This window comes from Saccharopolyspora antibiotica, from assembly GCF_047200635.1.
Taxonomy (GTDB): Bacteria; Actinomycetota; Actinomycetes; order Mycobacteriales; family Pseudonocardiaceae; genus Saccharopolyspora_C.
The window spans coordinates 115,344-172,339 of the sequence record NZ_JBJZOI010000003.1; the positions used below are offsets into that span (position 1 = coordinate 115,344).

Sequence of the window (56,996 nt, forward strand, 5' to 3'; positions counted from 1 at the left end):
TGATGTAGGAGTTCGAACGAGCGTTTCGATTGCCACCAATCTCCAAACCGCAATTGGTGCTTCAGATATTCAAGCTAGTTCGCAGGTGGCTAAGGATGTAGAGGAGTACTTCGCCCAATCTGGTTCCGAAGGGCTTCGGTATGAGAGGCAGAGTCGCGGAACGATCATCGAATTTCCGCGAACCCGAGTTGTGACGACTCCTGAACTGAATCGCGCGGTTGCATCCGCACTATTTGGCGAGTCGTCGCAAGCAATCGGCTCACCAAAAGGGCTCGAAACTGAGGGGACTTACGTATGGGGTGAGTACCCTGTTGAGGTTTACTACTATGCAGCCTGGATAATCTATCGTATTGATAGGTATTTTGGTCGCACTCCGGATTCAACGACACTGAAGGCCGCGAAGTATCATATTGCAATGATGGTGTCGGTGTTGGTTAATCCTGAGCTCTTCGACATTTTTGAGTCCGGAGAAACTGAGGATATAGTCAAAAGGCTGACAAAGCCGCGAGGCCTGCGGTTTCGCGTGAGTGACAAGAAGCTGTCGGAAGAAATCGAGCAAGCGATTGCATCGGCAATATCGCTTACGCGCGAGGTGTTTCACCTGGTTCTCTCCGAGGGGCGGAGCCTGCGGAAGGATGATGTGCGGAGCAGGAAAAGCCAAGAATCTCTGTTGCAAAAGGTGAAAGCGTTGAGGTAGAGGTGGATCGCGCAGAGAATGCACTTACCATCCCGAATTGTTAAATTCGTTGTAGGCGAGGGTAAATATAGCTCGAATTGGAGGTTCTGGCTATTTTGAAATGACTTGTTTTTGAGGTGTGCCTGCGTGGCGAGCGAGATGCCCAAGCTCGCCACGCATTCTTCATGAGCCAGCATAACTCGGCTGTTCAAGAGTGTGCATCGGAAAGTGCGGAGAGCCTTACCTGGGATTTGGGGCAGGATCTTCGGGTGCGCGAAAACTGGGTTTAGTTCGAAAAACGGTGCTCGATTTCCGGAACGCATCCTCCGGGTTCCGATTCGGGGCTACCGCACGCGTTCGTACAGGGTAAACGAACGCCACGGTCTCAGCATTGGCGTCTGGAGCCGGCGCAGGCCGGGTAGAGCAACTCCGGCTGGCGCCGCTATGACCTGCTCCCGCACTCCAGCCCGCGAACGAAAGCCCACTGCTCGACACCGCTCAAACGCGTCCGAGACCACGGCCCACAACCGCGCCTGGGGAGGACTCCGTGAAGATTTACGACGCCCGATCCTGGGAGCGCGAAGCAGCCTGCGCCGGAACCGATCCCCGCCTGTGGTTCGGCGAGGACGACGTTCGCGAATCCGGCAGCGACGCCCACCGCCGCCGCGAACACGCCACAGCGATCTGCCGAACCTGTCCCGTGCTCACGGACTGCCTCGTCGACGAACTCATGCGCCCCGGCAACGAACAACACGGCATCCGCGGAGCCACCACCCCAGGAGAACGAGCCCGCATCCTCGCACGCTGGAGAGCAACCGGTTACATCGCCGAGCCCATCTCAGCAGCCGACGCTGATGCCTTGCGTACTTTGCTGGGCGAAGATGGAGAGGTTCGGGCGTAGCGGTTCAGACTGTCGAGAGCACCCAACGGAATGCGAGTGCGAGTAGACAGCACTCAACCGCACGATGCCCTGCGTCAGGAAGGTGCGCCGAGCCGCAGATGAAGCAAAGGATAGGGACGACCCGCCTCGTCGGTCTCACTCCGTCCGACGACCTCGAATCCGCGGTGGGCGTAGAAGCCCGCAGCCAGTGCGTTCTGCTCGTTGACATCGAGCCTGGTCACGTCGTGCTCCGTGATCGCGTGGTCGAGGAGCGCGGTTCCGATACCGCCTTCGCGGCGTGCGGCGTCGACGAAGAGCATCTCCAGACTGCCGTCGAGCGTGCCCGCGAATCCGACTGGTTTGCCATCGATATCCGCGACTGACAGGACGACGGCGGGGAAGTGTTCCGACGCGAGGTGTCTCTCGATCTCGTCGCGATCCGCGGCGGTGAGGAAGTCGTGTGTGGCGTCGACGGAGCTGCGCCAGATGGTCACGAGCGCCCGGTATTAAGCGGCCCCGATCGACGGGCGGATGCCCAACTCGGGCACGAAGGGCCTCCTCCGTGATGATACGACTCATGATCTCATCCAGCAGCCGCGCACCGGTCTCGGGCAGACGGGAGAAAGCTCGCCGGGATTCGTTGATCAACGGCCCTGCTGGCGTCGCCCAACTCATCGACGAGCATCTTGGCGGGTGCTCGTCTCGGTCCAGGTGCTCCCGGGCTCGACACGTGCTGCGGTCACGGCGCCCGATGTCCGAGGGCTTGAAGGATCTCGGCGAGCCACACCAGGGTGTAGTTGTTCATGTAGTCGCCGTTGGCGTGCATCCGGTTGAGTGTGCCCCACGAGGACGACAGTTGTCCGAGGGTGAGCTGCTCCGGATCGGGTGTGGTGTAGGGGTCGTAGAGAGCTTCTTTGGGGATGGACCAGAAGAAGTCCTTGTCGAGTTCTACGGTGTCCCCGGCTCGTTCCTGCAGGTTGTCCAGGGCTTCGTTGAACACTTGGCGCAACGTCTCCAGGGAGACGGTGGAGTCGTCCTCGCTCACTGCTCACCTCTGTGCACTTTGTCGATGTTGTCGCGGAAGGTCTGTATTTCTTTTTGCAGGTGGTTGACTCGGCTGTCGATGATCTTCTGGCGGATCTCTTCGTTCGGCGCATTCTTCAAGAAGCCCTTGTTGTCGTAGGCATCGGGGTCTTCCTTGTATGCCTCAAGTTTCTCCTCGTGCTCGCGGATGAGCTCCTCGTAGGATTCGACGGCGCGCTGCTGCGACCGGGTCAGCTCGGTGGTGTCCTGCGTTGTCTCCTCGACCGCTTCGTCGTCGGTGTCGACGACCTCGGTGCTGTCATCTCCGGCTGCTTCGCTGCCCAGTCCGGCCATGGCGACGCCCATCATGCCCACACCGGTCGCGATGCCTGCTGTCGAGACCCCGCCGAGTGGTACTCCGGCCACCGCGCCTGCCCCGGTGGCGTCGAGCGCGACCCCGGCCACTTCACCCGCGGCACTCACCGTGGTCAGCGCCGCGCCACCCGCGAGCCCCGCGACCATGCCGTGGTGGTGGAGCATCGCATTGCCGAGGGAGGCAGCAGCATTGACCGTTGCAGCCGCGGCGTCGCCGACCGCGCCTGCGGCTTGTTCGAACCAGCTGCGGTCGGGTGCCTCGTCTCGGGCATGGCCGATGACATCAGCGGCGCGCTCACCGGAAGTGGCGACTTGGTCACGAGCACGGTCAAGGACGTTCCGAGCCTGCTGGCGTTTCGCTTCACCAGGGTCGTGGAAGGGGATCTGCCCAGGGGATGTTCCAGGTGGAGCTTGCTCGACTGCGCGGTCGTGCTGTGAGCGGGCGTAGTTGGTAGCCGCTTTCCCCTGGTTCCACAGTGTGATCGCTTCGATGGCCTGTTGCTGCGCCCAGGCGAGCGTTGTCGAGTGCTGCTCCAGGGCTTCAGCCGCGTGGTGGAACGCGTCACCGGCCTGGAGCCACTTGGTCGGCTCGCCGTCGAAGGCCGAGCGGAACCCATCGGCAGCCTCGCCTTCCCATCCCTCGGTGGTGTCGATGCGCTTCAGACCAGCCCCGGCTTCGTGGAGGGACTCCGCGTACGAGCGCATAGCCGCCGCGGTGGAGGTAACGGCGTCGGCATAGCCAGGGATGAGCGCCCGAGGATCGGTCGTCGAACCCAACTCGGTCATCACTCGGCCGCCGGGTCTTCGCCGTTGGTGCATTGGACGATGCCTTCGAGGTGCGCGCGGGCGGCTTCGTCGGTCTGCCGGTAGGCATGGAGGCACTGCGCCAGTCGCCCGGAGATCTCCTTCGCGTCCTCGACCAGGTTGCTCACCCCGTCGTTCCACCGATCGCAGAAGTCGGCCACGGCGTCGGCCAGGCGATCGTGCCCGAAGGCGTCAGCGGGCGCGTCGATGTCACTGACCTGCCGTTTCCCCATCGATTCGATCGTTGCGTGTACTCCCTCGTACGCATCAGTCAAGGCCGACAAATCGACCCGGAAGCCGTCCCCCATGCCTTCCCCTCCGATCTTCTGGCAGCGCCTAGCGCATGGTAGAGAACCCGTGCCCGAACGGTGGGGCGGAACGATCGATACGACTGCGATCAATGGGAAGTGCTCCTGCCTCCTACGGCGTGAGCACCCCGCGGATGTGGCCGTGACCTCTGCCGCTTGTGTTCGTCAATGAGGTCGCGAGGATGTTCCTACCGCCCATGGCCCAAGCCACCGGTGTGACGGTGCGCGTGCTGCTCTTCCTCGGCCTGGCGGCGGGACTGTTCGTCGTCGCGGAAACGTTCACGGTGCTCGATCCGTTCGTCGAGGCGATCGTCGTGGACCTCGGTGAGGTTGTCGCGGAGGTTGTTGAGGCGTTGTTGGGTGCGGTTGTGGTGTTCGGGCTGCATCGGTGATCTTCATCCGCGGTTGAGGTGTGCCAGGACTGAGCGCGCGGGCTGTCGCCGCTGCGTTGGGGGCCGAGCGGCAGGCCGGGGTGGGTGGAGCGGACTCCGTAGCTTTCGCGGAAGGCGGCCGCGTGGCCAACGAGTTCGTCCCATTGGCGGGCGGATTGGGGGTTTTCGGGCCTTGGCCCCAGGTTCGCTGCCCAGCGCGGTGGGTCTTTGATGGCGGCTTCTCGGAGTTCGTTGACGCGGGCGTGCACTGCTCGGTCGAGCTGGCGGAGGTGGTCGGCGTCGGAGCCGGTGCACGTTCCGGGTGGGGGCGCGGTCATCCAGGGCAGGGCTGGTTGGTGGCCGAGTCCTGCAGCGCGTTGCTCGGTGAGGTGGTCGACGAGTTGTTGGGCGACTTCGCGCGGGTTGATTTCGGCTCGTTCCCGGAGGCCACCGATGACGGTGGTGAGTGCGTCGTCGACGTCGAGGCCGGCCATCGAACCGGCTGCGGCGTGGCGCCAGACCGGCGCCCACTCGGATCGGTCGTGGTGCGCGGCCAGGCGATCGGCGTTGATCAGCTGCTGCCATTGCTCGACCTGTTCGCCGGTGGGTTCGGCGATGGGCGCGGGCGGTTCTCGGCCGTCGGTGTGGCGGTGCACCGCCAAGCGAGCAGGGCAGCCGGGTCGCGGGCGTCGTCGAGGTCGTTGAGCTGGGGAAGCAGTCGATGTGGTTGCCAGCCCTTCCGGAGGGCGTCGCGGAGGGTTCGCAGCAACGTCTCCTCGGCGGGGGCGCCGAGCGTGGTCGGGGCGTGGGTGGCCAGGGCATCCCGAGCGGCTTGGTCGAGCAGTGTGCGCACGAACTGCTCGTGGCGGTGCACGGTGTCGGACAGCGGCGCTTCGGTGCGGAGCTCGGTGAGGCGGTCGGGCTCGGTGAGCGTGGCCATCAGCGGTTCACCGAACTCCGCGCGCAGCCGATCGGTTGTGTCGGCGGTGCTGGGCTCGGCATCGCCTTCGCTTGGTGTCCAGCGGTCGAGGATCTGCCGCCAGCCGCGGGAGCGCAGGTTCTGCCCGTCCGGTGGTTCTCCGAGCGGGCTGGCGGGGTCGGTGGAGTCGATGCCGTAGGTCTCGCGGAAAGCGGCGGCTTGGCCGAGCAGTTGCTCCCACCGGCGCACGGCCGGTGGTTCGTCTGGTCGCGGCCCTAGTCCTGCGGCCCAGCGCGGTGGGTCAGCCACCGCGGTCTCCCGGAGTTCTGTGACGCGGACGGCGATGGCCAGCTGGAGCCGGTGCAGGTAGTCGGCTTCGTCAGTTGAGAGGTTTCGGAGATCGGCGCGGGCGAGCCAGGGCACTGGCAGGCGTCCGCTCTGGTCGGCGCATGTGGCAGTGACGGCATCGGCGGCCACCGCGGACGCCGGCATCGGGGCGGTGGTGGAACGCGTGCTGAGGACGGGCGCGGCATGAGTGATCGCGGTGTTGGCGTCGAGCCCTTCGGTATCTCCTGCGGCAGCGCGCTCCCACACCGGCTCCCGCTCGGCGTCTTCGGGTGCTGCGGTGTGGTCGTGACGTTCGATGGTGCTGCGCCAACGGGTGAGCTGTTCGGATGTGGGGTACGCAGGAAAACCATGCGTTACGTGCGGATATTCGTCGTAGGTATATCGCATTCACGTTCGTCGTTTCTCCCAAGGCGGGGGCGGGGCGAGAGTTCACCTATCCAGTTGCAGCAGGTAGGTGGAGATGAACAGCAGTTACCAACGCCCCCGGCTTCCTGGCCGCCGCATCACGTCCGAAGTCGAGTACCTGGGGATGGACGGATGACCATTGGAATCTTGTTTGGCCTGGTGGCGGCGGTGCTCGTGTTCGGGCCGCTGTTCTTGCTGTGGTGGCTCCCTGACGACCGTGAGAATGCGCAGCGGGGACAGCGGTCATGACCACGATCGTGCGATTCGTGCTGCCCGACGGCCTGCACGTCATCCACGCCACCACCAGCGAGCCGGACGAATGGGGTTCCGAGCGCATCGCGGAGGCCTTGCGCGGGGTGTCCATCAGCGTTCCGCAGGGCGCTCGCCGGGCTCACCCGCCGCGGGATTCTTACTGCGACGCCTGCACGCGGATCTACGCCGCCCGCTATCCGCTCGCCTCGTACCGGCTGCCTTCAGAAGGACCTTCCTGAAAGCGGTACCCGTGCCTGTTCACGGCATCGTCACCGTCCAGTGCAGGGACATCGCGTTCCGGGACCGACTCGTTCATCTCGGAAGGATCCGGCGCGGGATCAGCCTGCGGGTTCCGGCTGAGGAGAACGCGATCTTCGACCTTGCCCAAGCCGAGGATCTTCATCGGAAGCTCGGCGCGGCCATCGCGGAGGTACGTCGCGAGGTCGAACCGGCGGCGAGATCATGAGTGCGCCAGGCGATCCCACTGAGTTCGGCGACGCCACCGGCTTGGGACTGGCGTGGATCACCTCGGACTGGTGCTCGACGTGGCACCTGGTCAGCAGGGGTGCGTGTGGGACGGTGATCGTCACGACCTGCGGACACCCGTTGACCGGGCGCGTGTCCCGCATCCTCGACGGCCCGCTGCCGCCCGATACTCGTGAGGTCTGCCAAGCGTGCGTCGCCGCCACCGCAACCGAGCCGGAGACGGTGCGCTTCCCCGCGCTGGAAGCGGCGCTGGCGGTGATGGGTGAACACCGCTCGTTCCGGGCCGATCCGCCGCCCGGTCGGGGGCACCGTGGCGGCCCTGGTCGCCTCACAAGGTGTGTCCGGAGGTGTCCCGAGCGAACAAGGTCGGTTGAAGCAGAAACTCGCCGACACCGAATCACGGCTGAGCAGGTTCACCGCCGCCATCGAGGCAGGAGTTGATCCCGCCGCGATGGTCGATGCGATCAATGCGGCCCAGAACGAACGAGCAGCGCTCAGAGCCGAACTGGAGCACGCGCCCACGCCGAGCACGCTCACCGACGCCGAGATCCACGCAATGATCGACTCGCTCGGCGACGTCGGCGCCGCGCTTCACCAGGGGAAGCCGGACCACCTGGCGGGCCTGTACGCCGCCGTGGACCTCCAGGTCCACTACCAGCACGAAGACCGCGCAGCAGACATAAAAATTCACCCGGCACGAAGCCGGGTGAATAGTGTGCGTGTCCGAGGGGGGACTTGAACCCCCACGCCCATTAGTAGGGCACTAGCACCTCAAGCTAGCGCGTCTGCCATTCCGCCACTCGGACGCCTCAGTGCCACCTGTTGTTTTCGGTGGCCTCTGCTGTGTTGTGTACATAGATTAGCTGATCGATTTCGGGGGTCCCAACCCACCCCCCTCTACGGGCGTCGGGTGGTAGGAAGGCCTGGTGAGTGAGCACATCGGGACTGCTGCGGGTGATCATGAGGCTGGGCTGCGACGGGCCGAGGACGAGGTCGTCGGGCTGGCCAGTGATCTGATTCGGATCGACACGACGAACACCGGGGATCCGGCGACGCTGGCGGGAGAGCGGGTCGCCGCGGAGTACGTGGCGGGCAAGCTCGCCGAGGTGGGGTACGAGACCACCTATGTCGAGTCCGGCGACCACCCGGGACGCGGGAACGTCATCGCGCGGCTGCCGGGGGCCGGGTCGGACCGGGGCGGGCTGCTCGTGCACGGTCACTTGGACGTGGTGCCGGCGGACGCTGCGGAGTGGTCGGTGCACCCGTTCTCCGGGGCCGTGCAGGACGGCTACGTGTGGGGGCGCGGAGCCGTCGACATGAAGGACATGCTCGCGATGAGCCTGGCCGTGGCGCGGCGGTTCAAGCGGGACGGGATCACGCCGCAGCGCGACCTGGTCTTCGCCTTCCTCGCCGACGAGGAGGCAGGCGGGTTGCAGGGCGCGCAGTGGCTGGCCGATCACCGGCCGGAGCTGTTCGAGGGCTGCACGGAGGCGATCAGCGAGGTCGGCGGGTACTCGGTGACCTTCCAGGACGGCGTGCGGGCCTACCTGGTGCAGACCGCGGAGAAGGGGATCCGCTGGCTGAAGCTGCGCACCCGCGGCCGCGCGGGGCACGGGTCGATGGTGCACGAGGACAACGCCGTCACGAAGCTGTCGGAGGCGGTGGCGAAACTGGGCCAGCACCGCTTCCCGCTCGTGCTCAACGAATCGGTCCGGGAGTTCCTGGACGGTGTCACCGAGCTCACCGGCTGGGAATTCCCGGCCGACGACCTCGACGGCTCGGTGGCCAAGCTCGGCAACCTCTCCCGGATCGTCGGCGCCACCCTCCGGGACACCGCGAACCCGACGATGCTCACCGCCGGGTACAAGCACAACGTGATCCCCTCGGTGGCGGAGGCCGCCGTGGACTGCCGCATCCTGCCCGGTCGGGAAGAGGCCTTCGACCGGGAACTCGCCGAGCTCCTCGGGCCGGACGTGGAGCGCGAGTGGGTCGGTCTGCCGCCGGTGGAGACGCGGTTCGAGGGGCGCCTGGTGGACCGGATGAGCGCCTCGCTCATCGCGGAGGACCCGGCGGCGAAGACCCTGCCCTACATGATGTCCGGCGGAACGGACGCCAAATCGTTCAGCAGGCTCGGCATGAACTGCTACGGCTTCGCGCCGCTGCGGCTGCCCGCCGACCTGGACTTCAGCGCGTTGTTCCACGGCGTCGACGAACGGGTGCCGGTGGATGCGCTGCGATTCGGCGTCCGGGTCCTGGACCGCTTCCTGCGCGAGGCCTGATCGCGTCCCTCCCCGGCAGCCCACCGCCGTGAAGTACCTCGTCGCGCGGGCTGTCGGGGTGGACCCGCTGGACGCGGCGGGGGCCCGGGAGCTGCTGCGGCCGCGGTGCTCGGTCCCCGCGCCTGAATCCGCACGGGGTGACCGGCCGATGCCGTCGCGCCCGGTCGCCGGTGCTCGCTGACCCCGCCGCATCTGCCTCGCTGTCGCTGTTCGCCCTGGTGTGCTGCGCACTCGAGTGTGCGCAGCGCCCCGAACTCCCCCCCCATCAGCCACGGAAATGTCGCTGCTAGTGGGGTTCCTCGAGGCCGCTCGCGGCCACCCAGCTCTCTTCCTCGCGGATCGCTCTCGGTGGTTGTGCGCCACGGTTGTGGACTGATCAGTCCACAGTGAACGGCGGATGCGGTCGGCATCTGGGGTGTGCGCCAAGTTGCGCCGGCGTGGGCGGGTTTGGTTCCGCCGGCTCGCGCTTCCTCCCGGCTGAGCCTGGAGGGGGCGATGCGCGTCGTGGTCGTCGGGCGCTGACCGGTCGCCCGCCGTGGCGGGTCGAGTGCGCAGGGTTGATCTCGACTGTTGCTCACGGTCCCCGGGATGGGTCGATCGAGTGTGCCCAGGTTTCGGAGATGGCCAGTCTGGATCTTTCGGCTCGCCTGGCGCGCGGAGTGGTGTCAAGTTAAGGTTTACACATGCAAGAAAACATGACAGAGTCGATACGGGCGCTGAAGGAGCACCTGGACGCGCTCCTCGCCTCCCGCGTGCTGGCGAGGGACGAGGACTGGGCCGCCTCGATCGGGCGTGCCGTGCGCATCCAGGCGGCTGCCGACGACGTGGTGCGCGCTGTCGTGCAGCAGGCACGTCAGGACGGCACCACCTGGCACGTCATCGGTGGCGCGCTCGGCGTGAGCCGACAAGCGGCGTTCCAGCGCTACGGCAGACCAACCGATCCCAGAACAGGGGAACCCATGAACACGACACCACTGCCGGAGGCCGCGAAGCTGGCGGCTTCGGTGATCGACGATCTCGCGTCCGGGAACTGGTCGCGAGTCACCGAGCGGTTCGATCCGGCGATGCGCGACGGCCTCTCGGAGGACGCGCTCGCCGCCGCGTGGGCGCAGATCGTCGGCTTGTCGGGCGCCCTCGAGGAGCGCCGGGAGCCGGAGATCACCCGCGCCGGGGACGTGACGGTCACGAACACGCCGCTCGTGCTGGAGGCGGGCGACTACACGGCCCGGATCGCGTTCCGCGACGACCGGACGATCGCCGGCCTGCACATCCTCGAAGGGCCGACCTCGTGACCGTCGACCCGATCGAGGAGCCGGCCGTCGCCACGACTCGAAGCGGAGTTGGCCTGCGCGGCCGGGACCTGCGCGGCGTCATCGCGTTCACCGTCCTCGCGCTCGGTCTCGGCTGGCTCGTCGCGCTGCCGCTCTGGCTGGGGGAGGGGTTGGCGAGCCCGTCGTTCCTGGTCGTGTCCATCGCCACGATGGCGACTCCCGCCTGCGCCGCCCTCCTCGTCGTGTTCTTCGTGGAGCGACCGCGGTGGAAGGCGCGCTCCCTCGGGCTGTGGCCGGTGCGGCCGGTCCCGCGAGTGCTCGGCCACGTGCTGCTGGGCATCGCCGTGTCCCTCGCTCTCGTGCTGGCAGCGCTTCCCGTGGGTGCGCTGCTCGGGGTCTACCCGGCCGACTTCGCGAACCTGTCCGGGTTCCGGCAAGCCCTCGACGAGCGGGCGGGGACGGGCGAGCTCCCGCTGTCGCCCGGGACGCTGATCGCCGTTCAGCTCGCCGCGCTTCCCCTGGGAGCCTTGATCAACCTCGTCCCGGCGCTGGGCGAGGAACTGGGCTGGCGGGGCTGGCTGCTCCCGAAGCTGATGCCGCTCGGCACGCTCCCGGCTCTGCTGATCATGGGCGTGATCTGGGGAACCTGGCACGCCCCGCTCGTCCTGCTCGGGTACAACTACCCGGACGCACCGGGCTGGCTCGGCGTGACCGCGATGGTCGGCATGTGCACCCTGATCGGCGCGGTCTTCGGCTGGCTGCGGCTCCGGTCGGGCTCCGTGTGGCCCGCGGCCTTCGCCCACGCGGCGTTCAACGCGGCGGGCGGGACGTACCTCCTGTTCGCCCGGGCGGGAGCGCACGTCGACACCACGCAGGCGACGATTCTCGGCTGGAGCGGGTGGATCGTCCCGCTCGTGCTCGTCGCGGTCCTCCTCGCCGCGGGGCAGTTCGCCCCCGCGCGGCACCCGGCCACCCCCGGTCGCGACGAGGTCGCCGCCCCGGTGCCCGGCGGCGGGACCGGTGCTCGATGAGCGGCAGCGGCGGACGTCCGGACCGGTATTTCCCGCCTGGTGGCTGACCTGGCGAGATCCGGGCACGCCTTGGATCAGCGCTCGGTGGTGGTGTTGACTGTCCGGATCCCACCGGCGGAAGGACCAGGTTGTTCACCACCCGACCGACTCTGCAGGGCACGCACGGCATGGTGGCCTCGACGCACTGGCTGGCGTCCTCGGCCGCGATGGCCGTGCTGGAGGACGACGGGAACGCCTTCGACGCGGCCGTCGCGGCGGGCTTCGTGCTGCACGTGGTGGAGCCCCACCTGAACGGCCCAGCGGGGGAGGTGCCGATCGTCTTCGCTCCCGCGGGCGGGGAGCCGGTGGTGCTGTGCGGGCAGGGGCCCGCGCCGGCGGGAGCCAGCGCGGCGCACTACCGCGATCTCGGTCTGGACCTGGTCCCCGGCACGGGCCCGCTGGCGGCGGCGGTGCCCGGGGCGTTCGACGCCTGGATGCTGCTGCTGCGCGATCACGGGACCAAACGGCTCGACGAAGTGCTGCGCTACGCCATCGGCTACGCCGAGCACGGGCATCCCGCGGTGGAGCGGATCGGACAGACCGTGCAGGTGGTCCACGAGCTGTTCCGCACCGAGTGGACCACCTCCGCCGAGGTGTACCTGCCCGGCGGCAGCCCGCCCGCACCGGGTGCGCTGCTGCGCAATCCGGCGCTGGCCCGGACCTGGCGCCGGGTGCTCGCCGAGGCGGGGGCGGCCGGGCCGTCGCGGGAGGCCGAGATCGACGCGGCCCGGCGGGTCTGGCGGGAGGGCTTCATCGCCGAGGCGCTCGCCGGAGCCGCCGCCGAACCCACGACGGACAGCTCCGGGCAGCGGCACGTGGGCACGCTGACCGGCGACGACCTGGCCGCGTTCAGCGCGAGCTACGAGCGCCCCGCCAGCTATGACTGGAACGGCTGGACGGTGTGCAAGGCCGGGTTGTGGAGCCAGGGGCCGGTGCTGCTGCAGCAGCTCGCCCTGCTGCCCGACTCGCTGGAGCTCGGGAGCCCGGACCACCTGCACGTCCTCATCGAGGGGACCAAGCTCGCGATGGCCGACCGGGAGGCCTGGTACGGCGACAGCACCCACGTCACCGTCGAGGAGCTGCTCGACCCCGCCTACAACGCGGCCCGCCGCGAGCTGATCGGCCCGCGCGCCTCCGTCGAGCTGCGCCCCGGCAGCCCCGGCGGCCGCACCCCGCGGCTGAGCGCGCACGCCCGACGGGTGCAGGAGGGGCCGCTGGACCTGGTGGCCCCGGCGGGCGCGGGCGAGCCCACGGTGGCGCGGACCGGGGAGTCCCGGGGCGACACCTGCCACGTCGACGTGGTGGACCGCTGGGGCAACATGATCGCCGCGACGCCCAGCGGCGGCTGGCTGCACTCCAACCCGGTGATCGCCGAGCTCGGCTTCCCGCTCGGCACCCGGCTCCAGATGGCGTGGCTGGACCCGGACCTGCCGAACTCGCTGGTCCCGGGCAAGCGTCCGCGCACCACCCTGACGCCGTCCCTGGCGCTGCGCGGCGGGGAGCCGGTGCTCGCCTTCGGCACGCCCGGCGGCGACCAGCAGGACCAGTGGAGCACGCACTTCTTCCTCGGCGCCGCGCTGCGCGAACCGGTGCGCGGCGGGCTGGACCTGCAAGGAGCGATCGATGCGCCGAACTGGCACGGGGAGAGCTTCCCGGGGTCCTTCTACCCGCGCGCCATGCGCCCCGGTGCGGTCACCGTCGAGTCGCGCCTCGGTTACTCGGCCATCGCGGACCTCCGCCGCCGGGGGCACGACGTGACGGTGGGGGATCCGTGGTCGGAGGGCCGGCTCAGCGCGGTGGCGCGCGATCCCGAGACCGGCGTGCTCTCGGCGGCGGCCAATCCGCGCGGCATGCAGGGGTACGCGGTAGGCCGTTGAACTCGGAGCGTGATCAGAAATACCTCGCGGCGTGATCCATGCGACCGGATGGAGCATTGTTCCTTCCACGTTCGGCCGACAGTATGGAGCCTCAACGGCTCTTGCCCGGACCCGAAGGACGATCCCGCTGTGCCCCAGCCCACCGCCGCGCGCGGTCTGCGTCGAGCTGAACTCATCACCACCGACCCCGAGGGCGCCGCACTGTTCCACCAGAACCTGCTGGGCTGGCGGATCTGGGGGACGGCGGCGGCCGGATTCGAGTGCTGGGTGGGGGAGCGGCACTGCGCCTCGCTGCGCCCGGCCACGCACGGTGCCCGGACCGGTTGGCGTCTGGTGTTCGCCGGAGCCCGCCACGAGGGGGACCTGGTCGGCCCGGACGAGATCACCGCGCGGATGGTCACCGGCCGCGCCCAGCACGGCCCGTGGGCGCCGGGGCCGCGCCGGGGCGAGCCCTGCTGGGTGGACCTGCGCACCGGCGCCGCGCAGCGCTCGGACGCCTTCTGGCCCTCGACGCTGGGGTGGACCATCGAGGGGGACCGCTACCTCACCGGAGGCAGGCCGCTGCTGTCCCGCTGCGGGCAGCCGATGGGCAGGCGCTGGGACTGGGTGTGCCACTACGCCACCGAGGACGTGGACCTGGCCGCCGATCGGGCCGTGGCCTGCGGCGGCCGGATCGTCGACGGGCTGGACCACCCCGTGCTCGGCGAGGTCGTGGTGATCGCCGACCCGCAGGGCGCGGTGTACGGGCTCGCCGCCGACACCGGCCGCTGGGGAGGGTGACCCCTCAGCCCCGCTTCGGGCCCAGCTCGCCGAGGACCTGGTGCGTGCGGTTGGCGCGCACCGACAGCCGTTGCTCGCGCGCGGTGACGTCGATGTAGGTCTGGCTGGAGTTGATCGAGGCGTGCCCGAGCAGCTTCGCGATCTCCGCCGCGTTCGCCCCGTCCTCGGCCAGGCGGGTGGCGAAGGTGTGCCGCAGCGCGTGCACCATCGCGCCCCGCTGCACCCGATCCGACACGCCCGCAGCCCGCAGCGATTGGCGGACCAGGTACTGCAACCCGCCCCGGCGCAGCGGTTCGCCCCGGTGATCGACGAACAGCGGTTCCGCGCCGGGCAGCCGGTCGCCGAAGCGGGCCCGCCGGGATTCGAGGTAGGCGCCGACCACCTCGTCCAGCGCGCCCTCGATGGGGATCGACCGGTTCTTGCCGCCCTTGCCGCGCACGTGCAGCCTGCGGTCCCCGGGCCGTCCCGCCAGCGAGGCGATGGTGAGGTCGAGCAGCTCGGCCGAGCGCACCCCGGTGCACAGCAGCACCGCCAGCACGGCGAGGTCCCGCTCCGGCCAGGGGTTGCGGGCCCGCCGCCCGCCGTCGGCCACCAGCCGCAGCAGCCGCTCCGGGGTGTCCTCGCCCTGCAGCGGTTTCGGCGTGGCCTGGGCGCTGCGCGGCTTCGGCACCACCTGCATCGGGTTGCCCCCGACCGCGCCCTCCACCACGAGGAAGCCGAAGAACCCGTTCCACGTCGACCACGCCCGGGTCACCGAGGAGGCCGAGCGCGCCGCCGCGTGCCGGGCGAAGGCGGAGCGCAGCTGCGCGGCCGTCACCTCCGCCATCGGAAGCTCGTCCGCGCGGCTGCCGGTGAGCTCGGCCAGCCCCGCGCCGATCGCGGCGAGGTCGAGCCGGTAGGCCCGCAGCGAGTTCGCGGCGAGCTTCCTGGCCTGCAGGTGCTCCAGGTACACCTCGGCCCAGCGCGTCACCGAACCCCCGGTCGCCTCCCGCACGCCCGCACCTCCTGCTCCGTCCCGGTGAATGATCATCCTCCTGCGATGGAACCAGACCCCACCGACGGTCACGAACGGACGCCGGAGGTTTAGGTCCGCGCGGTTCCGCCGACCACGTGTTCGTGGGGGTGCGCGAGGAGCCGGACGTGCCGCGGGGGCTGCGCGTCGCCGCGGCCGCGAGCTGGCGGCTGCTCGTGGTGGCGGGGCTGCTCTACGCGGTCGGGCGGATCGCGGTGGTGCTCTCGGAGCTGGTGATCTCGCTCGGAGTCGCGCTGCTGCTGGCCGCGCTGCTGGCGCCGCTGGTGGACCGGCTGGACCGGCTCGGGGTGCCGCGGACGCTGGCGACGGTGCTGGCGCTGCTGCTCGGGCTCGTCGCGGTCGGCGGGGTGCTGGCGTTCGTGATCGCGACGGTGATCAACGGGTTGCCCGGCCTGCAGGACCAGGCCGCGCACACCGTGGAGAGCATCCACCGCTGGCTGCGGCAGGGGCCGCTGCGGTTGAGCCAGGGGCAGCTCGACGAGGTGGTGCAGCGCGTCGCGGACCTGCTGCGCGGGGGGCAGGGCAGCTTCACGGCAGGGGCACTGAGCACCGCGGGAACCCTGCTCAGCCTCGCCAGCGGGCTGCTGCTGTCGCTGTTCACCCTGATCTTCTTCCTCCGCGACGGCCGGCCGATCTGGCGTTTCGTGCTGCGGGTGTGCGTGCCCGGCCACGTGCGCGCGCGGGTCGACCGGGCCGGGCGGCGGGCGTTCAGCTCGCTGGTGGCGTACGTGCGGGCGAGCGCGGCCGTGGCGTTGATGGACGCGGTGGGCATCGGCGTCGGTTGCGCCGCGGTGGGGGTGCCCCTGGCGCCGGCGCTGGCCGCGCTGGTCTTCCTGGGTGCCTTCGTGCCCTACGTCGGGGCCATGATCACGGGCTCGATCGCGGTCGTGATGGCGCTGGTGACCACTGGTCCGCTGTCCGCGATCATCGTGCTGGCCGTGGTGGTCGGGGTGATGCAGCTGGAGGGACACGTGCTGCAGCCGCTGCTGCTCGGCCACGCCGTGCGACTGCATCCGCTGGCCGTGGTCCTGGGGATCTCGGCCGGTTTCCTCGGGGGCGGGGTGGCCGGGGCGGTGTTCGCGGTGCCCGCGGTCGCGCTGCTCAACGCGGGAGTGCGAGGTCTCGTCGAACCCGAGGACGCGGAGGAGGCGGAACCGGAAGAAGCGGCGGAACCGGGGGGCGCGCCGGAGGAAGCCGAGCGGGCGGCGGACGAGGAGCCGGGGCCGGAGGAGCGGTCGGCGCCGGGCGGATCGGGTTCGGGCGGATCGGGACCCGACCCGGATTAGGCGCGCTCCCGGGCTGCGATCACCCGCCGGGGCGCCCCTATGGTCGGGGTGGCGCCGGAACGTCCGGCGCTCGCGACGAGAGGACCGTGACCGCAGGTGCGCAAGGTGAAGGACCTGACCGGCCCCGGGGTGACCGACGAGTTCGGGATCGGCGGCACCGACCTGGGCGTCATGGCGCAGGCCCCGGACGGGCGGATCGTGGCGGTGTTCGGCGACACCTTCGAACGGGCGGGCGTCGGCGGGCCCGGCTGGCGCTCCCCGGTGGTGCTGTTCGGCGACCCGGCGACCGCGACCAGCGGACTCGGCTGGACCGGGTCGCTCGGGCCGGGGTCGTACGCGGGCCAGGCACTGCCCTACGAGCACAACTCGGTGATCCGGGGGCGGAGGGTCAGCACCGTCATCCCCACCGACGTGATCACCGTCGGGGACGTGATGTACCTGCACGTGATGGTGTGCCAGGGCATCGGCAACGTGCACTGGACCGAGGTGCACACCTCGCGGGACAACGGCGAGACGTGGCAGCACACCGGCGCCAGCTGGCCGGGGGACCTGCACGGGGGGCTGTTCCAGATGCTCACCTGGGGGCTGGGCGATGACGGCTTCGTCTACGCCTTCACCACCGGGTTCCGCCGCGACCAGGGCCTCCTGCTGCACCGGGTGCCCGCCGACCGGCTCGCCGAGCCCGCCGCCTGGGAGGGCTGGGGCTTCCGCGACGGCCGGTGGGCCTGGGGGAATCCGCCGACGATCGCGCTCACCGGTGCCTACGGTGAGCTGTGCCTGCGCCCGGTCGGCGGCCGGTGGCTGCTGTCGCTGTTCAACGCCGGTGACTACCGCATCGACGTGTTCAACCTCGACGTGCCGACGGCGAACCTGTACGAGGCCCCGCGCGGCACGGCGGTGCACGGGGCCTCCTGGCACGGCGAGGACCACGAGCGCGGGCACGTCGCGCAGCTCTACGGCGGCTACGTCGTGCCCGGCTCGACCCCGCGGGACCTGCACCTCGCGGTGAGCCAGTGGAACACCGCGCGGAACTGGCCGTACAAGGTGATGCAGTTCGCCGGATCCGCCCCGGCGGCGTGATCGGAGGGCTCGGCTACGGTGGCCCGATGGACAGCATCGCGGAGCTGCGGGCGCGGTTGCGCGCCTTCGCGCGGGAGCGGGAGTGGGGCCGGTTCCACACGCCGAAGAACCTGGCGATGGCGCTCGGCGGTGAGACCGGGGAGCTCCTCGCCGAGCTGCAGTGGCTCGACGGCGAGGCCGTGGCCGAGGGGCTCGCGCACGGCCCGCTGCGGGACCGCGTCGCCGACGAGGCCGCCGACGTGCTGCTGTACCTGGTCCAGTTCGCCGAGGCCGCGGGCATCGACCTCGTGGCGGCCGCCCACGCCAAGATCGACCGCAACGAGTCCCGCTATCCCGCGGACCTGGCTCGGGGCAGCGCGGCCAAGCACACCGAACTCGGCTGAGCCCGACCTGATCGCACGCCGCCACGGCCCGGCCCGCACACTGCGGGAATGCCGTACTCCCCGCAGCTGCTGCTCGCGCTGGACCTGATCGGCACCTTCGCGTTCGCGCTCAACGGCGCGCTCACCGCCGTGCGGGCGGTGCGGGTGGATCTGGTCGGGGTGCTGACGCTGGGCGTGGTGACCGCCATCGGCGGCGGCATCCTCCGCGACGTGCTGATCGGCTCGGTGCCGCCCGCCACCTTCGTCGATCTCCGCTACCTCGGGGTCGCGACGGCGGGAGCCCTGGTGGCGTTCTTCCTGAGCGCCCAGCTGGAGCGGATGACGCTGGCCATCGTCGTGTTCGACGCCGTTGGCCTGTCGGTGTTCTGCGTGACGGGCGCGACCAAGGCGCTGGAGTTCGGCCTGGGCGGGGTGCAGGCGGCGCTGCTGGGCGCGGTGACGGCGGTCGGCGGCGGCACGCTGCGCGACGTGCTGATCCGCCGGGTTCCGGCGGTGCTGGTCAGCGACCTCTACGCGGTGCCCGCGCTGATCGGGGCGGCGCTGGCCGTGGTCGCGGTGCGCACCGGCCTCGCGCCGCTGCCGGGGGTGCCGGTGGCCGCGGTGGTGTGCTTCGGCATCCGGATGGCCGGCGTGGTCTTCGCGCTGAACGTGCCCTCGGCCCCGGGGCGGCGCCGCGACGAGGGCGACGAGCCCGGCTCCGGCGGGAGCGCCTGAGCGGGCGTCGCGCCGCGGGACTCCGCACAATCCGGGGACGGCCCCACCGACCGTGAGGAGCACCCGGTGTCCACCACGTCCTCGTCGACCGCCGCGCTCGTCGGCCGCGGTGATCTCGGCTGGCAGGAGGAGTTCTACCGCGACCTGCACCGCAACCCGGAGCTCTCGCACCAGGAGCACCGCACCGCGGCGAAGGTGGCCGAGCGCCTCGGCCGGCTCGGATGCGAGGTGCTCACCGGAGTGGGCGGCACCGGGGTGATCGGCCTGCTGCGCGGCGGCCCCGGCCCGGTGGTGCTGCTGCGCGCGGACATGGACGCGCTGCCGGTGCGGGAGGCCACCGGCCTGCCGTACGCCAGCGAGGTCACCACCGACGAGGACGTTCCGCGTCCGGTGATGCACGCGTGCGGGCACGACGTGCACGTCACGTGCCTGCTCGGCGCGGCGCAGCTGCTCGCCGAGGGCCGCGAGCACTGGTCCGGCACGCTGATCGCGCTGTTCCAGCCCGCCGAGGAGATCGGTGACGGCGCCCGGGGCATGGTCGAGGACGGGCTGCGCGAGCGCGTCCCCGAGCCGGACGTCGTGCTGGGCCAGCACGTGCTGCCCGCCCCGGCGGGGACGATCGCGACCGGCACCGGGCCGGTGTTCGCCGCTGCCGACAGCCTCCGGATCACCGTGCACGGCCGGGGCGGGCACGGCTCGATGCCGCACGCGGCGGTCGACCCGGTGGTGGTGGCCGCGATGATCGTCGTGCGGTTGCAGACGATTGTCTCCCGGGAGGTCCCGCCGGGGGAGCAGGTCGTGCTCACCGTGGGCAGCGTGCGAGCGGGCGCGAAGAGCAACGTCATCCCCGACACCGCGGTGCTGGAGCTCAACCTCCGGACCTACGACGAGCGGATCCGGCAACGGGTGCTGGCCGCGGTGGAGCGGATCGCGCGCGCCGAGTGCACCGCCTCCGGCTGCCCGGCGGAACCCGGGTTCGAACGCTACGGGCGCTACCCGGTCACCGACAACGACGCCGAGGCCACCGAGCGGGTCACCGGCGCGCTGCGCGCCCACTTCGGCGCGGACCGGGTCGGCGACATGGGCAGGCTCAGCGCCAGCGAGGACTTCGGTGAGCTGGCCGCCGCGTTCGGGGCGCCCAGCAGCTACTGGGCGCTCGGCGGCACCGATCCCGAGGTGTTCGAGCGGGCGCGCCGCGGCGGCGACCTCGCCCGGGACCTCCCGACGAACCACTCCTCGCTGTTCGCGCCGGTGCCGAGCCCGACCCTGCGGGTCGGCGCGGAGGCGCTCGCGGTGGCGGCGTTGGCCTGGCTGGGAGGCGGCGCGGGGAACTGACCGGACCGGGAGCGGCGAAGCGGAGGGATCATGGGCGTACCGGGATACGTGTGGACCCTGACCGTGGTCGGGATCCTCGCGCTGCTCGCGTTCGACTACGTCTTCCACGTCCGCAAGGCGCACACCCCGAGCCTGCGGGAGGCCGCGGTCTGGTCCGCGGGCTACGTGGGAGTGGCGGTCCTGTTCGGCCTCGGCGTGTGGCTGTTCGGCGGACACGCGATGGGGGCGGAGTACTTCGCCGGGTACGTGACGGAGAAGGCGCTGTCGGTCGACAACCTGTTCGTCTTCCTCATCATCATCTCCAGCTTCAAGGTGCCGCACGCAGACCAGCAGAAGGTGCTGCTGTTCGGGATCGTGTTCTCGCTGCTGGCGCGCACCGGGTTCATCTTCATCGGCGCGGCGTTGATCAACAGCCTGGCCTGGGTGTTCTACCTGTTCGGTTTCGTGCTGCTGGTGACGGCGGGGAATCTGCTGCGCCCGGCCGGTTCCGAGGACCGCAGCGCCGACAACTTCATCATCCGGCTCGCCGAGCGCCTCTTCCACACCACCGACCAGTACGACGGCGACCGGCTCACGACCGTGGTGGACGGCAAGCGCACGCTGACCCCGATGCTGCTGGTGATGGTGGCCATCGGCGGCACCGACGTGCTGTTCGCGCTGGACTCGATCCCGGCGATCTTCGGGCTGACGCAGAACGTCTACCTGGTGATCACCGCGACCGCGTTCTCCCTGCTGGGGTTGCGGCAGCTGTACTTCCTCATCGACGGGTTGCTGGACCGGCTGATCTACCTGTCCTACGGGCTCGCGGCGATCCTCGGGTTCATCGGGGTGAAGCTGGTCCTGCACGCGCTGCACGAGAACAACGTCCCGTTCATCAACGACGGGAGACCGGTTCAGCTGCTGGAGATCAGCACCGGGCTGTCCCTGAGCGTGATCATCGGCGTGCTGGTGGTCACGGTGATCGCCTCGCTGCTGAGCCCGAAGGGCCGCGCGCAGAACGCGGTCGCCGGCGCGCGCAGGCACGCGACCACCTACCTGGACGAGGGCTACGAGACCGACCCGGCGATCCGCGAGCAGACCTACCGCAAGCTGCTGCAGGAGGAGCAGCAGATCGCGAAGCTGCCCGCGAGGTACCGGGCCGCCATCCGGGACGAGCCGCAGCTGATGGACCTGCTGCACCGGGCCCACGCCAAGCACCGCGAGGCCGGGGGAGGGTGAGCCCGGAAGTCCCGGGCGGGGCCTGTCGCCGACGCGGGTGAACGTCCCGCGCGGAACGCGCGGCGGCCCGCGTTCCGCGCGCCGGACGAGGAGCAGCGCGGCGCCGGTGGCAAGGCGGTGGCGCGTCGAGCGGCTCCAGGCCACCCGCGCGCCGGGCTCCCCGCGCGCCTCGCCCCGGGCTCGGGTTCGGCCGTGCGGGCCCCGCTGCTCATTGTTGTGCCGCAGTGCGATTGGTCCACCCGGACCACTTCGGGTGACGTCGGCCGGGGGTACCTGCTTGATCACTGACCGAACGGCCGGTTAAGAATGGGCCCGGCCGACGCGATCGGGCGGGCCGGGCAAGGAGCGGTACCGCTCCGGAGACCGCGGACCGTCCGCGCCGGTCGTTCCCGGGTGACGACATCGGGCCGGTCCCGGCCCGAGGAAGCGGAGGAAGTCATGATCACGTCAACCGTTCCGGCAGCGGTCGCGGTGATCGGCGGCGGCCGGATGGGGTCGGGGATCGCGCAGACCTTCGCGATCGCGGGTGCCCGGGTGGCCGTCGTGGAGAGCGACGCGGCAGCGGCCTCGGCCGCCGAGGCCCGGATCTCGGCCTCGCTCGCCCGCGCCGCCGAACGCGGCAAGCTGGCCGGGGATCCGCGGGAGGTGTCCGACCGGCTGGCGGTGGTGCCCGAGCTCGCCCAGCTCCCCGGCGACGTCGAGCTCGTGGTCGAGGCGGTGCCGGAGGACGCGGCGACGAAGGTCGAGGTGCTCACCGGCGCCGAACGGGTCCTCGGCGCGGATGCCGTGCTGGCCACCAACACCAGCTCTTTGTCGATCGCCGAGCTCTCCGCGGCGCTGCGGCACCCCGCCCGGTTCCTCGGCATGCACTTCTTCAACCCGGTCCCGTCCTCGCTGCTGGTGGAACTGGTCTCGGGGCCGGAGACCTCGGACGTCGTGCTCGGCGGCGCTCGGGACTGGGTGCGCGGTCTCGGCAAGACCGAGGTCCGGGTGCGGGATTCGCCGGGGTTCGCCACCAGCAGGCTGGGCGTGCTGCTGGGTCTGGAGGCGATCCGGATGCTGGAGGAGGGCGTCGCCGACGCCGCCTCCGTGGACACCGCCGTGGAGCTGGGGTACCGGCATCCGATGGGCCCGCTGCGCTCCACCGACCTGGTCGGCCTGGACGTGCGGCTGGCGATCGCCGAGCACTTGCACGCCACCCTCGGCGAGCGCTTCGCCCCGCCGCGCCTCCTGCGCGAGAAGGTCGAGCGCGGCGAGCTCGGCCGCAAGACCGGCCGCGGCTTCCACGACTGGACCTGATCCCGGCCTCCGGTTCGAGCCCGGCGCGGAGGCGCGACGACCGCCCGCACCGGGCCCGGTTCGATCGCCGACGCCGCCGCGGGCGGGCGGCGGAGCCCCGCACCGCGCCCCCGCGAAGCGGCTTCGCCATCGCCCGGCGGCCTGGCGATGCGCCAGGGTTGCGTCGGCCCCGGACGGGCCCGACGCCTGGAGGTAGTGGCTTCCCGCTGAGCTCGACGCGGTCTTGAGCGCTTCGCTCGACCCGGATCCGAGTTGCCCGCCGCATCGGTCGCGGTCACCTCGCGCGGCGAGGTGCCTCCGGTGCGCTCCAGCGCGTCTCCTCCGGCTTCCGCGCGCCAGTCCTCGGCAGGACGCCGCCCTCCGGCTCGACCGATCGAGCGGGAGAGGAACCATGACGCGGCACGACGAACTTCCCGGCCCCGCGGCGGAACGCGGGCTCGGCGACTTCCTGGTGGAGGCGCACGACTGGCTGCGCGCCGAGCTGCTGGCGTTGCGAGAGCGGTTGGACACCGCGCCCCCGGACCTCGGCGCCCAGCTGCGCGCGCACTGCCGGGCCTTCTGCGCGGGCCTGGTCGAGCACCACACCGGTGAGGACCGTGGCGCGTTCCCCGCGCTGGCCGCGCACTTCCCCGCGCTCGCCCCGGTGCTCGCCGAGCTCACCGAGCAGCACCGCGAGGTGGACCGGTTGCGCGCGGAGATCGAGGTGCTGGTGGGCAACACGCGGCCGGACGCGCCGATCCGGCGGACGTTCGAGTGCGGCTCGACCGCCTGATCGGCGATCTGGAGGCGCACTTCCAGCGCGAGGAGCAGGCACTCGTCCCCGCGCTGAACTCGCTGGGTTCCGCCCCGGCCTGAGCGCGGTCATCACCGGTGGTGCGGCGGGACCGGGCACGTCGGACCGGTGGCCCTGGTGATGTGTTCGGGCACCCGCGGCGGAAGACCGGGCCCGAGCGGGAAGACCCCGGGCGATGAGCAACGCCCGGAGCGGCCCGGAAACGCCGGAGCGGCCCGCGCCGGTGCGGGCGCGGACCGCTCCGAGTCGGTGCGGGTCAGTCGGTGGTCTCGGCCTCGTCCGTGTCGGCGGCCGAGTTCTCCAGGTGCCGGACGCCCGAGCGGGCGCCCCAGAAGTAGATCAGCAGCGCCACCCCGGCGACCAGCGCGGTGTCCAGCGGCGCCGGGATCAGCCCGGTGCCGCCGAAACCGCCGGTCGCCGAGATCCCGAACAGCACGACGAGGTAGGTCACGAGCCACGCGCTCTGCCGCAGCTGCGCCAGGTAGTTCGCTCCGGACCCGCGCACCAGCGCGAACAGCGGCACCGCGAGCACCGCCAGCGGCAGCACCACGCTCAGCTTCTCCCACTCCGACCAGTAGATGATCTCGGCGGAGACCACGAAGCTCAGCGGGGTGATCCAGCGCATCCCCGGCACCCAGCCGGACACGGCGTCCGGACGGGCCCGCCGGAAGGCCGCCGCGGAGACGGCCGCGACCGAGTAGTTCAGCAGGAACAGGTTGCCGGCCACGCCGATGATGTCCTGCCATCCGTCGAACGGGACCAGCAGCACCAGGGCGAGCGTGAAGTTCACCAGCAGCGCCGCTCGCGGCACCCCGGAACCCGCGTGCACCTCCGTCACCCGCCGCGGCAGCATCCCGTTGCGCGCCATCGCGTAGGTGACGCGGCTGTTGCCCGCGATGCCGACCAGCAGCGCCCCGCCCGGCGAGACCACGGCGTCGGCGTAGAGCAGCGCGGCCAGCCAGCCCAGGTTGAGCAGCAGCGCCAGCTCGCCGAACGGGGAGCTGAAGTCGATGCCGTGCCAGCCCCCGGCCGCCACGGTGCTCTCCGGAACCGCGTACAGGAACGCCACCTGCAGCCCCAGGTACAGCAGCACGGCCAGCGCGATCGCGGACAGCACCGCGCGCGGGATGTCCCGGCGCGGATCCTTGGCCTCGGCGGCCAGGTCGATGGTCGGCGCGAAACCGTTGATGGTGTAGATGATGCCCGCCGTGGCGACCGCGCTCAGCGCCGCCGACCAGCCGTAGGGCGCGAACCCGCCACCCGCGGCCACCGGGTCCCCGCCCTGGCTGAACCCGGAGGCCAGCAACGCCGCGAGAGTGAGCACCGGGACGCCGAACTTGATGGCGGTGAGCGCGAAGTTGACCCGCGCGAACAGCCGCACCCCGAACCAGTTCAGCACCATCACCAGCGCCAGCAGCGCCGCCGAGAGCACCAGGCCGGGCGCGGTGAGCGCACCGTCCTCGTAGAGCCAGGGCAGGTAGTGGCTGGCGTACTGGGTGATGGCGGAGGCCTCGGCCGCGGTCGCGCTGCTGGTCGCCAGCAGCACCGACCAACCGACCACGGCCGCCGTGAGCGGACCGTGCGACAGGAACGGCCACCGCACGATGCCGCCCGCGACCGGGCGGGTGGCGCCGAGCTCGATGAGCACCAGCGCGATGAGGGTGAACGCCGCGCCGCCGACCAGCCAGGACAGCACGGAAGCGGGCCCGGCCGCCTGCGCGGCGTACTGCGCGCCGAACAGCCAACCCGAGCCCATGATGCCGCTGAACCCGATCGCGGTCAGGCTCCAGAACCCGAGCTCCTTGCGCAGGCGGGGGTTCGGCGGCCCCTCCGGATCGGTGGTCGCGGCGGTGGCCGGTGCGGGGGTGTTCATGGTGTTTCTCGGCTTCCCGGGAGGTGCGGACGCGCACGAGCACCGTCCGGTGCGGGCGCGTCACGGGGAGGGGCGTTCCGCGGCGTCGATGTCGGCGGAACCGCACTTCCTGATCAAGTGCGTGATCGTTTCTACCGCAGGCCGCCCCGCCGGGCCAGCGGCCGCCAGCCCCGCCGCCGGGTCGGTACGTCGTCGCTGGCCACGGGGCGATCCCCGGTACCACATGCTGGGAAGTCCCGTGTCGCTCCCGGGTTCGTCCGGGGGGCGGACCCGGCGTGCTCCGCGGTCGACGCGGTGGGTTCAGCCCGCGGTGGAGGCCGCGCCCAGCGGCGTGCCCCGGGGAACCTCCGCGGCGGAGGGCAGCGGGTGCTCCGGGTGAATGGTGGCGGCGAGGTCGCCGCGCCGGATCTCCAGCACGCGCCGGTGCGGCAGCGGCGTCCAGTCCGGCCCGGCGGAGGGCATTCCGCTGGACCCGATCGCCGCTCGGTCCCCGGTGAAGTGGTAGCGCAGCCGGAAGAAGTCCGGGCCCCGGCGGCGGCTCACCTCCGACTCCGGGTCCTCCTCGGAGTACGCGAACAGCGCGTCCTCCGTCAGCAGCAGGCAGTTCAGGCTCGCGAACGCGGAGGCGCACTCGCGGATCCGGCTCGCCGCCAGCGAGATCGCGACGGCGGGGGAGTGCTCGCGCAGCAGCGCGCGCAGCAGCAGGAAGTAGCGCTCCGAGTCGGTGTCCCCGGCCGCCGCGGCCAGCAGCTCCGGCGGGATCTCCGGGTCGAGGGCGTCACCCGGCTCGAAGAAGCCGTTGTGCGCGAAGGCGATTCCCGGCGCGGTGAACGGGTGGGTGTTCCGCGCGAGCACCGGGGAACCGGGGCTGGCGAGCCGCACGTGCAGCAGCGCGGCGTCCGACGTCGCCGCGAGCGCCTCGGCGAACCGGGGCGAACCGTGCGCGGCGTCCACGTCCCGGGTCACCGCCATGCCGTCGCCGGTCCACGCGGCCGTTCCCCACCCGTCCGCGTGCTCCCGGGAGAGCTCCAGGAATTCGGGGATCTCCCCGGCGAGGGACTGGCCGAGGGGTTCTGCCCTGCGGGTGACGACCCCGAGCAAGCGGCACATGAGGGCTCCTGATCCGATCTGGCACGGCCAGGTGCGTCGCGGAAACCGGCGACCAGGCTCCCCGCACCCGGGCGCCCTCCCGCGGACCGACCGCTCCGCAGCGGGGCGCGATCGAACGCGCGCGGGCGGCGAGGGGCCGTCCGCGCCCGGCATCGCCGGAGACCTCCGCCCCGCCGGGAGGCGGTGGCCGCGCGAGGACGGGATCCGGCGAGATCGCGGGTGAGCGCCGAGATCAATCTACGCCATCCCCTTGACGCGCGGCACGCGCGGAGTCAGCGGCCCCCGCTCGTCCGGAGGGGCCCGGCGGGTGCGCGTACACCCGCCGGGGCCACGGCTACCAGGTCCGGCGCGCGGTCCTCCCGGTCAGCGGGCCTTGCCGAGCGTCGCGGCGATCCGGGCGGCCGAGGTGCCCAGCCCGGTCGGTCCGCCGAGCACGGCGGCGGCGAACGCGGGCGCGGCCGCGGGCTGGTGGCGCAGCGCCGACTCCTCGTAGCGGTGGCAACCGTCGTGCCACACGAGGATTCCGGACAACCAGTTGCGCAGCTCCTGCACGTACCCCAGCAGCATCTCGCGGGCCGCGGAGTCCAGGTCGAACTGCTCGAACAGCGCGGGCAGCTCCTCGGCCACGACGTGCTGGAACTGGCTCATCCGGGCGTTCATCAGGTCGACCACGACCTGCACGGCCCGGTCCTTGCCGCAGTCGAGGAAGTTCTGCACCACCAGGATCGCGTTGTGCAGCTCGCCCTCGTACTCGATCTCCTTCTGATAGGAGAACACGTCGTTGAGCAAGCAGGCGTAGTCGGCGGCGGCGTTCTCGATGGAGCGCAGCGTCCGCGTCCGGTAGATCTCCGGTGGGACCACGTCGCCGTGGGAGAGCCGGCACAGGCTCATCGTCAGGTCCGAGCCGAAGGTGCGGCGACGCATCTCGACGTAGTCCACCGGGTCCGGGATCCGGTTCTGCACCTGGTTGTGCAGCTCCCACAGCCAGCTGTCGATCATCACCACGATGGTGCGGCGGAAGGTCCGGCGCGCGTCGGCGTCCATCGGGGCCGTGGTGCGCCGCCACAGGTCGGCGAGCGCCACCTCCAGCGCGTTCGTCGGCACCGGCGGCTCCTCGGTGTCGTCCACCGGCATGAACAGCGGCAGCCGGTCGGTGCACACCTTCGCGGCGGTGAGGTCGGCGGTGCGCCCGAAGACGACCGGGTAGAAGTCGTCGCCGTAGGTCCCCCAGGCCAGCCAGTCGGTGCTGAGGTCGAGCTCCTCCGCGCTGGCGTCCGGGTGGATGCCGGAGGCGCACAGCGCCAGGTCGAAGTCCCGGATCAGCCGCTCGTCCCAGACCGCCCCGTCCAGCATCCCCATCCGGTGCGCCCACGCGACGGTGTGCTCCCGGGAGTGCTCCAGGTGCGGGCTCGACTTCGCCGGGAACGGCATGTGCATGTCCTGGCGCGGCACCGGGCCCACCGGCCGGTAGGGCTCGTGCCGGAAGGAGCGCGCCCGCTGCGGCGCGGTGCGCAGCACCGAGCTGGCGATCCGCGCGGCCGAGGTGCCGAGACCGGTCGGTCCGCTGAGCACGTCGCTGCCGGGCACGGGCTCGTCGCGGGTGCTTCCGTTCATGTAGCGGCTGGAACGCAGGTGCCACTCGTGCCCGCCGGACTGCCAGTCCTGCAAGCCCTTGGCGTAGGCGAACACCGCGGCGCGCTGCCCCGGATCCACCCCGTGCTCCTCGAAGAGCGCGGGCAGTTCGGTGAGCGCGGTGTGCTCGAACTGGTGCAACCGCGAGGTGAGCAGGTCGTTGACCGCGTCGGCGGCCTGCTGCGTGCCGCACTCCAGGAACCGCTCGAAGACCAGCACGCCGTTGGACAGCTCGCCCTCGTCGAGCACCTCGCGCTCGTAGGAGAACAGGTCGTTGCGCAGGTGCACGGCGTCGGAGAAGGTGTCCCGCAGCACCTCCAGCGGCCGGCTGGCGGCGATCTCGGCGGGGACCTCGGCGTTCACCGCGTGCTCCACGAGGTTCGCCGACCAGGGCGCCCCGCCCACCTTGCGGCGCATCTCGACGTACTCGATGGGGTTGGACAGCCTGCTGCGGTCGATGTTGTGCAGCTCCCACAGGGATTCGTCGAGCAGGTTGCGGGTGCTCTCGGCGAAGCGCCGCCGCCAGTCCGCCGAGCGCAGCGGGACGGTGCGGTTCCACAGGTCGGCGAGCCCGCCTTCCACCGGGTTGCGGGGGGCCTCGGTGATCTCGCCCTCGACCGGCATGAACAGCGCCAGCCGGTCCAGGTGCTCCTGCGCGGCGGCCATGTCCCTGGTGCGCTTGTAGAGCTCGAGGAAGTGGTCGTCGAAGTAGAAGACCCACACGTACCAATCGGTCACCAGGTCCAGCTCGGGGCCGGGTGCGTCCGGGTGGGTGTAGGCGCACAGCAGCGCGTAGTCGTGGGTGTCGAAGTCCTGCTCGTCCCAGATCGGGATGCCCTGCTGCGGGACGTCGATCATGTCCTGCTGGTGGGCCCACTCCTTGGTGTGGCGACGGGCGCGGTCCAGGTGCGGGTTCAGCCTCGCCGGGTGAGCCACGTAGAACTCGGGCAGCTGGAACGGTTGCACGTGCGCACGTCCTTACTCCGCCGGGAGGGCGGGATCGGCTGCGAGGAGCGCGCGGGGTGCTCCTGTCGGCGCAGCGAAATCGTCTCGGTGGAGCAGGCAACCAGAGCCGGTGCGGGCGGCCAAGATCGTGAAGGCAGGTGCACTCGATCGAGAGGGGACGTCTCACCTGCGCGGCCCAAGGTGCGGGGCCGAATCTCGTCGCCGTCCGTGATCTCGTTGGGCCGAACGGATGATCAGTGTTCGGCTCCGGAGGGGTCGGCGGCGACCGCGCGGTTGTGCGACAGCAGCTCGGCCACCTCGGCGAGCGTGCGGTCGTAGACCTCCCACAGGTCCAGCTGGACGCGGTGGCGGCTGCGCAGCAGCAGCTCCAGCTCGGTGATCTCGGCGGGATCGAGTTCGAGGTGGTCCCGGATCCGGTCCTCGGGGTGCCGCGCGCCGGAGCCGAGGCAGAGATCGCCGAGCACGGCGCGAGCGCGCTGCAGGGGGTCCACTGCCTCGGGGCGGGGCGCGGGCGCCGTCGGCGGCACCGCGGCACGAGGCGGTAAGAGGGGCGATCGGCACACGGCGGACTCCTGCTGAGCGGCATCGGATGGGGAGACCGGTGCCCGGAGAGCGTGAGAACGTCCCGGCACCGGGCGGAAAACGCGAAGATCGCGCCGGAGAGGCGGCCGGAGCATGGCAGCGCGGATGGCCAGCGGACAAGGAACTCGGCGCCGTATGACCCGTTGGAGAACTGGATCCTGCTGGTCCGCGTGGATCTCCCGCACGGGATCGACCGTCAGTGATCGGAACGGTGCTCGCCCTCACCCGAGGCGGCGACCCAGGAGGCCGCTTTCGGTGGTCGTCACCGCAGGTCCGATTCGTCCATGATGGATTCATCGCGGTCACCCCGGCGGGCCTCCCGGCAGCCGGGCATCGGCTCTTTCCGCGCCCGGACGAGGAGGTCCGGGCGTCGCGGACGCCGCGCGGACCTCCGCCGGCCGCGATCCGGCGCAACGGCGCGCCGCCACCGGAATCCCGTCCACGACCGCGCGGCCGTCGAGGCCTCGGCACGGGTCCGGTGCGGGCCCGGGCATCCGCTCGCCGCTCGCGCTCCGCCCGTGCCGCACGACGGAGCCCGCCGCAACGGATCCCACCGGCCCCGATCGGTCGTGGTGGAACAGCGAAGGAGTCGAGTCGATGCGTGCTCAAGAGCAACCTGATCTCCACCGGATCCTCGCCGAACCCGGGCCACCGGTCCAGGCGCCCGGCTGGGGCGGACTGCGGGCCGCGCTGGTGGCCCCGGACCGGCAGGTGGCCGACGCCGCGTTCACCCGGCTCGCCGGCCAGCTGATCGACCCGGTCGCGGCCGGGCCCGCCGACCTCGTCGGTCCGCTGGAGGTGCTCACGGGGCCGCCGCACCCGAACCGGCCGCGGATCGCGCTGCTGCTCGGCGTGCTCGTGGGAGAGGACGCGACCCGTTCCTACCTGCCCGGTCAGGTCCGGGACGTGCTGGTGGCGCGGCTCGACGAGCTGCTGGCGCTGCTGGAGCGCGCCGACGCCGAGCGCTGCCTGCGCACCGCCGTGCTGCTCCTGCTGGCGCACCTGCCCGGTGAGCGGGACCGGATCCTGCCGGTCGTCGCGCGGACGACCGAGGAGGAGGAGTTCGCCCGGATCCGCCGCTGCCTGACCGAGCCCGACCTCGCCGATCCCGGTTGCACGGCGGGGATCGGCCGCGCCTGGCCGTCGCCGGCGCGCTGGGCGCAACCGGAGTCGATCGCGGGCCCGGTCCGCACCGGTGCGGAGCTCGCCGGGCTCTGGGACGCCGAGACGGCCGCGCTGCGCGCCTACCAAGGTGCCCGCGCGGAGCACCAGATCCATCAGCAGATCGGCTGGCCGGACCTACCCGAACCGCCCGAACCCGCGGTACCGGCCCCCTCCGGCGGCTACCGCAGGCTGTTGGAGGCCGAAGTGGCGGGCGTCCGCGCCGAGGAACTGCGCCGCGAGGCGGCCGTCGTCCCGGGCGGCAACTGGGACGGCGCGGTCACCACCTGGGACGAGGACGGGCACCTGCGCCGCGGGCTGCGACCGGCCCCCGGCCCGGTGCTGGACGTGGCCTGCGGGGCCGGGCGCTGGACCCGGGTGCTGGCCGAGCAGGTCGGACCGGACCGGGTGCTGGGCCTCGACGCGGCCGCGCCGCTGCTGGAGCTGGCACGGGAGGCGGTGCCCGGGGTGCTGTTCACCGAGGGCGACGCCAGGGCGCTGCCGTTCCCGGACGGCTTCCTGGGCGCGGTCAACTGCTCCGACGCCCTGCACGTGCTGCCCGATCCGCACCGGGTGATCGCCGAGGTGGCGCGGTGCCTGCACCCGGCGGGGACGTTCACCCTGAGCACCTACCGGCAGGGCACCCGGGCGTTCCAGCGCCACTTCCAGCGCTGCCACGAGCGCGTCTTCGGGCAGCGCTCGTTCGCTCCGGAGGAGCTCGGCGAGCTGCTCGGCTCGGCCGGCCTGGACGTGGTCGACACCGGAGGTCCGGGAACCTTCCTGTTCATCACCGCCCGCCGCCGCGGAGCCGAAGCGGTCCAGCCCGGCTGACCGAAACTTCCCGGAATCACCGGGAACTCCGCGCGGGCCGCGTCCGACGCTCCCGTCGGCCTCCCGCGTCGTCACGCGGGAACTCCGGCGGGAGCCGGGGGTTCGCGGATCCGCTCCCATCGCGTCCGCTCGCTCGTTCCCACCTGCGCGGACCCCGATTCCGGCGCTCGCGGCCGGCCCCGCGGGGTGCCCGTGATCACTTGACATCCGCGGCCGGGGCTGCGAACTTCTCATCCGTTCAAGCGACGGTGTGCAGGAAGCCGGTGTGAATCCGGCGCGGTCCCGCCACTGTGAGCGGGGAGCCTGCCTCCTCCCGTGCCACTGCCCCCGAGGCGGGAAGGCCGGAGGCCGGTGTCGATCCACGAGCCAGGAGACTGGCACCGTCGTGCCGATTCGCACGGGGTCGCGGAGCCCCGGAGGAGGTACGTGGTGCCGCGCAACGCCGCATCGCGCCGTTCCGGCGCGCCATCCCCACCGGACCCGACCGCCCACCGCAGGGCGTGATCCCGCTCGCGTTCGTTTCGCCATCGCTCCGGTTCGGGGAGACACGTGCGTCCTAGTCCTGCCCAGGCGGCACAACACGCCGCAGCAGAGTCCACTTCAGACAGATTGATCGCCGCCGCGCTGTCCGGCGAGCTCACCGGGGAGGATCCGGCGCTCCGGTCGGTGGCGGTCGCCTTCCTCACCGTGCAGGCCGCCCGGCATCCCGGGCGGGGGACCGGTTACACCAACGCGGTGCTGAGCGTCCGGGTCGGCGCCGCGGTCGGATCCTGCGCGGTCGAGCCGGGCGCGGTCGACGAGGAGACCGCGCGCGACTGCGCGGGCCGCCGCGTCGCGGAGCTGTTGCGGCATCCGCTGCCGCCGGTCCGGGTGGCCGCGCTGGACGCCTTCCTCGCGGCCGCCCGCCCGCACGCGGAGCACCCGCTCGCGCGGCGGGTCGTGGTCCCGGCGGGGGATTCGCTGGTGAAGTCGATGGCGCGGGCGCGCGCCGTCGCCGCGATCACCCGGGTTCCGGAAGGCGGTCGGGTCGCGGTGATCGGCGTGGTCAACTCGTTGCTCGCGGCGTTGCGCGAGCGCGGCCTGGACTACCTGCCCTGCGACCTCAAGGGCGGCCGCACCGAGTGGGGCGAGCCGGTGCTCACCGAGCACGCGGAGGCGATCGCGGGAGCGGACGCGGTGTTGGCTTCCGGCATGGTGCTGGGCAACGGCACCTTCGACGAGATCGCGGCGACCTGCGCGCGGCGCGGCCTGCCGCTGACCATGTTCGCCCAGACCGGTCCGGCGGTGCTGCGCGAGCTGCTGGGCGGCCCGGTGCAGGCGCTCTCGGCGGAGCCGTACCCGTTCTTCTGGCTCTCCGGGGAGCCGACCCCGATCCACACCTACGAGGCCGCCCGCCCCGAGGTCACGTCGTGACGGGCCGGGCACCCGACCGGTGCGGTTCGGTCCTGGACCTGATCGGCGGCACCCCGATGGTCCGCATCGGCGTGCCGATGTCCGGGCCCCACCCGGGCTTCTGGGCGAAGCTGGAGGGCGTCGCTCCCGGCGGGATGAAGGCGCGGGCGGCGCGGGCGATGCTCGCGGGGGCCCGCGCGCGGGGTGAGCTGCGCCCCGGAGGGACGGTGATCGAGTCCACCAGCGGCACCCTCGGGCTCGGTCTCGCCTTCGTCGGGGCGGCCTGGGGGCATCCGGTGGTGGTGGTCGCCGACGCGGAGCTCGACGAGCTGACCCGCGCCCTGCTCGCCGCGCACGGGGTGCGGGTCGAGCTGGTGCGCGAGCCGCACCCGGTGGGCGGCTGGCAGCGGGCCCGGCTGGAGCGGGTGCGGGAGCTGATGGCCGAGCTGCCCGGGGCGTACTGGCCGGATCAGTACGGCAACCCGGACAACGTCGTGGGTTACCGCGAGCTCGGGCACGAGCTGCTCGACCAGCTGCCGGACGTCGAGGTGGTGGTGTGCGGCGTCGGCACCGGCGGGCACAGCGCGGGCATCGCGCAGGTGCTGCGGCGCCGCCGCCCCCGGGTCCGGCTGGTCGGGGTGGACGCGGCCGGCTCGGCGGTGTTCGGGGATCCGGCGGTGCCGCGCCTGATGCGCGGCCTCGGCAGCAGCATCCACCCGGGCAACGTGGACTACGACGCGTTCGACGAGGTGCACTGGCTCGGCGCCGCCGAATCCGCCGCGGCCTGCCTGCGGCTGGCCTCCGGCGCGTTCGTCACCGGGGGGTGGAGCACCGGCGCGGTGGCGCTGGTCGCCTCCTGGTGCGCGCGCGAGCTGGGCTCGGACCGGGTGGCGGCGGTGTTCCCGGACGGCCCGCACCGCTACTGGCGGACGATCTACGACGCGGAGTTCCGCGCGGGGTTGCCGGATCCGGTCTCCGAACCCTCCGAAGTGGACGGTGTGCCGGACGAGGTCGACAGCGCGACGAGCTGGCGGAGGTCGCGCAAGGTGGTCGATCCCTGCGCCCACCGCGCCGCCGGTTCCGCGGGTTGCCCGGTCTGCGAGGTGCGGCCGTGAACCGCGCCGCCTTCGCCGGGCTGTCCCCGGCGGCCAAGCTGCTGGTGATCAACCAGTTCGGCATCAACGTGGGCTTCTACATGCTGATGCCGTTCCTGGCCGCGTACCTGAGCGGGAACCTGGGTTACGGCGCCGCCGTGGTCGGGTTGGTGCTCGGGGTCCGGAACCTGAGCCAGCAGGGCATGTTCCTCCTGGGCGGCACCGCCGCGGACCGGCTCGGCTGCCGCCCGATGATCATCGTGGGCTGCGCGCTGCGGGTCGTCTCCTTCGGCCTGTTCGCCGCGTTCACCTCGCTGCCCGGCGTGTTCGCCGCCGCGATCCTCACCGGGCTGGCGGGCGCGCTGTTCAACCCGGCGGTGCGCACCTACCTGATGCACGAGGCGGGGGAGCGGCGCGCGGAGGTCTTCGCCGTGTTCAACGTCTTCCAGCACGCGGGCACCCTGGTGGGGCCCCTGCTGGGGGCGGTGCTGCTGGCGGTGGACTTCCGGCTGATCGCGCTGGTCGCCTGCGCGGCGTTCGCGGCGCTCACGGTCGCGCAGCTGTGCGTGCTGCCGCACCGCGCGGTCGAGGCGCAGCGGCAGAGCGTGCTGGGCAGCTGGCGGGAAGTCGTGTCCAACCGGCGCTTCCTCGGGTTCACGCTCTCGCTGTCGGCGTACTTCGCGCTCTACAACCAGCTCTACCTGATGCTGCCGCTGGAGGCGCAGCGCGTGTCGGGAGCGGCCTGGTCGATCGCGCTGGTGTTCGGCGTGTCGACGGTGATCGGGGTGTTCGGCCAGGTCCGGATCACCGAGTGGTGCCGTCGCCGCTGGAGCTCGGGCCGGTCGATCGTCCTCGGCCTGCTGTGCATGGGCGGCTCGTTCCTGCCGGTGCTGCTGGCTGCGCCCGCCCTGCCGGAGCTGCTGCCCTGGGAGGGGCCCGCGGGCGTGGTGCTGGCGTTCGCGCCGGTGGTGGTCTCGGTGGTGCTGTTCACCGTCGGTCAGGCCATGACGAACCCGTTCGCGATGGAGCTGCTGCCCGAGATCGGCAGCGAGCGGCTGGCGGGCACCTACTACGGGTTCTACTACCTGGTGTCGAGCTTGGTCGCCGCCGGGGTGAGCTGGTTGGCCGGTGCGCTGCTGGAGGCCTTCCCCGAGCCCGGAGCGCGCTGGCTGCCGTGGGCGGCGCTGCTGCTGGTCGGCCTCGCGGGCAGCGCGGGCACCTGGGTCCTGGAACGTCGTGGCGCCCTGGGGCGCGCCCCCGAAACGGCGGTGGCCTGAGCCGGGGGCGCTCCTCCGGCCCGCGGGAGCGGGCGGGGCGCTCCGCTCCGCTGTCCGGCCGCCTCCGGGCGGCACGAGACCCGGGGCGCCAGGAGGGTGCGGTAGCGCCCGACGTGCGGGCGGTGACGCCCCGGTAGCTGCCGAGCGGTGCGCCAGCGGTGGACCGGACGGCGGACGTCGCGCGCTCCTGCGTCCACTGCGGATCCCCAGGTGGGTGGCCTGCCGGGGCCCAGGTGCGTGGTGCCGCGTTGATCTCCTGTGCGAAGCTGGTCGACCGGACCGCCGACCGCTCCGGCACCCCGGGTGCGGCCGGATCGCAGGAGGGCCGCGCGCCCGGATCGTCGGAGAGGTAGGCCTCGTGACTGAGCAATCGCAGGCGTTCGTGCCGGACTGGGTGCGCGCCGAGCCGGGCCGGGTACTCGCGTTCGCCGAGGCCGCCGCCCACCCCGATGGCGGGTTCGCCTGGCTCGACTCCGCGGGCGCGCCCGTCCCGGAGCGGCCGGTGGAGACCTGGATCACCTGCCGGACCACGCACGTCTTCGCGCTCGCCGCGGCCCGCGACGGGCGGGACGAGCTGCTCTCCGGCGTGCGGCGCGGGGTGGACGCGCTGCGGGGGCTGCTGCACGACGACGAGCACGGCGGCTGGTTCGCGTCGGCGACCGCCGCCGGGCCGGTCGCCGAACACAAGGGCGCCTACGAGCACGCCTTCGTGCTGCTGGCCGCCGCCAGCGCCGCGGCCGTCGGCGCCGAGGGCGGGCGGGAGCTGCTGGACGAGGCGCTGTCGGTGTTCGACACCCGCTTCTGGGAGGACGACTTCGGCCTCGTGGCGGACTCCTGGAACCGCGCGTGGACCGAGCTCGACCCCTACCGGGGCGTCAACGCCAACATGCACACCGTGGAGGCCCTGCTGGCCGCCGCCGACGTCACGGGTGATCGCACCTGGTCCGACCGCGCGGCCCGCATCGTGCGCACCGTCGTGCACGGATTCGCGCGGGAGCACGGCTGGCGGCTGCCCGAGCACTTCGACTCCGGGTGGAACGTGCTGCTGGAGTACAACCGCGACAAGCCCTCCGACCAGTTCCGGCCGTACGGGGTGACCATCGGGCACCTGCTGGAGTGGTCCCGGCTCGCCCTGCACGTCCGGCACGCGCTCGGCTCGGAGGCCCCCGGCTGGCTGCTGGACGACGCCCGGGAGCTGTTCGCCACCGCGGTCCGCGACGGCTGGAGCGCGGACGGTGCGGACGGGTTCGTCTACACCACCGACTTCGAGGGCACCCCCGTGGTCCGCAACCGGCTGCACTGGGTCATCGCGGAATCGATGGCGACCGCGTGGGCGCTGCACCAGGAGACCGGCGAGCAGCAGTACGCCCGCTGGTTCGCCACCTGGGCCGAGCACGCCGACCGCTTCTTCGTGGATCGCGAACTCGGCTCCTGGCACCACGAGCTCGACGAGCGCAACGAGCCCGCCGCGACCGTCTGGGAGGGCAAGCCCGACCTGTACCACGCCTACCAGGCCACCCTGCTGCCGCAACTGCCCCCGGCGGCGTCCTTCATCGGGGCGGTCACCCGGGGCCGGTGATCTCCGGTCGTGCCGGGCGGTGGCTACGCTGCCCGGCATGGCTGACTACGTGCAGGTCGTGACGACGACGGATTCCGAAGAGGCCGCGGCCGAACTGGCCAGGGGAGTCGTGGCGGCGCGCGGGGGAGCGTGCGCGCAGGTGGTGCCGATCCGCAGCTTCTACCGCTGGGAGGGCCAGGTGCGGGACGACCCCGAGTGGCAGGTCCAGATCAAGACCACCGCGGCGCGGGCCGACTTCCTGATCGAGCACCTGCGGCAGCACCATTCCTACGAGGTGCCCGAGATCATCGTGCTTCCCGTCGTCGCCGGCCACGATCAGTACCTCGCCTGGCTGGACGAGGAGACCCGCGCCTGACGCGCACGCGCTTCCGCGCCGACTGACCGGCGGGAACGGCGAGACGAGCTTCCGCATCACCTCGGGCCGCCTCCGCGCGCGCTGTTGCGTCGATCGAGCAAATTGCTTCAGTGTTAACTGAAATTAATCCCTTCGAGCCGGTATCGGGCGACGGAACCGCACCAGCGGTGCGCAACGCAGGGGAGGACCCGTGTTGATCCCGGTCGCGGGGTAGCCGGGAACGGCGATGACGCCGACACCGGAGGAGGCGACCGTGAAGATCGTCGCTGTCCTGTACCCGGGGCCCGCCGAGCGGAGCCCCGACCATTCCGGCCTGGAACTGCTCGGCAGCGTCGAAGGGGCGCTGGGCCTGGCCGGAGAACTGGGCTCCGAGGGGCACGAACTCGTCTCGCTCAGCGATCGGGACGAGGCGCTGCGGGAGCACCTGCCCGACGCGGACGTGTTCATCACGACCCCGTTCTGGCCCACCTACCTGTCCGCCGAGCACCTGCGCCGCGCCGAGCGGCTGAAGCTGCTCCTCACCGCCGGGGTCGGTTCCGACCACGTCGACGCCGAAGCGGCCGCCGAGCTCGGCATCACCGTCGCCGAGATCACCGGCAGCAACGTGGTCAGCGTGGCCGAGCACGCGGTGCTGCAACTGCTGGCCCTGGTGCGCGACTTCGTCCCCGCGCACCAGCAGGTCGTGGACGGGCGCTGGGACATCGCCGAGATCGCCGCTCGTGCGCACGACCTGGAGGACAAGACGATCGGCATCGTCGGCATGGGCCAGATCGGGCAGCGGATCGCGCTGCGCCTCAAGGGATTCGACGTGCGCGTCGGTTACAGCACCAGGCACCGCCGCGGCAGCACCGAGGAGGCGGTGTTCGGCGCGCGGTTCAAGCACCTGGACGACCTGGTCGCGGAGTCCGACGCGATCGTGCTGTCCTGCCCGCTGACCCCGGAGACGAAGGGGCTGTTCGGCGACGAGCGGCTGCGCGCCATGAAGCCGGGGGCGTGGCTGGTGAACATCGCGCGCGGGCAGATCGTGGACACCGACGCGCTGGTGCGGGCGCTGGAGGACGATCACCTCGGTGGGTACGCCGGGGACGTCTGGTACCCGCAGCCCGCCCCCGCCGACCACCCGTGGCGGACGATGCCGCGGCACGCGATGACGCCGCACGTGTCGGGGACGAGCCTGGAGGCGCAGCAGCGCTACGCCGCCGGCATCCGCGATTCGGTGCGCCGCTTCCTGGCGGGGGAACCGCTGCGCGAGGACTACGTGGTCGCGGCCCCGGCTGAGCGCGGCGGCGGAGCGTGATCGAGGCGTCGCACGGCGGTGCCAGCTCGACCCCGTGGTCTCCGCGCCCGCCGACCAGTTCCGCCGCGATGGCCGAGATCGGTGCGCGGCGGTCGCCGGTGTGCCGTGGTCGTGCCGGATCCGCACGCCTCCGGCGATGCCGCGGACGATGCCCCCGTCGCCCCGGTAGCGCCGCCCGCTGAACCCGGAACGCCTGGAGTTTTCCCTTCCACCGAAGGGAAGAGCGTCCTCGAACTCGGCGGGCACGTCGCCGTCGACGAGCCCGGCGCGGACCGTTCCCGGGATCACCCCGTCGATCGCGTAGGCGCGGGGTGGACGACGTGGCAGGCATCCCGAGCAGCCCCGGTGGCCTGCCACCGGGCCGGTCACCTCCCCGGGCTCGTCGCGGCCGGAACCGGCGCGCTGATCCAGGCGGTGCGCTCCGCGGTGGGGACGGACGTCCTGGAGCGCTTCGGGTTCCGCGCCCGCCGGGGGAGATCGGCGCGCCGTCCCGGGCGTCGCGGTGCGCGCCGTTCGCGGTGCTCACCGCTGCGCGGGACCGGTGGCGAACCGGCGGGCGCCGACGGTGAGCACCGGGAGCGGCCGGTTCCGCGCGCGGCGCGCTGCTCGGGCGGGTGCGGTGAACGCGGGGGCGGCCGCGCCGGAGGTGATCTCCGGCGAGGCCGCCTGGGAGCTGGTGGAACTGGCGCAGCGCGGCGACAGCCGGGCGTGCGGGCACCTCCACGTGCGGTACCGGGCCCAGGTCGCCGGATTCCTGCGTTCCCGGCTCGCGGACCTCGGCACCGTCGAGGACCTGGTCCACGAGACGTTCGCGCGGGCGCTGCACGGCATCGGCGCGGTGCAACGGGGCGGGGCGGGGACGATCCGGGGGCGTGGTCCGTGACCACCGCCCGGCACCTGCTGCTCGACCACGTCAAGTCGGCGCGGAGGTGATCGAGGACCGGCTGCTGGACGACCGGCTGCGGTCGCGCGCCGGCGACCCGAGCCCGGACCAGCGCCGGTGCCTGGTGCTGCGGTTCGCGGCGGGCCTGAGCGTGGCGCGGAGGGGCGCGCTGGCGCCGCCGTCCGCGGTCTCCAGTACCGCGGGTGCGCAGGCTCGCCGTCCTGCTGGCGGCGGACTCCTGGGCCGCGTTCCGGCCTGAGGGATGCCGCCCGGCTCGCGCCCGGCGAGTGGCGGGGCTTCGGCGGCCCGCGCCGCGCTTGCTCCTTCGGCCGGGTCCCGCGGCGGCGCCGGTCGCTCCGACCGGACGCCCGATCGACGATCGGCGCCGCCGCGGACGGGGATCAGCCGTGCAGGGCGCGGTCCGGGGCGCCGAACCGCTCGGAGGCGCTGAGCGCCTGGTGCCAGTGCGGGTAGATCATCCACGGCGCGCTGACCTTCTCCAGCCGCTCGAACTCCTCGTCGGTGAGCTCGATCTCGGCGGCACCGAGGTTGTCGGCCAGCTGTTCGTCCTTGCGCGCGCCGATCACCAGCGAGGTCACCCCCGGCTTGCGCAACAGGTAGGCCAGCGCGATCTGCGCGGGCGAGACGCCGCGCGCGGTGGCGACGTCCACGACGGCCTCGATGGTGTCGTAGAGCTTCTCGGCGTCGCGGACCGGCGGCTCGTTCCAGTCCTCCAGGTGCCTGCCGGAGGTGGCCTGCTGGCCGCGCCGGTACTTGCCCGACAGCAGCCCGCCGGCCAGCGGGCTCCACACCAGCACGCCGAGGCCCTGGTCCAGCGAGGCGGGGATGAGTTCGTACTCGGCGTCGCGGCTCTCCAGCGAGTAGTAGATCTGGTTCGCCACGAACCGCTGGTAACCGAGCCGATCGGCGGTGCTCAGCGCCTTCACCAGCTGCCAGCCCGCGTAGTTGGACACGCCCAGGTAGCGGACCTTGCCCGAGCGCACCAGGGTGTCGAGCGCTTCGAGCGTCTCCTCCAGCGGAGTCTGCCCGTCCCACTCGTGCACGTGGTAGAGGTCGATGTGGTCGGTGTCGAGCCTGCGGAGGCTGGCCTCGGCCTGCGCGATGATGTGGTGGCGGGAGAGGCCGGCGTCGTTCGGCCCGTCGCCCATGACCATGCGGACCTTGGTGGAGATCAGCACGTCGTCGCGCTTGCCCGCGACGGCCTGGCCGACGATCTGCTCGGAGAGCCCGGCCGAGTACATGTTGGCCGTGTCGATGAGGTTCACGCCGGCGTCCAGGCACATGTCGATCTGGCGCCGCGCGCCCTCGACATCGGTGTTGCCCAACTTGGCGAACCGCCCTTCGCCGCCGAAGGTCATCGTCCCCAAGGTCAACGTCGAAACACGCAGTCCGGATCGTCCCAGCTGGCGGTACTCCACTGTTGTTCCTCCTGTCGGCGTGCGCGGGAGCCCGGAACCGGGCCCCCGCCGACAACGATCACCACGGACCAGGTGTTCCCGCAAGGGGGAATGTGGCACCCGCCGGGCGCGGGGTTCAGCCTTCCGGGCGGGGAACCCGGTGTTCGCGTTACGGGAGAGCGGCGTCCCGCATCCCTCGGTCGCGGGGACGCCGGTGTCGCCGGCCTGGCCGAGGTGACTACCGGTGACGGCGGAGTGGGAGTTCGCGCGTCCGGCGCGCCCCCGGCGTCGCGGTGGCCACCCGCGAGCCGGGCGGTGGTGCCGCTCTCCGGGGCGCGGCGGTCCCGCCGCCATCACGTTCGAATCCACAGTGGACCAGCGGAGAATCCGAAAACCCTTCACCACACGAAAGGGGAGCGCTCGGCCTGCAACGCCGGCCGAGGCAGCCCTACGCTGACTCGACCACCCCTGGTCGTAGGCGGGTGAGGGGGACACTGTGGACATTCTGAGGGCTCGCGGGCGTCCGGCCCGCGAGCGCGCGACCGCGCAGCCGCCGGACTTCGCGGCGCAGCTTCCCGACAGCGCGACCGTGCTCGCGCGGGCGGGCGGGGAGAACTTCCCCGTGGCCGCGCGCGTCCTGCCCCACGCCTCGCGCAGGCACCTGATGGCGCTCTACGGCTACTTCCGGTTGGTCGACTACGCGGGCGACGAGGCCCCCGGGAACCGGGAGGTCCTGCTCGACCACCTGGAGGCTGACCTCGGCCACGCCTACCGGGGAACCCCGCGGCTGCCGCTGGTGCGGGCCCTGGTGCCCACCATCCACGAGTGCGGGCTGCCCCGGGAGCTGCTGGTGCGCCTGATCGACGCGAACCGGCGGGACCAGCACGTGCACCGCTACCGGACCTTCGGCGAGCTGCTGGACTACTGCGCGCTGTCGGCGAACCCCGTCGGCGAGTGCGTGCTGCGCGTGTTCGGCCAGGCCCGTCCGGAGCTGATCGCGCTGTCGGACCGGGTGTGCACCGCGCTGCAGATCCTCGAACACTGCCAGGACGTGCTCGAAGACCACCGGCAGGGGCGGGTGTACCTGCCCGAGACCGATCTGCGCCACTACGGTTGCCACCTCGCCGAGCTGGAATCCGGCAGCGCACCCGCCCACTGGCGCGCTCTGCTGCGGTTCCAGGTGGTGCGGGCGCTGCGCCTGCTCGACTCCGGTGCGCACCTGGTCGGCCGTCTGCCCGGAACCGCGCGGCTGGCCGTCGCCGGTTACGTCGCCGGGGGCCGGGCCACCGCGCACGCCTTCGTCACCGCCGGGTTCGACCCGGTCCGCCACGAGGTGAGCCCGGACCGCGCCCGGATCGCCGCCGGGTGGGCGCGGCTGCTCGTCTCCGGAGGTGCCTGGTGACCACGTCGCTGCGCGAGGCCTACCGCGAGTGCGAGCGGATCACCCGCGACCGGGCCCGCAACTTCTCCTACGGCATCCGACTGCTGCCCGGACCGAAGCGCCGCGCGCTCTCGGCCGTCTACGCCTTCGCCCGCCGCATCGACGACATCGGCGACGGCGAACTGCCCGTCCCGGAGAAGCTCCGGCTGCTGGCCGAGGCCCGCGCGGAGCTGCACGCGGCGAGCCCCCGCTCGGCGGACCCGGTGCTCGTGGCCCTCGCCGACGCCGAATCCCGGCTCGCGCTGCCGATGCCGGCGTTCGACGAGCTGATCGACGGCTGCGAGGCCGACGTGCGCGGCACCGAGTACGCCACCTTCGCCGAGCTGCTGCACTACTGCCGTTGCGTGGCCGGTTCCATCGGGCGGCTGTCGCTGGGCGTCTTCGGCACAGCGCACCGGGCGGCGGCCGAGCGCCGCGCTGACTCGCTCGGGGTCGCGCTGCAGCTGACCAACATCCTGCGCGACGTCCGCGAGGACCACCGCGACGGGCGCGTCTACCTGCCCGCCGAGGACCTCCGGCGGTTCGGCGTGCACCTCGTGCCCGGCCAGCCCGGTCCGACACCGCGCGATGCCGACGGGCTCGCGCGGCTGGTCCGGTTCGAAGCGGCCAGGGCCGAGCAGTGGTACCGGGAGGGGTTCGCGCTGCTGCCGATGCTGGACCGGCGCAGCCGCGCCTGCTGCGCGTCGATGGCCGGGATCTACCACGAGGTGCTGCACGCCATCGCCAGCGCACCGGCCCGCGCGATGCGGCAGCGCACCTCGCTGCCCCCGTGGCGCAAGGCGAGCGTCGCGGCGCGCTCGCTGGCGGGGATCGTCCCGTGAGCCCCTCGGTGCTCATCGTCGGTGGTGGCCTGGCCGGAGTCACCGCCGCGCTGCGCTGCGCCGACCGGGGCCTGGAGGTGACCCTGCTGGAAGCGCGGCCCCGGCTCGGCGGGGCCGCCGGGTCCTTCCGGCGGGGAGAGCTCGTCGTGGACACCGGCCAGCACGTGCTGCTGCGCTGCTACACCGGCTACCGCTCCCTGCTGCGCAGGCTCGGCGTCGCCGACGCCGTCCGGATGCAGCCGCGGATGCGGATTCCGGTGCTGCGCCCCGGCGGGCGGGGGTCAGTGCTGCGGCGCTGGCAGGCCCCGGCCCCGCTGCACCTCGCCCCGGCGCTGCTGGGCTACCGCGAGCTCGGCTGGGCGCAGCGGATCCGAGCCGCGCGCACCGCCCTGGCGCTGCGCGCGCTGGACCCGGCGGACCCGGCGCTCGACGAGCTCAGCTTCGGCGCCTGGCTGCGCTCGCGCGGCGAGTCGGCGCAGGCGGTGGACGCGCTGTGGGGCCTGCTGTCGGTGGCCGCGCTCAACGCGCAGCCGGACCGCTCCTCGCTGGCGCTGGCGGTGCGGGTGATGCGCACCGGAGTGCTCGACGGCACCGACGCCGCCGACATCGGCCTCCCGAGCCGCCCGCTCGGGCACCTGCACGACGAGGCCGCGCGCCGGGCGCTGCGCACCGCCGGGGTGCGGGTGCTCACCAGCGCGAAGGCCGCCGCGCTGGACCGCGACGAGCTCGGTTGGCGGGTCGCCGTGCGCGCTCGCGGCGGCACCGAGGTGCTCGCCGCCGACGCGGTGGTGCTGGCCGTCCCGCACCCGCAGGCCGCCGCGCTGCTCGGTGCCCTCCCGCTGCCGAAACCGGTGAACTGGGCGGGCCTCGGGGCATCACCCATCGTCAACGTGCACGTGCACTACGACCGGCGGGTGCTGCCCGAGCCGCTGGCCGCGGTGCTGGACTCGCCGGTGCAGTGGCTGTTCGACCGCACCGGGATCGCGGGCGCGCGCCGCGGTCAGTACCTGGCGATCTCCTTGTCGGCCGCGCAGCCCTACCTGCACCGGCGCACCGAGCAGCTGCGGGAGTTGTTCCTGCCCGCGCTGCGGCGCCTGCTGCCCGGGGCCGGGCACGCCGAGGTGCTGGACTTCTTCGTCACCCGCGAACCGCGGGCCACCTTCGCCCAGGCGCCCGGCACGGGCGCGCTGCGTCCCGCCCCCTCGACGGGGCTGCCCGGGCTGGTGCTGGCGGGCGCGTGGACCGCTACTGGGTGGCCCGACACCCTCGAAGGCGCTGTGCGCAGCGGAGAACGGGCCGCGCGCGTAGTGCGGGCGGCCACCGGCGACGCCCGGCAGCCGGGCGTGGAGGTGTCTCGATGACCATTGCCGTGCCCCACGCGCTCATCACCGCGCGCCGCCAGGTGGAACCGGCGTTGCGGGCCGCGGTCGGGGAGCTCGACGAGCACACCCGCCGCGTCTGCGAGTACCACTTCGGCTGGGTGCACGCGGACGGCAGCCCGGACGGCCGCACCGGCAAGGCGCTGCGGCCCGCTCTGGTGCTGCTCACCGCGCAGGCCGTCGCCGACGGGCCAGCCCCGCAGGCGGAGGCGGCGGCCGTCGAGCTGGTGCACAACTTCTCGCTGCTGCACGACGACCTGATGGACGACGACACCTCGCGGCGGCACCGGCCGACCGCGTGGACGGTGTTCGGCAGGCCCGCCGCGCTGCTGGCCGGGGACGCGCTGCTCGCCCTCGGCACCACGGTGCTGGTGGGGACCGGCCGCCCGCACGCCGCCGAAGCGGTGCGGACCCTGGGCGCGGCCACCGGGCAGCTCATCGTCGGGCAGGCCGCCGACCTCGGGTTCGAGCGGCGCCACGACGTCGAGCTCGACGAGGCGCTGCGCATGGTCGAGGGCAAGACCGCGGCACTGCTCGGCTGCGCCTGCGCCCTCGGCGCGCTGGCCGCAGGCGGCGACGCGGAGGCGGTGTCGCGGATGCGCGGCTTCGGCGTGGAGCTGGGCATGGCCTTCCAGCTCGTCGACGACCTGCTCGGCCTGTGGGGCGACCCCGGGACCACCGGCAAACCGGTGCTCTCGGACCTGCGGGCTCGGAAGAAGACCGTCCCCGTCGTGCACGCCCTCGGCTCCGGGACCCCGGAGGGGGAGCGGTTGCAGGGGCTGCTCCAGGCTCCGGAGCCGCTGGTGGGGGACCGCGCCGAACTCGCCGCCGACCTGGTGCGCCGGGCCGGTTCGGCGGCCTGGGCCGAGGCGGAGTGCGAGCGCAGGCTCGACGCCGCGCTCGCCCAGCTGCGCACCGGGGGCCGGTCGGGGCCCGCGGTCGACGCCCTGACGGAACTCGCGGAATTCATCGTGCGGAGGAAATGGTGACCGAACAGCTGATCCGATCCGGGATCGACCAGCAGACCTTGCCCGACCTTCCCGTGGGCGGCGGGGTGCGAGCGCACGCCGCGCTGCTGGCGGCCCGGGAGCACCTGCTGTCCCTGCAGGACGACGCGGGCTGGTGGAAGGGCGAACTGCGGACCAACGTGACGATGGACGCGGAGGACCTGCTGATGCGGCAGTTCCTCGGGATCCGCACCCCCCAGGAGACCGAGCGGGCCGCGCGCTGGATCCGCTCCCAGCAGCGCGAGGACGGCACCTGGGCGACCTTCCACGGCGGCCCCGGCGACCTGTCGACGACGGTGGAGGCCTACACCGCGCTCAAGCTCGCCGGGGACGGCCCCGAGGACGAGCACATGATCGCCGCCCGCTCCTGGATCCTGGCGCGCGGCGGCCTGGAGGGCACGCGGGTGTTCACCCGCATCTGGCTGGCGCTGTTCGGCGAGTGGTCCTGGGACGACCTGCCCGCGATGCCGCCGGAGGTGGTGCTGCTGGGTAGGTCGGTGCCGCTGAACCTCGCCGACTGGGCATGCTGGGCGCGGCAGACCGTGGTGCCGCTGACCGTGGTGTGCACGCTGCGTCCCCGCCGCGCTCTGGGGGTGAGCGTCGCCGAGCTGCGCACCGGTCGCGGTCCGCGGCGTCCGGGGGGCCCGTGGGAGCGGGGATTCCACGCCCTCGACACCCTCCTCCACCGCTACCAGCGCCGCCCGGTGCGCTCGCTGCGGAGGCTGGCGATGCGCCGGGCCGCCGAGTGGATCGTGGCCCGGCAGGAGGCGGACGGGTCCTGGGGCGGCATCCAGCCGCCGTGGGTGTACTCGCTGCTGGCGCTGCACCTGCTCGGCTACCCGCTGGAGCACCCCGTGCTGCGGGAGGGGCTGGCCGGGCTGGACGGCTTCCTCATCCACGAGCTCACCCCGGACGGCCCGGTGCGCCGCCTGGAAGCCTGCCAGTCACCGGTCTGGGACACCGTGCTGAGCGTGCAGGCGCTGCGCGACTCCGGGCTGCCCGCCGACGACCCGGCGCTGCGCTGCGCCGCGGACTACCTGCTCGGCGAGGAGGTGCGGGTCACCGGAGACTGGTCGGTGCGCAGGCCCGGGCTCGCGCCGGGCGGGTGGGCGTTCGAGTTCGAGAACGACGGCTATCCCGACGTCGACGACACCGCCGTCGCGCTCCTCGCGCTCAACCGGGTCGAGCACACCAAGCCCGCGGAGCTGCGCGACGCCGTCGAGCGCGGGGTGCGCTGGCTGCGCGGAATGCAGTCCCGCGACGGCGGGTGGGGGGCCTTCGACGCCGACAACACCCGGCGGCTGGTCACGAAGCTGCCGTTCTGCGACTTCGGCGAGGTCATCGACCCGCCCTCGGCCGACGTCACCGCGCACGCCGTGGAGGCGCTCTCGGCGCTGGGGCACCGGGACGACCCCGTGGTCCGCGCCGGCGTGCGGTGGCTGCTGGAGAACCAGGAGCCGGGCGGGTCGTGGTTCGGCCGCTGGGGCGCCAACCACGTCTACGGCACCGGGGCCGCGGTGCCCGCGCTGGTCGAGGCCGGGCTGCCGACGGACCACCCGGCGCTGCTGCGGGCCGCGCGGTGGCTGGAGGAGCACCAGAACGCCGACGGCGGCTGGGGCGAGGACATGCGTTCCTACACCGATCCCCGCTGGATCGGCGTCGGCACCTCCACCGCCTCGCAGACCGGCTGGGCGCTGCTGGCGCTGCTGGCGCTGGGCAGGCACACCAGCGAGGCGGTGCGCCACGGCGTCGAACACCTCTCCGCCACCCAGCGCGGGGACGGGACCTGGGACGAGCCGCACTACACCGGCACCGGGTTCCCCGGCGACTTCTCGATCAACTACCACCTGTACCGGCTGATCTTCCCGCTCACCGCTCTCGGGCGCTACGAGCGGGCGGTGGCGGCGGACCGGTGATGGAACCGCTGGCCGGTTCCGGCGCGGGGGTGCTGCTGTGCGCGCCGCTGCGCTGCGAGGCCGCCGCGCTGCGGGGGGCGTCGGAGGCGTCGGTGCTGCGCACCGGGCTCGGCCCGTGGCGCAGCGCGCGCCGGGGAGCCGGTGTCGAACTCGGCGACCGGGTGCTGGTGGTGGCCGGGCTCGGCGGGGGAGTCGGGGCCACCGGGACCGGGACCGTCGTGGTCGCCGAGGAGGTCCGGGACGAGGCCGGGGCGGTCCCGCTGCCCGGCGCCGCCGGGCTGGCCGCCCGGTTGCGGGCAGCGGGGTTCCCGGTGCTGCTCGGCCCGGTCGCCAGCGCCGACCACGTGGTGCGCGGTCCGGAACGCGCCCGGCTGGCCGAGGCGGGCGCGGTGGCCGTCGACATGGAGTCGATCGCGCTGGCCCGCTCGACCACCGGGCGGCTGCGCGCGGTGGTGCGGGTGGTGGTGGACACCGCCGCCGCCCCGCTGGTGCACCCGCGCACCCCCGACCGGGGAGCGCGCGCCCTGCTGCGGCTGCGCGCGATCGCCCCGCACCTGACCAGCTGGGCGGCCGAGCTCAGCCCGGAACGATGTCGTCCGGGTCGCTCGCCGTCCGTCCGCAACTCGTCGAAGTGCTGGAGGTAGTGCCATGGGGATTCCGATGCGCCAAGCCGTTCGCGTCGGCTCCTACCTCGTGCGGCAGAAGCTCGCGCGGCGCGAGAAGTTCGCACTGACCCTGGAACTGGAGCCGCTGTTCGCCTGCAACCTCGCCTGCGCCGGGTGCGGCAAGATCCAGCACCCGGCCAGCGTGCTCAAGCAGCGGATGCCCGTCGAGCGAGCGCTGGCGGCGGTGGAGGAGTGCGGCGCCCCAGTGGTCTCCATCGCAGGGGGCGAGCCGCTGATGCATCCCGAGATCGACGTGCTGGTGCGCGAGCTGGTGCGGCGCAAGAAGTTCGTCTACCTGTGCACGAACGCGCTGCTGATGCCGCGCAAGATCGACCAGTTCGAGCCGTCGCCGTACTTCTCCTGGGCCGTGCACATCGACGGCCTGCGGGAACGCCACGACGCCTCGGTGTGCAAGGAGGGCGTGTTCGACCAGGCGGTGGCCAACGTGCGCGAAGCGCAGCGGCGCGGCTTCCGGATCACCACCAACAGCACCTTCTTCACCACCGACACCGCGGCCTCGGTGATCGAGGTGCTGGACTACCTCAACGACGACCTGGGCGTCGACCAGATGATGCTCTCGCCCGCCTACGCCTACGACAAGGCGCCGGATCAGGAGCACTTCCTCGGGGTGACCGAGACGCGCGAGCTGTTCGCGAAGGTCTTCGCCGACGGCAGGCGGCGCAGGTGGCGGTTCAACCACTCGCCCCGGTTCCTGGACTTCCTGGAGGGCAGGGTCGACTTCGGCTGCACGGCCTGGGCGATCCCGTCCTACTCGCTCCACGGTTGGCAGCGACCCTGCTACCTGATGGCGGACGGTTACGCGCAGTCGTACCGGGAGCTGCTGGAGGACACCGACTGGGACTCCTACGGGCGGGGCAAGGACCCCCGCTGCGCCAACTGCATGGCGCACTGCGGCTACGAACCGACCGCGGTGTTGGCCACGATGAGTTCATTGCGCGAATCGATTCGTGCCCTGGCGGGGTGAAGGATCCCACCCGGCCCCTCCTTGATCAGCGCATTTGCGGTTACTCTGGGGCGACGGCCCCCGACGACGGAACACCGATACACATGCAGAAGCCATCGCAGGTCGTGCACCTCGACGCGCTCCCATCGCACTTGTGGCACGCCGCCAAGCACCTGGGTGAGACGGTCATCGCACCGCTCGTGCTCTTCTACGTCCTGTTCACCTTCACCGGTCTGACCGGTGGGCTGATCGCCGCGCTCGTCTGGGGCGTCGGAGCCGTCGCCGTGCGGCTCGTCCTGCGCGTGCGGGTGCCGCTGGTGCTGATGTTGACCACCGGGGTGCTGGTGGTGCGGACCGTCGTGGGGTTCGCGACGAACAGCTCGTTCCTGTACTTCCTGGAACCGAGCCTGCAGAACTTCCTGGTGGCGCTGCTGTTCCTCGGTTCGCTGCTGTTCGAGCGGACGCTCATCGCCAAGCTCGCCGACGACTTCTGCATCCTGCCGCCCGCGCTGATCGGCAACGCGCGGGTCCAGCTGTTCTTCCGCCGGGTCTCGTTGCTGTGGGCGCTGGTGTTCACGATCAACGGGTTCACGACGCTGTGGGCGCTGGCCCAGGCCACGATCGGGCACTTCCTGCTGGCCAGCACGGCCGGCTCGTTCAGCCTGGTCGCGGTCGCCGCCGTCGGCTCGATCTGGTGGCTGCGGCGCGAGCTGCGCGGGGAGGGCATCACGCTGCGCTTCGCGCGCCGCGCCCCCGCCTGAGCTCAGCCGCAGCGGCGCGCGAGCCGCTGGAACGTGGTGGGCAGCGCGCCCTGCACGCGGGCGGCGAGATCCAGCCAGCCCGGCACGAACACCTCCGGGGTCCCGGTGGCCAGGGCGCGCAGCAGCGCCCGGGCCACCCGTTCCGGGGCGACCGGCCGCAGGCGGCCCGGTGGGCGGGCGCCGCGCCGGGCGAAGAACGGCGTGTCCACCACGCCCGGGAACGCCGTGCTCACCGGAACGCCCTCGTGCGCGAGGCTCGCCGCGAACGCGCGCAGCCCCGCCTTCGCCGCCGAGTACACCGCCTCCTCCGCCACCCCGGTGGCGGCGATGGAGGAGACGAACCCGATCCGCCCGCCGCGCGCGGCCAGGCCGGGCAGCGCGGCCCGGGTGAGCTGCACCGGCGCGGTCAGGTTGACCTCGATCAGCTCCCGCACCAGCCCGGCGGGCATCGAACCCAGCGGGCCGGTGTGCCCGAAACCCGCGTTGTTGATCAGCAGGTCCACGTCGGCGGCTGCCGCGGCGACCCGCTCCAGGCCCGCCGGCTCGCCGAGGTCGGCCACCAGCGGTCGTCCTCCGCAACACCGGGCCACCTCCGCCAGCCGGGCCGCGTCGCGCCCCACCAGCACCACCTCGCACCCGTCCGCGCCCAGCTGCCGGGCCAGCGCGGCTCCGATGCCCGAGGAGGCACCGGTGATCAACGCGCGGCGCCCGCTCATCCTGACCGCGCCTCGGCCACCCGCCGCAGGTGTTCGCCGCGGTGGGTCAGCACCCAGATCCCGGCCATCAGCACGATCGCCGCCAGGACCTGCCCCGTCACCGCCAGCGGGGTGACCACGATGCGCTCGCCCAGCCAGCTCACCCCGATCGCCATCCCGACCAGCGGGTCCACCGCCGTGATCACGGCGAGCGCGGGGGAGATGAACCGGCCCTGCTGGAAGGTGTTCTGGCTCAGCAAGAACCCCACCGGCCCCAGCGCGCACACCACGTAGAGGGTGGCGTGGGTGAACGGCTCGACGAGGCCGCCGACCCGGATCTGCTCGGCCACCACCTTGATCAAACCGGCGGTCACCCCGTAGAGGACGCCGGTGGCCATCGCCAGCGCCAGCACCCGGATCTCACCGGGGAACCGGTGCGCGGTGAGCACGCAGATGACCACCAGCACCGCCAGCACCGCGGCCAGCGGGCGCACGTCGCTGCCCCCGGTGAACCCGGTGCCCTCGCCGACCGGCCGGGCCAGCAGCAGGAACGCGGCCAGCCCCGCGATCACGGCGAGCGCGCCGAGCACCAGCACCCGGTCCAGCCTGCGGTGCGCCATTCCGGCCGCGAAGACCGCGGCGAACAGCACCGAGGTCACCAGCAGCGGCTGGACCAGGATCAGCGGCCCGAACGCCAGAGCCACCACCTGCAGCGACAGGCCGGCCAGCACGGTGCCGATGCTCAGCAGCCAGATCGGTTTGCGCACCAGGTCCCACAGCAGCCGGGGGTCGAGGGTGCGGCTGGTGGGAACCTGCTTGGTGGCGCGCTGCTGCACGGCGCTGGCCAGCCCGAACCCGGCCGCGCCGAGCACCGCGGCGGGTACCGCCACCGCGAGCATCGTGCCGGTCGAGCTCACGAGCGCGCGCCCACCGGCCGGGGAACCGACCTCGCGCCAGGCCCACCGGCCAGCTCGTCGAACGCGGCGCCGATGCGCTCGGCGAGCCCGTCGGCGGCGGAGAACAGGCCGGGGTCGGTGGTGATGCCGATGCAGGTGCGCCCCGCCCAGTGCAGCGCGCCGACCGCCAGGCCGACGCCCTCCGCCAGCGGCAGCACGGGGTGGGCGGAGCGCAGCAGCGCCCCGCTCACCCGGATCGGCTCCTCGCGCCCCGGCATCACCGAGAAGAGGGCCTGGAAGAAGCGCGCCCGGTGCATCCCGCGCACCGCCCTGGCGTGCAGCGCGGGCGGCAGCACCGCCAGGGCGCGCAGCACCGCCGCGGCGGCCAGCGGACGCCCGTGGCGCTGCGCGCGGTCGAGGCGGGCGGCGACCTCGGCGAGCCGCCGCCGCGGCGCCATCGGCCCCAGCGGCAGGTCCACGGCCACCCCGGCGGCGTGGTTGCCGAACCCGGCGTCGCCCTCGCCGGTGCCGCGCGCCACCATCGCGCGCAGCGAGCGCTGCCGGGTGTCGTCGGAGTCGAGCCCGTGCAGCGCCTCGGCCAGCACGGCCAGCAGCAGCGCGCTGCGGGTGACCCCGTGCTCCTCGGCGGCGGCGCGGATCGCCTCGGTGGGCAGCTCGACCCACGCGAAGTGCCGGTCCCGGGTGCTGCGCCCGCTCGGTGTCGCGGGGGCGGCGCTGCTCGCGGCGAGACCGAGCGTTCCGCGCAGCACCGCCACGGCGCGGCGCGCCCCGGACAGAGCCGGGCGCGCGGGCACCGGGCGCGGCGGCGGGTCGTCGGCGAGCAGCCGCAGCAGGGTGGAGGACATCGTGAGCCCGTCGCCGAGCGAGTGGTGCATCCTCACCAGCAGCGTCGCGAGCTCGGTACCGGGTTCGCGCAGCAGCGCCATCGCCCACGGCGGCCGGTCGCCGGGCGGCGGGGCGCTGAAGAACTCCCGTTCCAGGGCCGCGCGTTGGCCGGCGTCGCCGGGGCGCAGTTCGTGCTGCGTCAGGTGCTCGGGCACCGACAGCTCCCGCACCGGTTCCCACCAGGGGCGACGCCCGCGCGGGGCGTGCAGCCGGTGGTGCAGCATCGGCAGTTCCGGGGCCCGCTCGGTGATCAGCGCGCCGAGGTGGTCAATCCAGTCGGCGGTGGTCATCGCCCGGTCCTGGGCGACCAGGGCGAGCACCGCGCCGGTCTGCTGGGGGACCTCGGCAGTGGCGGCGAGCGCGAAGAACGCGTCCTGGCCGCGCAGCGCCCCGGCCCGGTTCCCAGGGGACAGCCGCGCCAGCGCGGCGACCTGGTCGGAGAACCTGCCGGTCGTGGCCAGGTGCTCGTGCACGCGGCGCTCGATTCCGCGCAGCGACTCGGGATCGGTGCGCAGGCCGCGCAGCCGGTGGCCGAGTGCCTCGGCGTCCTCGTGCAGCTCCGCCAGCCCGGCCTCGGCCATGAGCTCGGCGTTGGCCCGGCCGTGCCCGGCGATCGGTTCGACCATGAGCACCGGGCGCGCGCACGCGAGCGCCTCGAGCGCGGTGGCACCCCCGGCGTTGGTGATCACCGCGTCGGCGGCGGCGGTGTAGGCGGGCACGTCCCGCACCCAGCCCAGCGGGACGAGCCGGGGGTCCCGCTCGGCGCGCTCGCGCAGCCGCGCCAGCAGCCCCTCGTTGTGACCGCAGAGCACGACGACGCGGTCCAGCCCGGCGCGCAGCGCGGCCTCGGCGGCCCGCTCGACGGAGCCGAACCCGAGCGAACCGCAGGAGATCAGCACCTGCGCGCCCTCGACGGGCAAGCCGCAGGCGAGCCGGGCGGTGGCCTTGTCGCGCGGGTGGAACCGCGTCTCCACCGGTGGTGCGCTCACCGCGTGCGCCGAGCGGGGCTGCGCGCGGCGGGCGGCCCGGAGGCCGTTCTCGCTCATCACCAGGTGGAGGTCGATCTCCGAGTACACCCAGAACGGGTGCGGGGCGAAGTCGGAGATCACCGCCGCGATGGGCGCGGTGAGCTCTCCCCGGCGGCGCAACCAGTCCAGCCCGGCGGTGCCCAGCGGGTAGGTGGAGACCACGAGGTCCGGGCGTCGCGCTGCCAGCAGCGGCCGCAGCCGCCGGCCGCACCAGGACCCGGTGAACCGGCGGCACGCGTCGGCGAACCAGCGCCGCCGCCACAGCGCGGCGTAGAAGTAGTCGTAGAGCCACGGCGTCGACTCGACGTTGGTGACGTAGATCCGCTGGAACGCGCGGGGAACCCAGGAGCCCATGGTCTCCAGCGCGTCGATCCAGGTCACCTGGCACTCGGGCCAGTGCAGGCGCGCCGCCTGCTCGACGGCCCCGGCGGTGGCGTTGTGCCCCTCCCCGATGGTGGCGCTGACCAGCACGAGGCGGCGTGGCGGGTGGATCACGAGGCGAGCTCCCCTCCGAGAACGGCTCGTGCTCCGGAGGCTAGCGGCGCGCGGGGGGACCGGCCGGATGAAGGTGACCCACCAGGTGAACCCGTCTCAGCCGCCGACGGCGGTGAGCACGGCGTCGCGGACCTCGTCGGTCACGTGGGTGGGCCACAGGGCGTGCAGCGGGGCGAACAGCGCGGGGCGGAGCTCGACGACCTGGACGCGGCCACCCACCGCGGGCCCCGGCGGCCCGGTCACCAGGGCCACGTGCCCGGTGCCGACCACCGCGGTCACCGGAGCGGTGCCCTGGATCGGGTTGCGCAGGTGGTCGGGTTCGAACCCGGCGTTCCGGCAGTGGTCCAGCAGCAGATCGGTGTAACCGGAGCGCCCCGGATCGCCCCAGACGACCAGGCGCTCGTGCGCCAGCTCGGCCAGCTCGACGTGCTCGCGCCGGGCGAAGCGGTGCCCGGCCGCGACCGCGACCGCGAGCCGGTCCTGGCCGAGCGTGCTGCGGGTGAGGCCACCGCCCGGCCGCATCCCCCGGCAGAGGCCGAGCCCGAGCTCCCCGTCGCGCAGCCGCTCGGCCAGCCGCGGCGGGTAGAGCTGGTGCACCTCCGTCCGCAGCTCGGGGAGTGCGGCGAGCGCGGTGCGCACCAGGGCGGTCACCTCGTCGGTGGTGACGGCGGGGGTGTGGCCGATGCTGAGGACCGGTACCTCGCCGCGCCCGAGCCGGCGGGCCCGGTGCAGCGCGGCGCGGGCGGCGCCGTGCAGCACGCGGGCGTCGTCGATGAGCGCCTGCCCGGCGGGCAACGGCGTGACCCCGGTGGCCTCGCGGCGCAGCAGCGGCACCCCGACCTCGCGCTCCAGGCTGCGCACGGACGTGCTCAGCGCCTGCTGGGACAGGTGCAGCCGGGCCGCGGCACGCGTGAACCCGCCCTCCTCGGCCACCGCCACGAGGTGCTCCAGCTTGCGCAGGTCCAGTCCCACCTCAGGCCCGCCGCGCCCGGGAGGGGGCGCGCCGCGGGGTCGCGAGCGCGCCGGTGGGCGGGCCGGGTGCGGGGCGCGGTGGGACGGCAGCGGCGGCGGGCCCCGGCACCGCTCGGCGTCCGGTCCCGGGCGTCCGGTGCGCGGGGGTGGAGGTTCGTTCGCTCACGGTCGTCCTTTCCTGCCGGAGGCGGAGGCCGCACCCGGCCGCCGCGCGGGGCGGCCGTCCCCCCGCGCCGGCCGCCCCGCGATCCTGGTCCACTCCCGCTCCGCTCGGGTCAGCGGGTGGTGTACCCGCCGTTGGCGAAGATCGTCTGCCCGGTGATCCACCATCCGTCGGTGGCCAGGAAGCGCACCAGCGGCTCGATGTCCTCGATCTTGGTGAGCTGGTTGCCCAGCGCCTGCGACCGGTGGAACTCGACCCGCTCCGGGGTCTCCTGCGGGTAGAAGAACGGGGTGTCCATCGGCCCGGGAGCGATGTTGTTCACGGAGATGCCGCGGTCGGCGAACTCCTTGGCGGCGGCGCGGGTGAAGTGCTCCAGCGGTGCCTTCCCGCCCGCGTAGGTGGAGTAGCCGTCGGTGAACGCCGCCAGCAGCGAGGTCACCAGGCTGATGATCCGGCCGTTGTCGTTGAGGCGGCGGCCCGCCTCCTGCAGGAAGAAGTACGCGGCCTTGGCGTTGATGCCGAACATGCGGTCGTACTCCTCCTCGGAGGTCTCCGCGATCGGCTTGCGCAGCACCATGCCGGTGGTGTTCACCGCGACGTCGACCCCGCCGAACTCGTCGACGGCCACGTCGAACAGGCGTCGGACGTCATCGACCCGGGTGAGGTCCCCGGCCACCACGACGGCCGAGGACCCGGCCTCGCGCACGGCCTCCGCGGTGCGCTCGGCGTCGGCCTTCGAGGACTCCGCGTGGTGGTGGACCACGACCGAGGCACCCGCTTCGCCGAACCTGGTGCTGATCAGGCCGCCGAGGTTCTTGGCGCCCCCGGCCACCACCGCCACCTTGCCGTTCAGCCCGTGCTCCGCCATGTCGCCCTCCGGTGAGTCGTTCGCGTTCGTCCGGTCCGGCACGACGTTAGGCCGAACGGTCGATCCGGGGGAAACGCGAACAACCGGTGGGCCGACAAGTCATGTCGATGGGCGCAGGTCAGCCCCGGTACCTGGCACGTTCGGGTGAAGGTGGAACGGGCGGACGCCCCCAGCCGCGGACCCGGGACCACCCCGGGACCAGGCGGTGTCCGAAACTATCAATGATCTGACCGTCGGCGTCTGACCAGCGCGGCCGACGCGGCTTAACGTGATCGTGCCCCAGCGCGCCGCTCCGGCGCACGATCCGACGAGGAGCCCGCATGTCACCGATCCGCCAGCCCCACGTCGCGATCATCGGCAGCGGGTTCGCGGGCATCGCGGTGGCCGCGGAGCTGCGCCGGGCGGGGCACACCTCGTTCACCATCTTCGAGCGCGCGCCCGGCGTCGGCGGGGTGTGGCGGGACAACACCTATCCCGGTGCGGCCTGCGACGTGCCCTCGCACCTGTACTCGTACTCGTTCATGCCGGAACCGGAGTGGCGGCGGCGCTTCGCCGAGCAGCCGGAGATCCTGCGCTACCTGCGCCGTTGCGTGGAGCGCCACCGGCTCACCCGGCACCTGCGGTTGAACACCGCGATCGAGGCCGCCGACTACGACGAGCGGTCCCGCCGCTGGCGGCTGCGCACCGGCACCGGTGAGGTCGTCGAGGCCGACGTCCTGGTGCCCGCCGTGGGCCAGCTCAGCGAACCGCTGGTGCCCGACCTGCCCGGGCTGGCCGAGTTCAGCGGTGCGCGGTTCCACTCGGCCCGCTGGGACCACCAGCTCGACCTGCGCGACAAGCGGGTGGCGGTGATCGGCACCGGGGCCAGCGCCATCCAGTTCGTGCCCGCGATCGCCGACCGCGTCCGCGAGCTCGCCGTCTTCCAGCGCTCGGCCCCGCACGTGGTCCCCCGCCCGGACCGCGCCTACCGGAAGCGGCACCGCTTCGCGTTCCGCAACGTTCCCGGCGCGCAGACGATCGCGCGGCTCGGGGTGTGGCTGTTCTTCGAGGCCGCGGGGCGCGGGCTGACGACCGCGCAGCCCCTCGGGAAGCTGTTCACCGCGCTCGCGGGCAGGCACCGCCGCGCGCAGCTCGGCACCGGGGCGAGCGAGGAGTTCGCCCCGGACCACCAGATCGGCTGCAAGCGGGTGCTGTTCTCCAGCGAGTACTACCCGGCCTTCGGCAGGCCCGGGGTGCGCCTGGAGCGGGAGCGCATCGAGCGGATCACCCCGAGCGGGTTGCGCACCGCGGACGGCGTCGAGCAC

The 56,996-nt window shown here is 72.7% G+C and carries 52 protein-coding genes, 1 tRNA gene and 1 riboswitch (2 of these 54 cut by a window edge); of the genes, 36 read left to right on the top strand and 17 right to left on the bottom strand.

What is annotated here, in order from left to right; genetic code table 11:
• Together ACL03H_RS02700 and ACL03H_RS02705 are read left to right on the top strand one after the other, a co-directional pair.
• On the top strand, positions 1–697 hold the 3' portion of the coding sequence (locus ACL03H_RS02700; RefSeq protein ID WP_412809428.1) for an AIPR family protein. Its footprint begins 1,079 nt before the window's first position; the window shows 697 of its 1,776 coding nt (coding positions 1,080–1,776); its start codon lies beyond the left edge, outside the window; the stop codon is at positions 695–697.
• A 526-nt stretch (positions 698–1,223) separates the two neighbouring features.
• A complete protein-coding gene (locus ACL03H_RS02705; protein ID WP_412809429.1) occupies positions 1,224–1,577 on the top strand; it encodes a WhiB family transcriptional regulator in 354 nt (117 codons plus the stop codon).
• 74 nt (positions 1,578–1,651) lie between these two features.
• Here ACL03H_RS02705 and ACL03H_RS02710 read toward each other — a convergent pair whose 3' ends face one another.
• The 4 genes from ACL03H_RS02710 to ACL03H_RS02725 form a co-directional block, all read right to left on the bottom strand.
• Positions 1,652–2,050 (bottom strand): acetyltransferase, encoded by a 399-nt coding sequence (locus ACL03H_RS02710; RefSeq protein ID WP_412809430.1) that lies wholly within the window; start codon positions 2,048–2,050, stop codon positions 1,652–1,654.
• A 245-nt stretch (positions 2,051–2,295) separates the two neighbouring features.
• Positions 2,296–2,601 (bottom strand): hypothetical protein, encoded by a 306-nt coding sequence (locus ACL03H_RS02715; RefSeq protein ID WP_412809431.1) that lies wholly within the window; start codon positions 2,599–2,601, stop codon positions 2,296–2,298.
• On the bottom strand, positions 2,598–3,740 hold the full coding sequence (locus ACL03H_RS02720; protein ID WP_412809432.1) for a putative T7SS-secreted protein: 1,143 nt from the start codon (positions 3,738–3,740) through the stop codon (positions 2,598–2,600). The genes ACL03H_RS02715 and ACL03H_RS02720 overlap by 4 nt, the downstream gene beginning before the upstream one ends.
• Positions 3,740–4,066 (bottom strand): hypothetical protein, encoded by a 327-nt coding sequence (locus tag ACL03H_RS02725; RefSeq protein ID WP_412809433.1) that lies wholly within the window; start codon positions 4,064–4,066, stop codon positions 3,740–3,742. Before ACL03H_RS02725 ends, ACL03H_RS02720 begins: the two co-directional genes overlap by 1 nt.
• Before the next feature lie 197 nt (positions 4,067–4,263).
• On the opposite strand from ACL03H_RS02725, the gene ACL03H_RS02730 reads away from it, so the two are divergent.
• Positions 4,264–4,458, top strand: a complete 195-nt coding sequence (locus ACL03H_RS02730; protein WP_412809434.1) for a hypothetical protein — start codon at positions 4,264–4,266, stop codon at positions 4,456–4,458.
• Between the two features lie 550 nt (positions 4,459–5,008).
• Here the strand turns inward: ACL03H_RS02730 and ACL03H_RS02735 are convergent.
• Positions 5,009–6,091, bottom strand: a complete 1,083-nt coding sequence (locus ACL03H_RS02735) for a hypothetical protein (RefSeq protein WP_412809435.1) — start codon at positions 6,089–6,091, stop codon at positions 5,009–5,011.
• Between the two features lie 263 nt (positions 6,092–6,354).
• Here ACL03H_RS02735 and ACL03H_RS02740 point away from each other — a divergent pair, with 263 nt between their 5' ends.
• Together ACL03H_RS02740 and ACL03H_RS02745 are read left to right on the top strand one after the other, a co-directional pair.
• Entirely contained in the window at positions 6,355–6,600 is a 246-nt protein-coding gene (locus tag ACL03H_RS02740; protein ID WP_412809436.1) for a hypothetical protein, read from the top strand.
• Between the two features lie 617 nt (positions 6,601–7,217).
• Complete coding sequence (locus tag ACL03H_RS02745; protein WP_412809437.1) at positions 7,218–7,586, top strand: hypothetical protein; 369 nt, start codon at positions 7,218–7,220, stop codon at positions 7,584–7,586.
• On the opposite strand, the gene ACL03H_RS02750 is transcribed toward ACL03H_RS02745, so the two are convergent.
• Positions 7,568–7,653: transfer RNA gene (locus ACL03H_RS02750), tRNA-Leu, on the bottom strand. The genes ACL03H_RS02745 and ACL03H_RS02750 overlap by 19 nt on opposite strands.
• A 120-nt stretch (positions 7,654–7,773) precedes the next feature.
• On the opposite strand from ACL03H_RS02750, the gene ACL03H_RS02755 reads away from it, so the two are divergent.
• The 5 genes from ACL03H_RS02755 (at position 7,774) to ACL03H_RS02775 (ending at position 14,124) form a co-directional block, all read left to right on the top strand.
• Positions 7,774–9,126, top strand: a complete 1,353-nt coding sequence (locus ACL03H_RS02755; RefSeq protein ID WP_412809438.1) for a M20/M25/M40 family metallo-hydrolase — start codon at positions 7,774–7,776, stop codon at positions 9,124–9,126.
• 695 nt (positions 9,127–9,821) lie between these two features.
• The gene (locus ACL03H_RS02760) at positions 9,822–10,418 is read left to right on the top strand and encodes a DUF3887 domain-containing protein (RefSeq protein WP_412809439.1); all 597 of its coding nucleotides are present in this window, start codon (positions 9,822–9,824) and stop codon (positions 10,416–10,418) included.
• Entirely contained in the window at positions 10,415–11,428 is a 1,014-nt protein-coding gene (locus ACL03H_RS02765) for a CPBP family intramembrane glutamic endopeptidase (protein WP_412809440.1), read from the top strand. Before ACL03H_RS02760 ends, ACL03H_RS02765 begins: the two co-directional genes overlap by 4 nt.
• A gap of 128 nt (positions 11,429–11,556) precedes the next feature.
• On the top strand, positions 11,557–13,344 hold the full coding sequence (locus tag ACL03H_RS02770; RefSeq protein WP_412809441.1) for a gamma-glutamyltransferase family protein: 1,788 nt from the start codon (positions 11,557–11,559) through the stop codon (positions 13,342–13,344).
• A 129-nt stretch (positions 13,345–13,473) separates the two neighbouring features.
• A complete protein-coding gene (locus tag ACL03H_RS02775; RefSeq protein WP_412809442.1) occupies positions 13,474–14,124 on the top strand; it encodes a VOC family protein in 651 nt (216 codons plus the stop codon).
• A gap of 4 nt (positions 14,125–14,128) precedes the next feature.
• Here the strand turns inward: ACL03H_RS02775 and ACL03H_RS02780 are convergent, their stop codons facing one another.
• Positions 14,129–15,118: a tyrosine-type recombinase/integrase gene (locus ACL03H_RS02780; RefSeq protein ID WP_412809443.1), complete on the bottom strand. Its 990-nt coding sequence runs from the start codon at positions 15,116–15,118 to the stop codon at positions 14,129–14,131.
• 146 nt (positions 15,119–15,264) lie between these two features.
• On the opposite strand from ACL03H_RS02780, the gene ACL03H_RS02785 reads away from it, so the two are divergent.
• The 8 genes from ACL03H_RS02785 (at position 15,265) to ACL03H_RS02820 (ending at position 23,244) form a co-directional block, all read left to right on the top strand.
• The gene (locus ACL03H_RS02785; protein ID WP_412809444.1) at positions 15,265–16,443 is read left to right on the top strand and encodes an AI-2E family transporter; all 1,179 of its coding nucleotides are present in this window, start codon (positions 15,265–15,267) and stop codon (positions 16,441–16,443) included.
• A gap of 96 nt (positions 16,444–16,539) precedes the next feature.
• On the top strand, positions 16,540–17,523 hold the full coding sequence (locus tag ACL03H_RS02790; RefSeq protein WP_412809445.1) for a DUF4185 domain-containing protein: 984 nt from the start codon (positions 16,540–16,542) through the stop codon (positions 17,521–17,523).
• Between the two features lie 26 nt (positions 17,524–17,549).
• On the top strand, positions 17,550–17,906 hold the full coding sequence (locus ACL03H_RS02795; protein WP_412809446.1) for a MazG-like family protein: 357 nt from the start codon (positions 17,550–17,552) through the stop codon (positions 17,904–17,906).
• A gap of 48 nt (positions 17,907–17,954) precedes the next feature.
• Positions 17,955–18,620, top strand: coding sequence for a trimeric intracellular cation channel family protein (locus ACL03H_RS02800; protein WP_412809447.1), 666 nt, complete (start codon positions 17,955–17,957; stop codon positions 18,618–18,620).
• 66 nt (positions 18,621–18,686) lie between these two features.
• A complete protein-coding gene (locus ACL03H_RS02805) occupies positions 18,687–19,955 on the top strand; it encodes an amidohydrolase (RefSeq protein ID WP_412809448.1) in 1,269 nt (422 codons plus the stop codon).
• Positions 19,956–19,985: 30 nt separating this feature from the next.
• Complete coding sequence (locus tag ACL03H_RS02810; protein WP_412809449.1) at positions 19,986–21,173, top strand: TerC family protein; 1,188 nt, start codon at positions 19,986–19,988, stop codon at positions 21,171–21,173.
• A 438-nt stretch (positions 21,174–21,611) separates the two neighbouring features.
• Positions 21,612–22,472 (top strand): 3-hydroxyacyl-CoA dehydrogenase family protein, encoded by an 861-nt coding sequence (locus ACL03H_RS02815; protein ID WP_412809450.1) that lies wholly within the window; start codon positions 21,612–21,614, stop codon positions 22,470–22,472.
• A gap of 391 nt (positions 22,473–22,863) precedes the next feature.
• Positions 22,864–23,244, top strand: a complete 381-nt coding sequence (locus tag ACL03H_RS02820) for a hemerythrin domain-containing protein (protein ID WP_412809451.1) — start codon at positions 22,864–22,866, stop codon at positions 23,242–23,244.
• A gap of 277 nt (positions 23,245–23,521) precedes the next feature.
• Here ACL03H_RS02820 and ACL03H_RS02825 read toward each other — a convergent pair whose 3' ends face one another.
• From ACL03H_RS02825 to ACL03H_RS02840, 4 genes are all read right to left on the bottom strand, one after another.
• On the bottom strand, positions 23,522–25,138 hold the full coding sequence (locus ACL03H_RS02825; protein WP_412809452.1) for an APC family permease: 1,617 nt from the start codon (positions 25,136–25,138) through the stop codon (positions 23,522–23,524).
• A gap of 300 nt (positions 25,139–25,438) precedes the next feature.
• Entirely contained in the window at positions 25,439–26,248 is an 810-nt protein-coding gene (locus ACL03H_RS02830; RefSeq protein WP_412809453.1) for a class II glutamine amidotransferase, read from the bottom strand.
• Between the two features lie 363 nt (positions 26,249–26,611).
• The gene (locus tag ACL03H_RS02835) at positions 26,612–28,846 is read right to left on the bottom strand and encodes a terpene synthase family protein (RefSeq protein ID WP_412809454.1); all 2,235 of its coding nucleotides are present in this window, start codon (positions 28,844–28,846) and stop codon (positions 26,612–26,614) included.
• A 233-nt stretch (positions 28,847–29,079) separates the two neighbouring features.
• Positions 29,080–29,337, bottom strand: coding sequence for a hypothetical protein (locus ACL03H_RS02840; protein WP_412809455.1), 258 nt, complete (start codon positions 29,335–29,337; stop codon positions 29,080–29,082).
• Between the two features lie 688 nt (positions 29,338–30,025).
• On the opposite strand from ACL03H_RS02840, the gene ACL03H_RS02845 reads away from it, so the two are divergent.
• From ACL03H_RS02845 to ACL03H_RS02885, 9 genes are all read left to right on the top strand, one after another.
• On the top strand, positions 30,026–31,420 hold the full coding sequence (locus ACL03H_RS02845) for a class I SAM-dependent methyltransferase (protein WP_412809456.1): 1,395 nt from the start codon (positions 30,026–30,028) through the stop codon (positions 31,418–31,420).
• Positions 31,421–31,651: 231 nt separating this feature from the next.
• A riboswitch (cobalamin riboswitch) is annotated at positions 31,652–31,817 on the top strand.
• A gap of 212 nt (positions 31,818–32,029) precedes the next feature.
• Positions 32,030–32,833: a Rossmann-like domain-containing protein gene (locus ACL03H_RS02850; protein WP_412809457.1), complete on the top strand. Its 804-nt coding sequence runs from the start codon at positions 32,030–32,032 to the stop codon at positions 32,831–32,833.
• Positions 32,830–33,927, top strand: coding sequence for a PLP-dependent cysteine synthase family protein (locus ACL03H_RS02855; protein ID WP_412809458.1), 1,098 nt, complete (start codon positions 32,830–32,832; stop codon positions 33,925–33,927). The genes ACL03H_RS02850 and ACL03H_RS02855 overlap by 4 nt, the downstream gene beginning before the upstream one ends.
• Positions 33,924–35,183, top strand: a complete 1,260-nt coding sequence (locus ACL03H_RS02860; RefSeq protein WP_412809459.1) for an MFS transporter — start codon at positions 33,924–33,926, stop codon at positions 35,181–35,183. Before ACL03H_RS02855 ends, ACL03H_RS02860 begins: the two co-directional genes overlap by 4 nt.
• A 358-nt stretch (positions 35,184–35,541) precedes the next feature.
• Positions 35,542–36,762 carry an AGE family epimerase/isomerase gene (locus tag ACL03H_RS02865; RefSeq protein ID WP_412809460.1) on the top strand — a complete coding sequence of 407 codons (1,221 nt, stop codon included), beginning with the start codon at positions 35,542–35,544 and terminating at the stop codon, positions 36,760–36,762.
• Positions 36,763–36,799: 37 nt separating this feature from the next.
• Positions 36,800–37,117 (top strand): divalent-cation tolerance protein CutA, encoded by a 318-nt coding sequence (gene cutA, locus ACL03H_RS02870; protein WP_412809461.1) that lies wholly within the window; start codon positions 36,800–36,802, stop codon positions 37,115–37,117.
• Positions 37,118–37,370: 253 nt separating this feature from the next.
• Positions 37,371–38,414 (top strand): NAD-dependent formate dehydrogenase, encoded by a 1,044-nt coding sequence (locus ACL03H_RS02875; RefSeq protein ID WP_412809462.1) that lies wholly within the window; start codon positions 37,371–37,373, stop codon positions 38,412–38,414.
• Positions 38,415–38,979: 565 nt separating this feature from the next.
• Positions 38,980–39,297, top strand: a complete 318-nt coding sequence (locus ACL03H_RS02880; RefSeq protein ID WP_412809463.1) for an RNA polymerase sigma factor — start codon at positions 38,980–38,982, stop codon at positions 39,295–39,297.
• Between the two features lie 46 nt (positions 39,298–39,343).
• Positions 39,344–39,556 (top strand): hypothetical protein, encoded by a 213-nt coding sequence (locus ACL03H_RS02885; RefSeq protein WP_412809464.1) that lies wholly within the window; start codon positions 39,344–39,346, stop codon positions 39,554–39,556.
• Between the two features lie 142 nt (positions 39,557–39,698).
• Here ACL03H_RS02885 and ACL03H_RS02890 read toward each other — a convergent pair whose 3' ends face one another.
• Positions 39,699–40,736 (bottom strand): aldo/keto reductase, encoded by a 1,038-nt coding sequence (locus tag ACL03H_RS02890; protein WP_412809465.1) that lies wholly within the window; start codon positions 40,734–40,736, stop codon positions 39,699–39,701.
• A gap of 475 nt (positions 40,737–41,211) precedes the next feature.
• Between ACL03H_RS02890 and hpnC the strand changes: the two genes are divergently transcribed.
• The 8 genes from hpnC to ACL03H_RS02930 all read left to right on the top strand — a co-directional run bounded on the left by hpnC (position 41,212) and on the right by ACL03H_RS02930 (position 49,669).
• The gene (hpnC, locus tag ACL03H_RS02895; RefSeq protein WP_412809466.1) at positions 41,212–42,117 is read left to right on the top strand and encodes a squalene synthase HpnC; all 906 of its coding nucleotides are present in this window, start codon (positions 41,212–41,214) and stop codon (positions 42,115–42,117) included.
• A complete protein-coding gene (gene hpnD, locus ACL03H_RS02900; RefSeq protein WP_412809583.1) occupies positions 42,111–42,977 on the top strand; it encodes a presqualene diphosphate synthase HpnD in 867 nt (288 codons plus the stop codon). The genes hpnC and hpnD overlap by 7 nt, the downstream gene beginning before the upstream one ends.
• Complete coding sequence (hpnE, locus tag ACL03H_RS02905) at positions 42,974–44,338, top strand: hydroxysqualene dehydroxylase HpnE (protein WP_412809467.1); 1,365 nt, start codon at positions 42,974–42,976, stop codon at positions 44,336–44,338. Before hpnD ends, hpnE begins: the two co-directional genes overlap by 4 nt.
• Positions 44,335–45,345, top strand: coding sequence for a polyprenyl synthetase family protein (locus tag ACL03H_RS02910; protein WP_412809468.1), 1,011 nt, complete (start codon positions 44,335–44,337; stop codon positions 45,343–45,345). The genes hpnE and ACL03H_RS02910 overlap by 4 nt, the downstream gene beginning before the upstream one ends.
• Positions 45,339–47,279, top strand: a complete 1,941-nt coding sequence (shc, locus tag ACL03H_RS02915; protein ID WP_412809469.1) for a squalene--hopene cyclase — start codon at positions 45,339–45,341, stop codon at positions 47,277–47,279. Before ACL03H_RS02910 ends, shc begins: the two co-directional genes overlap by 7 nt.
• Positions 47,279–47,923, top strand: coding sequence for a nucleoside phosphorylase-I family protein (locus ACL03H_RS02920; RefSeq protein ID WP_412809470.1), 645 nt, complete (start codon positions 47,279–47,281; stop codon positions 47,921–47,923). Before shc ends, ACL03H_RS02920 begins: the two co-directional genes overlap by 1 nt.
• 4 nt (positions 47,924–47,927) lie before the next feature.
• Positions 47,928–48,929 carry an adenosyl-hopene transferase HpnH gene (hpnH, locus tag ACL03H_RS02925; protein ID WP_412809471.1) on the top strand — a complete coding sequence of 334 codons (1,002 nt, stop codon included), beginning with the start codon at positions 47,928–47,930 and terminating at the stop codon, positions 48,927–48,929.
• Between the two features lie 83 nt (positions 48,930–49,012).
• Positions 49,013–49,669, top strand: coding sequence for a VC0807 family protein (locus tag ACL03H_RS02930; protein ID WP_412809472.1), 657 nt, complete (start codon positions 49,013–49,015; stop codon positions 49,667–49,669).
• A gap of 2 nt (positions 49,670–49,671) precedes the next feature.
• Here the strand turns inward: ACL03H_RS02930 and ACL03H_RS02935 are convergent, their stop codons facing one another.
• From ACL03H_RS02935 to ACL03H_RS02955, 5 genes are all read right to left on the bottom strand, one after another.
• Entirely contained in the window at positions 49,672–50,385 is a 714-nt protein-coding gene (locus ACL03H_RS02935; protein WP_412809473.1) for an SDR family NAD(P)-dependent oxidoreductase, read from the bottom strand.
• Positions 50,382–51,263, bottom strand: coding sequence for a DMT family transporter (locus ACL03H_RS02940; RefSeq protein WP_412809584.1), 882 nt, complete (start codon positions 51,261–51,263; stop codon positions 50,382–50,384). Before ACL03H_RS02940 ends, ACL03H_RS02935 begins: the two co-directional genes overlap by 4 nt.
• A 14-nt stretch (positions 51,264–51,277) precedes the next feature.
• Positions 51,278–53,689 carry an MGDG synthase family glycosyltransferase gene (locus ACL03H_RS02945; protein WP_412809474.1) on the bottom strand — a complete coding sequence of 804 codons (2,412 nt, stop codon included), beginning with the start codon at positions 53,687–53,689 and terminating at the stop codon, positions 51,278–51,280.
• Positions 53,690–53,785: 96 nt separating this feature from the next.
• Positions 53,786–54,661 carry a LysR family transcriptional regulator gene (locus tag ACL03H_RS02950; RefSeq protein WP_412809475.1) on the bottom strand — a complete coding sequence of 292 codons (876 nt, stop codon included), beginning with the start codon at positions 54,659–54,661 and terminating at the stop codon, positions 53,786–53,788.
• Between the two features lie 275 nt (positions 54,662–54,936).
• Positions 54,937–55,734, bottom strand: a complete 798-nt coding sequence (locus ACL03H_RS02955) for an SDR family oxidoreductase (protein ID WP_412809476.1) — start codon at positions 55,732–55,734, stop codon at positions 54,937–54,939.
• Between the two features lie 278 nt (positions 55,735–56,012).
• On the opposite strand from ACL03H_RS02955, the gene ACL03H_RS02960 reads away from it, so the two are divergent.
• Positions 56,013–56,996, top strand: partial view of a flavin-containing monooxygenase gene (locus ACL03H_RS02960; RefSeq protein WP_412809477.1) — the 5' portion only. It continues 492 nt past the right edge of the window; the window shows 984 of its 1,476 coding nt (coding positions 1–984); it begins with the start codon at positions 56,013–56,015; its stop codon lies beyond the right edge, outside the window.

Bases quoted from the DNA above. Each gene is read 5' to 3' on its own strand.
- ACL03H_RS02910 (WP_412809468.1), top strand. From the start codon at position 44,335: ATGACCATTGCCGTGCCCCACGCGCTCATCACCGCGCGCCGCCAGGTG.
- ACL03H_RS02730 (WP_412809434.1), top strand. From the start codon at position 4,264: ATGGCCCAAGCCACCGGTGTGACGGTGCGCGTGCTGCTCTTCCTCGGC.
- ACL03H_RS02725 (WP_412809433.1), bottom strand. From the start codon at position 4,066: ATGGGGGACGGCTTCCGGGTCGATTTGTCGGCCTTGACTGATGCGTAC.
- ACL03H_RS02810 (WP_412809449.1), top strand. From the start codon at position 19,986: ATGGGCGTACCGGGATACGTGTGGACCCTGACCGTGGTCGGGATCCTC.
- cutA (WP_412809461.1), top strand. From the start codon at position 36,800: ATGGCTGACTACGTGCAGGTCGTGACGACGACGGATTCCGAAGAGGCC.
- ACL03H_RS02735 (WP_412809435.1), bottom strand. From the start codon at position 6,091: ATGCGATATACCTACGACGAATATCCGCACGTAACGCATGGTTTTCCT.
- ACL03H_RS02815 (WP_412809450.1), top strand. From the start codon at position 21,612: ATGATCACGTCAACCGTTCCGGCAGCGGTCGCGGTGATCGGCGGCGGC.
- ACL03H_RS02920 (WP_412809470.1), top strand. From the start codon at position 47,279: ATGGAACCGCTGGCCGGTTCCGGCGCGGGGGTGCTGCTGTGCGCGCCG.
- ACL03H_RS02930 (WP_412809472.1), top strand. From the start codon at position 49,013: ATGCAGAAGCCATCGCAGGTCGTGCACCTCGACGCGCTCCCATCGCAC.
- ACL03H_RS02825 (WP_412809452.1), bottom strand. From the start codon at position 25,138: ATGAACACCCCCGCACCGGCCACCGCCGCGACCACCGATCCGGAGGGG.
- ACL03H_RS02820 (WP_412809451.1), top strand. From the start codon at position 22,864: ATGACGCGGCACGACGAACTTCCCGGCCCCGCGGCGGAACGCGGGCTC.
- shc (WP_412809469.1), top strand. From the start codon at position 45,339: ATGGTGACCGAACAGCTGATCCGATCCGGGATCGACCAGCAGACCTTG.
- ACL03H_RS02940 (WP_412809584.1), bottom strand. From the start codon at position 51,263: ATGCTCGCGGTGGCGGTACCCGCCGCGGTGCTCGGCGCGGCCGGGTTC.
- ACL03H_RS02760 (WP_412809439.1), top strand. From the start codon at position 9,822: ATGACAGAGTCGATACGGGCGCTGAAGGAGCACCTGGACGCGCTCCTC.
- ACL03H_RS02795 (WP_412809446.1), top strand. From the start codon at position 17,550: ATGGACAGCATCGCGGAGCTGCGGGCGCGGTTGCGCGCCTTCGCGCGG.
- ACL03H_RS02845 (WP_412809456.1), top strand. From the start codon at position 30,026: ATGCGTGCTCAAGAGCAACCTGATCTCCACCGGATCCTCGCCGAACCC.
- hpnH (WP_412809471.1), top strand. From the start codon at position 47,928: ATGGGGATTCCGATGCGCCAAGCCGTTCGCGTCGGCTCCTACCTCGTG.
- ACL03H_RS02935 (WP_412809473.1), bottom strand. From the start codon at position 50,385: ATGAGCGGGCGCCGCGCGTTGATCACCGGTGCCTCCTCGGGCATCGGA.
- ACL03H_RS02720 (WP_412809432.1), bottom strand. From the start codon at position 3,740: ATGACCGAGTTGGGTTCGACGACCGATCCTCGGGCGCTCATCCCTGGC.
- ACL03H_RS02800 (WP_412809447.1), top strand. From the start codon at position 17,955: ATGCCGTACTCCCCGCAGCTGCTGCTCGCGCTGGACCTGATCGGCACC.
- ACL03H_RS02830 (WP_412809453.1), bottom strand. From the start codon at position 26,248: ATGTGCCGCTTGCTCGGGGTCGTCACCCGCAGGGCAGAACCCCTCGGC.
- ACL03H_RS02740 (WP_412809436.1), top strand. From the start codon at position 6,355: ATGACCACGATCGTGCGATTCGTGCTGCCCGACGGCCTGCACGTCATC.